Origin of the sequence: Streptomyces solicavernae (genome assembly GCF_029968095.1) — a bacterium.
Taxonomy (GTDB): domain Bacteria; phylum Actinomycetota; class Actinomycetes; order Streptomycetales; family Streptomycetaceae; genus Streptomyces; species Streptomyces solicavernae.
Map to the genome: position 1 here is coordinate 1 of NZ_JASCIR010000007.1, position 56,239 is coordinate 56,239.

A 56,239-nucleotide genomic window follows, 5' to 3' on the forward strand; every position below is an offset into this window, starting at 1 on the left:
CTAGACGACCGACACCGGCGCCTGGACCACCCAGCTGGCGCCCGGCGCCGACCTGCGCACGGACCTGCCCGGCTACCGCGTGTGGGAGCACGGCGAACTCGTCGCCGAACCGAACGACGTGACCGACCACTGGCGCGGGGACCTGGTCACGTTCCTGCTCGGCTGCAGCTTCACGTTCGAGGCGGCCCTGATCGCCGCGGACGTGCCGGTGCGCCACATCGAGCAGGGGCGGAACGTGCCCATGTACGTCACGGACCGCCCCTGCCGGCCCGCTGGGCGGGTGCACGGCCGCATGGTGGTGTCGATGCGCCCGGTGCCGCCCGAGCGGCTCTCCACGGCGATCAGGGAGACGGCGCTGTACCCGTCGTTCCACGGCAGCCCGGTGCACTGCGGCGACCCCGCGGCGCTCGGCATCGCCGACCTCGGCCGGCCGGACTTCGGCGACCCCGTCGACGTACGGCCGGACGAGATCCCGGTGTTCTGGGCCTGTGGCGTGACCCCGCAGGCCGCGGTGACGGCGTCCGGGCCGCCGTTCGCGATCACGCACGCGCCGGGGAAGATGCTGATCACGGACGCCCTCGACGAGCACTACCGGGTGCTGTGAAACCCACCCCTCCCACCGCCCCCAAATCCCGCTCTTCAAGCGCCGATCCGCAATCCCGCACCTTGAGTAAGGACGTACGTACGCACATGAGCCAGGTAGTGATCGACCTCAACGCCGACCTCGGCGAGGGCTTCGGGCGCTGGCGGCTGACCGACGACGAGCAGCTGCTCTCGGTGGTGACCAGCGCCAACGTGGCCTGCGGCTTCCACGCCGGGGACGCGGCCACCATGCGCCGCGTGTGCGAGCTCGCCGCGCAGCGGGGCGTGCGGATCGGCGCCCAGGTGTCGTACCGCGACCTGGCCGGCTTCGGTCGGCGCGCCATGGACGTGCCCACGGACGAGCTCAGCGCCGAAGTCGCCTACCAGATCGGCGCCTTGGAGGTGTTCGCCCGGGCGGCCGGGACGCGCGTGGCGTACGTGAAGCCGCACGGCGCGCTCTACAACCGGGTCGTGCGCGACGAGGAGCAGGCCGGGGCGGTCGTCGAGGGCGTGCTGCTCGCCGGCGGGCGGCTGCCCGTGCTCGGGCTGCCCGGCTCGCGCCTGCTCGACGTGGCGGAGAAGGCCGGACTGCCCACGGTGACCGAGGCGTTCGCGGACCGCGCGTACACGGACGAGGGAACCCTGGTGCCACGCACGCGTGCGGGCGCCGTGATCACCTCCGGGGACGAGGTCGTCGCCCGCTCCCTCGACCTGGCAGCGAACGGCTCCGTCGCCTCGCTCACCGGGCGGCGGGTCGACGTGGGCGCCCGTTCCCTGTGCCTGCACGGCGACACCCCGGGCGCGGTGGAGCTCGCCCGCGAGGTCCGCGCCCGCCTGGAGGCCGACGGCGTCGACGTACGGGCCTTCGCATGAGCCGCACGCGCGCGGAGGCCGACCGGAACACCCCCGTCCGGCACGGCACTTCAGGGGTCACGACCCGGCTCGTCGGCGAACACGCCCTGCTCGTCGAGCTCGACTCCGGCGCGGCCGTCGAGGCCCTGCACGCCGTGCTCCTGCAGCGCCGCGAGACGGGCGAGCTGCCTCCCGTACGGGAGATCGTGCCCGCCGCCCGCACGGTCCTCCTGGACGGCCTGGCGGACCCCCGCACGCTCGCCGCCACCATCCCCACCTGGGACGTGCCCGAACTGCCCGCACGCGCGCCGGAGACCGTCGAGCTGCCCGTGCGCTACGAGGGACCCGACCTGGCCGAGGTGGCGGCGCTGTGGGGCGTCGCCGTGGACGAGGTGGCGCGGATCCACGCCGGGACCGAATTCCGCGTCGCCTTCTGCGGGTTCGCGCCCGGGTTCGGCTACCTCACGGGCCTGCCCGAGCGGTACGCGGTCCCCCGCCGGGCCACTCCCCGTACGGCGGTGCCCTCGGGGTCGGTCGCGCTCGCGGGCCCGTACACCGGGGTGTATCCGCGCTCCTCGCCGGGCGGCTGGCAGTTGATCGGTACGACGGACGCGGTGCTGTGGGACCACACGCGCGTGCCGGCCGCGCTGCTGTCCCCCGGCACGCGCGTGCGGTTCGTCCCGGCCGGCGTGGAGGCGCGCGCATGACCGACAGCGCTTTCGCCGTGCTGCGCGCCGGGGCCCTGACCACCGTGCAGGACCTGGGTCGCGCCGGTCACGCCCACCTCGGCGTGCCCCGCTCCGGCGCCCTGGACGAGCCGGCGGCCAGGCTCGCCAACCGCCTTGTCGGCAACGCCGATTCGGCGGCCGTCCTGGAGACCACCTTGAGCGGCTGCGCCCTGCGCCCGCGCCGCACCGTCACGGCGGCGGTGACGGGCGCGCCCTGCCCCGTCAGGGTCGACGGCCGGCCCGTGGCGTGGGGAGCACCCGTACGGGTCCCGGCGGGCGCGGTGCTCGACGTGGGGGCGGTGGCCGCGGGCGTGCGGTCGTACGTGGCGCTCGGCGGGGGCGTGGCGGTGGAACCGGTGCTCGGCAGCCGGTCGACCGACCTGCTGTCCGGGCTCGGGCCCGCGCCCCTGGTGGACGGGGCGGTGCTGCCCCTCGGCGCGGAGAACGGGCCCCACGCGCGCGTGGACGTCGCCCCGCAGCCGGCGCCGCCCACGGAGCTCGTCCTCAGGGTGACGTTCGGACCGCGCGCCGACTGGTGCACCCCGCAGTCCCTGAAAACCCTCACCACGCGCGCGTACCGGGTCTCCCCCGCGAGCAACCGCATCGGCCTGCGCACGGAGGGACCCGCGCTGGAAAGGGCCGTCCATGGCGAACTGCCCAGCGAGGGCCTGGTGCTGGGCGCGGTCCAGGTCCCGCCGGACGGCCGGCCCGTGGTGTTCCTGGCGGATCACCCGACGACGGGCGGCTACCCGGTCGTCGCGGTGGTCCGCGAACCCGATCTGTGGGCGGCGGCCCAGGCGGTACCGGGGACTCGGCTGCGGTTCGTGGTGTAGGGCGCGGGGCCGGGTGGGCGGGCTGCCCTAAAGCACCCGCGCGGGCACCCCCCTACCAGCCCCGCCCCCGGCCGCGCCAGAACCGGACCCGACCCCGCCAGAACCGGACCCGACCCCGCCGGAACCGACCCCGCCCCGCTGCCCCGCCGAGGCCGGCGCGATCGCCGCCGCTCCCACCGAGGCCAGTGCCGCAGACACAGCCGCCGAGGCGCGTAGGTCGAGCCGCGATCCCGTGCCGCGCAGTTCGTGCCGCAGCTCCTCCGCGGCGAGGGCGGCCAGCTGGGGGAGCAGGTCGGTGCAGCGGCGCAGGACCCAGCCCGTGCCGGCCGTGGCGAGCCACGTCAGCGAGGCCGTACGCGAAGGTGGCGGGCGCTCCGCCGTCAGAGCGGGCTCGGGCCCCAGCTCCCGCCCCGAGGCCCGCAGCTGGGCATGGAAGCGTACGGCCAGCGCGCGGTGTCCGGCCTCGCCGGGGTGCAGCCGGTCCGCGCTCCACATCGCCCGGTCGGCGACCCACTCCCCGTCGGCGGCGTGCACATGGACCGCCCCGTACCGCTCGGACAGGGCGTGCACGACGGTGTTGACGGCGCGCTGCCGGCGGGCCAGCGGGCGGGCCAGGGCGCCCGGCAGGCCGAGCAGCGCGCCGGGGTCCGGCAGGCAGGCGGTGAGCAGCAGGGCGCCGCGCTCCGCGAACGCCCCGTGGACCGCGTCGAGGCGGGCGGCGACCCGGTGGATGTCGAAGGTGTGGCGCAGGGTGTCGTTGACGCCCACGACGACGGAGACGACGTCGGGCCCGAAGGCGAGGGCCTGCGGGGTCTGCCGCCGCCACACGTCCTGGGTCTGGGCGCCGCTGACGGCGAAGTTGCGGAATTCCACGGCCACTTCTGCCGGAGCGAGGCCGCCTGCGAGCAGCGCCGCCCAGCCGCGCCGGCCCGCACCGTCCGGGGCCGGATCACCCACGCCTTCGGTGAGTGAGTCCCCGAGCGCCGCGAACCGTATCCCGCCGTATACCGCCGCCCTCACAGCGCCCCCCTCGCTCCGACGGCCCCGACCGCACCGATCGCACCGCCCGCACCGACCGGCACGTCGGCGCGCGCTTCGGTGGACCGCCCCGCACCGCCCCGTACGCCGACATCTCCCGGCGCATCGTGGGCCGCGAGGAAAGCCGCAACCGACCGGTCCCAGCCAAAACCCTCCGCACGCGCGCGTGCCGCCCGGCGGCGCTCCGCCTCGGGCCGGTCGAGCAGCCCCTGCACGGCCTCCGCGAAACCGGCACCCCCGAGCGCGGAAGCACCGGCGGCCCCGAGCACCGCAGCACCCGCAGCCCCGGCCCACACACCCGAGCCATCGGCCTCACCGAGCGCCTCAGCCCCCTCGACCCCCTCAGCCCCCTCGGCCCCCTCGGCCCCCTCAGCCCCCACGACTCCCTCGACCCCCACGATCTCCGGCAGCGCCGACACCGCACTCACCACCACCGGCGTCCCGCACGCCAGCGCCTCAAGTGCCGCGAGGCCGAAGGTCTCCGCGGGCCCAGGCGCCAGGCACACGTCGGCCGTGGCCTGCAGCGCGGCGAGTTCCGCCCGGTCGGCGACATGGCCGAGGAAGGTGACGGGCAACGCACGCGCGCGTGCCCGGCGTTCGAGGCGCCCGCGCAACGGACCGTCCCCGGCCACCACGAGCCGGGCCCGTACGCCTCGCTCCGCCAGCGCCTCCAGGCAGTCGAGGGCGACGCCGGGCCGCTTCTCGACCGAGAGCCGCGAGCACAGCACCAGCAGAACCTCCGCCACGCGCGCGTGCCGCTCGCGTACGTCCGCGTCCCACAGCTGCGGCCGGCGCCGCGCGAGGTCGACGCCGAGCGGCGCGCGGACCACGTTGCGCGCGCCGATCCGCCGGAACTCCCGCTCGGCCCACGCCGTCGTGCACACCACGCGCGCGTAGGCGTGTGCCGTACGGGAGTTGAGGGCGTCGGCGAGGCGCCGCGCGGGGGCCGTCGGCACGCCCCAGGTGCGCAGCACGCCGTCGGCGGTCTCGTGGGAGACCATCACGGCGGGCACCCGCGCCCGCCGCGCCCATTCGCCGGTCCAGCGCAGCGTGGTCCGGTCGGAGACCTCCAGGCGGTCCGGCGCGAGGTCCTCAAGCAGCCGCCGGAGCCGGCCCCGGTCGGCGAGCACCCGGTAGCCGCCGCTGCCCGGAAGGACCGGCCCCGGGAGGGTGACGACCCGGCCCTGCGGTGTCCGACGGTCCGCGCGCCGCTCCCCCGGCACGACCAGCACGGGCTCGTGCCCCGCGGCCAGGTATCCCGCGCCCAGCTCCCGCAGTGCGGTGCGCAGTCCACCGGAGCCGGGGGTGACGAAGTTGGCGAGGCGGACGATACGCAGACTCATGCGGCCACCGCCGTACGCCCGTCGAGCACGGCCCCGTAGTGCTCGATGAGCCGGTCGCCGACCGCCTCCCAGGTGCGCCCCCCGACAGCGGCGCGCCCCGCCCTCCCGTAGGCCGCACGCAGCGCCGGGTCGGCCGTCAGGGCCCACACCGCGTCGCGTACGGCCGCCGGGTCGTCCGGCGGTAGGAGCAGTCCGGTGTGCCCGTGCCGGACCAGGTCGAGCGGTCCCCCGGCCGCGGGCGCGACCACGGGCACGCCGGACGCCATGGCCTCCTGGACGGTCTGGCAGAACGTTTCGTAGGGACCGGTGTGCACGAAGAGGTCCAGCGAGGCGAAGATCCGGGCGAGTTCGGCGCCGGTGCGGCGGCCGAGGAATGCGGCGCCGGGCAGCGCGGCCCGCAGCGAGGGCTCGCTGGGCCCGTCCCCCACGACGACCACGCGGACCCCGTCGAGGCCGCAGACCCCGGCGAGCAGGTCGACCCGCTTCTCGGGGGCGAGCCGTCCCACGTACCCGACGATCAGCTCGCCGTTCGGCGCGAGCCGGCGGCGCAGGGCGGAATCGGCGTGCTCGGGCCGGAAGCGCACGGTGTCGACGCCGCGCGGCCACAGGTGCACGCGCGGGACGCCGTGCCGGGTCAGCTCGTCGCGGGCGGCGGTGGAGGGGGCGAGGGTGCGGTCGGCGGCGGAGTGGACCGTACGGATGCGCCGCCAGGCCGTGCCCTCGCCGGCGCCGACGTACATCCGCGCGTACCCGGCGAGGTCGGTCTGGTAGACGGCGACGGCGGGTATGCCGAGGCGGGCGGCGGCCGCCATGCCGCGCGCGCCGAGCACGAACGGGCTGGCCAGGTGGACGAGTTCGGCCCGGTACGCGCTGAGCGCGGCGGCCACGCGGCGACTCGGCAGCGCCACCCGCACCTGCGGGTAGCCGGGCAGCGGGAGTGAGCGGACGCGGAGCACCGGGCAGGGGCCGTTGGTGCCGAAGGGCGAGCCGGGCGGTGCGCCGGGCGCGGCGGGGGCGACGACCAGCGGCTCGTGGCCGCGTCGCAGCAGGTGGTTGACGGTCTGCGTGGCGCAGTGGGCCACGCCGTTGACGTCGGGAGGGAAGGATTCGGTGACGATGACGACACGCATACGGGTGTTGTCGCCGCCCGCGGCGTGGTCACGTCAACGTCGATCTTTCCGGCCGCGGAACGTCCCATGAGCGTTCCGGGCCCTTGCGGGGCCCGGCAGTCGTCGCCCGGGGGTCCGGTCCCTGAACTCCGGTCAGACGGCGGAGGCGTCGGGGCCGATCCGGCTGCGTACGGCCGTCTGCACCTCGTCCTCCTCGGCCGGGTCGGCGGCGAGTCTGCGGAGCTGGTCGACGACGCGGGCGTCGCCGGTCTCGGCGGTGCGGGCGGCGACCTCGCGGGTGGACTCCTCGCAGTCCCACAGGCACTCGACGGCGAAGCCCGCGGCGAAGGACGGGTCGGTGGCGGCGAGGGCGCGGGCGGCCCGGCCGCGCAGATGGGAGGAGGCGGTCTCGCGGTAGACATGGCGCAGTACGGGGGCGGCGCAGGCGATGCCGAGGCGTCCTGCCCCGTCGACGAGGGTCCAGAGCGTGCAGGCGTCGGGCCCCTCGGAGCGCACCGCCTCGCGCAGCGCGCCGAGTACCAGCCGGGTGTCCCCGGCGCCGCCTCGGCAGGCGAGCACGCGGCCGGCGGCGGCGCCGAGTGCGTCGGGCCGTCCGGCCCAGGCGCGGGCCTGGTGGAGTGCGTCGTCGCCGCGCATCCGCTCGAAGGCGTCGACGGCGGCCTCCACGACGACCGGTGAGCCGTCACCCACGGCTGCGGCGATCAGGTCGAGTACGCGGGGGTCCTGGGCGTCGGCCAGGTAGCGCAGGCAGGTGCTGCGGGCGCCGTCGCCGGCGGCCCGGGCGGCGAGCAGGATTTCGTCGCGGTCCTCGGGTCCGGCGACGGCGGTGAGGCAGCGGGCGGCGGACACATGGAGTCCGGCGCTGCGGCCGATGGCCTCGTCGGCCCAGTCGAAGACGGCTCGTACGCTCCAACCCGGGCGTGGGCCCGAGGAGTTGAGCTGGCGTTGCCACTGCGCGAAGGAGCCCTGTTCGCGGGCGGCGCGCACGCGTTCGGCGAGGTGGGCGGGGGCGCCGTCCTCGGTCCACAGGCGCCAGGGCCGGGGCTCGAAGGCGTCGCGCACGGCGGCGGCCAGCTCGGCCTCGCCCTCGGGGGTGCGCGGGAAGCGGGCGAGCACGGGTGTGGCGAGGGCGCGCAGCGCGTCGTCGTCGTCGCGCACGGCCAGCTCGTCCAGGGCCCAGGTCCAGTTGCTGCCGGAGGCCGCGTACCGCCGCAGCAGCAGCAGCGCGTCCCGCCTGCCGTACGAGGCGAGGTGGCCGAGGACCGCGAGGGCGAGGCCCGTACGGGTCTCGTCGGGGTCCAGGATGTCCGCCGCGCCGAAGAGGTGCCGCTCGATGCCGTCCAGCTCGCCGTGCAGGTCGAGGTAGAGGCGGGCGTAGTACAGGGAGCGGTTCTCGACCTGCCAGTCGTGCCGCGGGTCGCCGAGGACGCACTGGTCGAGGGCCGCGAGGGCCTCGGAGCGGGGTGCCGTGAGCGCGTGCAGCGTGCCGTCGCCGCGGCCCCGCTGGAGCAGGCCGAGCAAGGTGCCACTGGGCGCTATGACCGTGTCGAACATGGAAAATGCCTCACATCAAGCTGTCGACGCAACAGGGGTTCGCGCACTACCTGCCGGCGCAACAACACGTGTGGCCGCCCGTCGTCCTGTGCTTGTCGTAGACCATGTTCCTCTGCCTCTCGTCGTGGCCCCGGAAGGGGCCGTCACGGCCCGCGTGCTGCAGCGTCTGCCCAGCAGTCGTGTCCGTGAACCACGACGTCATGATGGACCAGCGGCTTCCGCGGCCGCGACCAGATTTCCGGCTGCCCGCGGACCGCCCCCGGCCATGGCGCGCCGCCCGCCGACCGGCCGCGGCGTGCGCCCGCCGGCCGGCCGCGGGTCACTCCGCGCCGAAGAGCTCCAGCAGTTCCGTCTTGCCGAACATCCGCGCCGTGTCCACGGCGGACGGGGTCCCGGCGGCCGGGTCGGCGCCGCCGTCGAGGAGGGCCTTGATGACGTCGTTCTCGCCCTTGAAGACCGCGCCGGCGAGCGGGGTCTGGCCGCGGTCGTTGACCCGGCCCGCGTCGGCGCCACGGGCGAGGAGGGCGCGTACCGCGTCGGCGTGCCCGTGGTAGGCGGCGAGCATCACGAGGGAGTCGCCGCGGTCGTTGGTGAGGTTCACCGGGACGCCGGCGTCGACGTAGGCGGCGAGCGCCTCCGTCTCGCCCTGCCGCGCCAGATCGAAGATCTTCGTGGCGAGCTCCACGACCTCCGGATCGGGGGTTTCAGTCATCGGCAGGACCGCCTTTCGCAGTGAGTGGGCCGGTGGAAGGGACCGGTGAGTCGGCCGGCACTTGGGCCGTACGAGTGAATCGCCAGCGTACTGCCCCTGTCGGTACAGGAACGCGGGCGCCCGGGCAGCCCCGAGCGGGGGCCAAATTGGCGAATTCTGCGACATTTCACTCGCTTGCACCTTTTGTCGTATGGATACATGCTGTGAGCCTGGAACAACTCATGGTGACTGTCCCCTCAACCAGGAGAAACCTCATGATCCTGTCCATCTCAGGCGTCGTGCTGCTCGGCATCATCGTCTTCCTGTTCTTCCGCAAGGACGGCCTGAAGGCGTCGCACGCCATGGTCTGCGCCCTGTTCGGCTTCTACCTCGCGGGCACCGCGATCGCCCCGAGCATCAAGGCGGGCGGCCAGAGCCTGGCCAGCCTGCTCGGCGGGATCAAGTTCTGACCTTCCGGCACGAACCGCGCGACAACTCCAGGAGACCGACGTGGCCAGGCGACCACTCCCCCGCATCCTCACCAGCGGCACCGCTTCCCTCGTCCGGAGCAGAGAGCTCGCCAGGACGGCCGCCGACAGCGCCACCGACGTCCTCCACCCCCTGATCACGATCACCAGGGGACTGCGCCGCCTCGCCGTGGCCGGGCGGCGCAAATGGAGCGACACCCCCAAGGACCGCCGCGGCCCGCTGCTCTTCCTGGTGGCCTCCGTGGTCCTCGTCGTGGCCCTCATCCCGTACGGGCCGATCCTCGCCGTGGTCACGCTGATGGCGGCCGCCGCGTGGCAGGGCCGCGACCGCACACCCGTCCCGACCGGCCCCGACGAGGCCCACGTCGAGCGGCTGCGCTCGCTGTACGAGGCGCTCGTCCCGTACTTCTCCGTGGCCGAGGACCCCAGCCCGCTGTACGCGCACGGCGGCGAGTGGGAGAAGGCCTTCGGCTCGTACGACTTCGACGACGGCAACAGGATTACCCGGCTCGTCCTTCGCTACCCGGCCTACTTCACCGACGGCGAGGCCGACGCCCGCGCGCGCATCGAGCACCTGCTGCACGCCAAGTCGGGCCGCGGCCGCGAGTACCACTTCGGCTGGGACGAGGAGGGCAACCAGCTCACCGTGACCGTCCTCGACCCGCTGCCCACCGACATCGCCGCCCAGCGCTTCGTCACCTCGCCCGGCGAGACCGTCCTCGGCTTCACCGACGGGACGTCCGTGCAGCGCACCCTGCCGGTGCGGGACGCCGCGGACGGGCAGCGGGACGTGCCGCCCGTGGTGTGGCGCACCGGCATCCGCTCCACCGAGCCGCACCTGCTCGCCGTCGGCCAGCCCGGCAGCGGCACCACCTCACTGCTCCGCTCGATCGCCGTGCAGGCGCTGCTCCACGGCGACGTGGTGATCGTCGAGGGCAGCGGCACCGGCGAGTACGCGTGCCTGGTCGGCCGGGACGGCGTGCTCGCCGTGGAGTGCGGCCTGGCCGGGGCGCTCGCCACGCTGGAGTGGGCCGCGAACGAGACCGAGCGACGCCTGATCGCCGCCAACCGGGCGCGACAGGCCGGCCACCCCACGCCCGAGGACAGCAAGCGCCCGCTGTGGATCCTGCTCGACCGGCCGAGCGCGCTCGGCCACCTCGCGGCGGCGGACGGGGTCGGCGACCCGCAGTCGCTGCTCCAGGTGCCACTGCGGCACGGTCGCGCGGCGGCCGTCACGGTCGTCGTGGCCGAGCAGTTCGACGGCCTGGACGCGCTCGCCGACCCGGTACGCCGGCACACCCGCGCGCGCGTGGCGCTCGGTCCGGCGACGCCCGCGCAGCTGGCCGAGGTCCTCGGCGCCGAGCCGCGCACCACGCCCACCCCCGACGTCCCGCCGGGCCGCGGCTACGCCCGCCTCGGCTCGGGCCCGGTGCACCGCCTCCAGGTCCCGGCCACGCCGGACCCGTACGACGACGCGACGAGCGAGGCGCAGCGCAGGGCGGTACTTGAGGTGTTGCCGGAGCGGTCGACGGCCACCGAGCCGGAGCCGGTGGTGGCCGAGGGATAGCGTCCCCTCCCCGCCCCTGCAGGGGCCCTCAAGCCACGAACGTCCGCGGCGCCTCCGCCCCCGTCCCCGCCCCCGACGCCACCAGTCGCGCCGCGGCCGCCAACCGCACCGCCGCCTCGTCGGCCACGGCCCCGCCGACGGTGAACGGCAGCCGTACGTACCCCTCGAAGGCGCCGTCGACCCCGAAGCGCGGCCCCGAAGGCACCCGGACGCCGACGCGTTCGCCGAGCTCGGCCAGGCGCGAGCCGGAGAGGCCGCCGGCCCGCACCCACAGCGTGAGCCCGCCGCCCGGCACCTCGAACTCCCAGTCGGGCAGCTCACGGCGGACGGCGGCGACCAGGGCGTCCCGGTTCTCCCGGGCCTGCCCGCGCCGGATGCCCACCGCCTCCTCCCAACCACCGGTGCTCATCAGCCAGTTGACGGCGAGCTGTTCCAGGACGGGCGTGCCGAGGTCGGCGTACGCGCGGGCCGAGACCAGGCTGCGGATCACGTCGGGGGCGGCCCGGACCCAGCCGATCCGCATGCCCGCCCAGAACGCCTTGCTGGCCGAGCCGACCGTGATGACGGTGGCGCCGCCCGGGTCGAAGGCGCAGACCGGGCGCGGCAGTCCGAGCCCGTCGTCCAGCCAGAGCTCGGACATCGTCTCGTCGGCGACCAGGACCGTGCCCGCCGAGCGCGCCGCCTCCACCAGGGAGCGCCGCTGCGCGTCGTCGGGCAGCGCGCCGGTCGGGTTGTGGAAGTCGGCGACCACGTACGCGAGCCGGGGCGCGGAGTCGCGCAGGACCTGCCGCCAGCGGTCCATGTCCCAGCCGCTCAGCCCCTCCGCCATGGCGACGGGCACGAGCCGCGCGCCCGCCTCCCGCATCAGCTGCAGGATGTTCGCGTACGACGGGGACTCGACGGCGATGCGCTCGCCGCGGCCGGCGAACAGGTGGCAGATCGCGTCGATCGCGCCCATCGCGCCGGTGGTGACCATGATCTGCTCGGGCATGGTCGGGATGCCGCGCGCGGTGTACCGGTCGGCGATCATCTGCCGGAGCGTGGGAAGGCCGGCCGGGTAGTCGCCGTGGGTGTGCGCGTACGGCGGCAGCTCCTCCAGAGCGCCCTGCACCGCGCGCGTGAGCCACGGTTCGGGGGCGGGCAGCGCGGCGCAGCCCAGGTCGATCATCGAGCCGAGGGATTCCGGCGGCAGCGGTTCCAGGCCCCGCGCGGGGAGCGGATTTCCGGCCGGTACGGCGGTCCAGCTGCCGGCGCCCCGGCGCGACTCCAGGAAGCCCTCGCTGCGCAGCGCCTCGTAGGCGGCGGCGACGGTGGTGCGGCTGACGTTCAGGGCGAGGGCCAGCTCGCGCTCGGCGGGCAGCCGGGCGGCGACCGGCACGCGGCCCTCCAGGACGAGCAGCCGGATGCCGTCGGCGAGCGCGCGGTAGGCGGCCGGCCTGCGGCCCGTGCCCGACGGGCGGTCCTGCTGCGAGCCGATCAGCCGGGCCAGCTGCCCGGACCCCACCGCCGAAGTCCACTGCGCCATCGCGACCAGTCCACCTTCCTCGAATTGGCCATGGTTGGCTCTGCCGTACAGGCCACAGAGTGACACGGGTCAGGCAACTGGCACCACAGCAGTCCAACCGGCAGACCTCACGGGGACCTCAGGGGAGCAGACCTTGTCCGAGAAACCGAGCGCACGCAGCGGCCAACTGCCGCGCCGCATCGTGCAGTTGTACGTCGGGCTCGCGCTGTACGGCGCGAGCTCCGCGCTGCTCGTGCGCGCCGGCCTCGGGCTCGAACCCTGGAACGTCCTCCATCAGGGCCTGGCCGAGCTGACCGGCCTGACCATCGGGGTCGTCTCGATCGTCGTGGGCGCGGCGGTGCTCCTGATGTGGATCCCGCTGCGGCAGCGGCCGGGCCTCGGCACGGTCTCCAACGTGTTCGTGGTCGGCCTCGCCATGGACGCCACCCTGGCCCTGGTCCCGGACGCGCACGCCCTGGCCATACGCATCCCGATGCTCGTGGGCGGCATCGTCCTGAACGGCGCGGCCACCGGGCTCTACATCTCGGCGCGCTTCGGGCCAGGGCCGCGCGACGGCCTGATGACCGGCCTGCACCAGATGACGGGCCGCTCGATCCGGCTGATGCGCACCGCGGTCGAGATCGCCGTGGTCGCCGTCGGCTTCCTGCTCGGCGGCACGGTCGGCATCGGCACCGTGGCGTACGCCCTGGCGATCGGCCCGCTGGCCCAGCTGTTCCTGCGCGTCTTCGCCACCCCCGCGGCGGGCGGCGGCAGCACCGTCGTCGCCGGGGCGCAACCCAAGGGCGCGATACTGCGACGGTGAGCACCGTCCCGCAGCGCCCCCGGCACCCGTACCTCGACGCCCCGGCCCCGATCGCCTTCGCCCACCGCGGCGGCACGGCGGACGGCCTGGAGAACACCGCGGCCGCATTCCGCCACGCGGTCGACTCCGGCTACCGCTACCTGGAGACCGACGTCCACGCGACGGCCGACGGGAAACTCGTCGCCTTCCATGACGCGACCCTGGACCGGGTCACCGGCAGCGGCGGCCGAATAGGCGCCTACAAGTGGGCGGACGTGCAGCACGCGCGCGTGGCGGGCACCGAACCCGTCCCCCTCTTCGAGGACCTGCTCGAAGAGTTCCCCGAGGCCCGCTGGAACGTCGACATCAAGGCGGAGCCCGCGCTCCTCCCCCTGGTCGACCTGATCCGCCGCACGCGCGCGTGGGACCGGGTCTGCGTCGGCTCGTTCTCCGAGTCCCGCGTGGCCCGCGCCCAGCGCCTGGCCGGCCCGCGCCTCGCCACGTCCCTCGGCACGCGCGGTGTCGCGGCCCTGCGCCTGCGCTCGTACGGGATACCGGCCGCGCTGCGCCGGTCCGCGGTCGCGGCCCAGGTGCCCGAAGTGCAGTCCGGGTTGCGGGTGGTGGACCACCGGTTCGTACGGACCGCGCACGCGCTCGGACTCCAGGTGCACGTGTGGACCGTCAACGACCGGGAACGGATGGCGGCGCTCCTGGATCTCGGGGTCGATGGCATCATGACCGATCATCTCGGGACCCTTGTCGAGGTCCTGAAGGAGCGCGGCGCCTGGGAGTAGCAGACCCGGGGACCCGCGGCGCTCGATACGACGGGGACGGCGAGGGGGCTCGGGTGGGCGCGGACACCGTGCGGCCGAAGGACGCGGACGACGACGCCGGGCGGCGGCGCGAGCAACGCGGCTGGTACTTCTACGACTGGGCCGTCTCGGTCTACTCGACGAGCGTCCTGACCGTGTTCCTCGGCCCGTATCTGACGACGGTCGCCGAATCGGCGGCCGATCCGGACGGGTTCGTGCACCCGCTCGGCATCCCGGTCAGGGCCGGCTCGTTCTTCGCGTACTCGGTCTCCCTGTCGATCATCGCGGCCGTTCTCGTGATGCCGCTCGCTGGCGCGGCCGCGGACCGCACCGGCCGCAAGAAGCCGCTGCTCGCGGTGTCCGCGTACCTCGGCGCCGCGGCGACGGCCGGGATGTTCTTCCTCGACGGCGACCGCTATCTGCTCGGCGGCCTCCTCCTGGTCGTCGCCAACGCCTCGCTCGCCGTGTCCATGGCGCTGTACAACGCGTACCTGCCGCAGATCGCCGAGCCGGACGAGCGGGACGCGGTCTCCTCCCGCGGCTGGGCCTTCGGCTACGCCTCGGGTGCGCTCGTCCTGGTCCTGAACCTGGTCCTGTACAGCGCGCACGACTCCTTCGGCCTGAGCGAGGGCGAGGCGGTGCGGATCTGTCTCGGGTCGGCGGGGCTGTGGTGGGGGGCGTTCACCCTCGTGCCGCTGCGCCGCCTGCGGGACCGCCGGACCGCGCCGGCCGACCGCGTGGCGTCGATCGGCGGCTGGCGCCAGCTCGTGTCGACGCTGCGGGACATGCGCCGGCACCCCCTCACCCTCGCCTTCCTGCTCGCCTACCTGGTCTACAACGACGGCGTCCAAACGGTGATCTCGCAGGCCTCGGTCTACGGCTCCAAGGAGCTGGGCCTGGACCAGACCACGCTGATCGTGGCCGTCCTCCTGGTCCAGCTGCTCGCGGTCGCCGGCGCCCTCGGCATGGGCCGCCTCGCGCGGGTCCACGGGGCCAAGCGGACCATCCTCGGCTCGCTCGTGGCGTGGACGGTGACGATCGGCGCCGGATACTTTCTGCCCGCCGGGGCGCCCGTCTGGTTCTTCGCGCTCGCCGCCGGCATCGGCCTGGTCCTCGGCGGCACCCAGGCCCTGTCCCGCTCGCTCTTCTCGCACCTGGTGCCGCGCGGCAAGGAGGCCGAGTACTTCTCCGCGTACGAGCTGAGCGACCGCGGGATGAGCTGGCTGGGGCCGCTGGTGTTCGGTCTGACGTACCAGCTCACGGGCAGTTACCGGGACGCGATCGTCTCGCTCGTGGCCTTCTTCGCGCTCGGCTTCGTGCTGCTCGCGCGGGTGCCGGTGCGGCGCGCGGTGGCGGCCGCGGGCAACCCCGTACCGGACCGGATTTAGCCCCGGAGGGCAAAGGCCGGTAGTGTACGCCTTTGGCCTGCCAGACGGACCGTTCCTGCGCGGTAAAGAAGAGACAACGCTGGGTGACATCTCGTTGCAGATGTGACAAACCAGGCGCTGGTGGGTACAACAAGGGGCGGCTACGACGGCGACGCATGACCCGGAACGGGAATCTTTACCGCCGACCGGACGTTGACCGGATGACGACGACAGCGACACCTGTCCTGTGGGCGACAAGCCCGGGAGGCACGATTCATGAGTGAGCGAGCTCTTCGCGGCACGCGCCTCGTGGTGACCAGCTACGAGACCGACCGCGGCATCGACCTGGCCCCGCGCCAGGCCGTGGAGTACGCATGCGACAACGGCCATCGCTTTGAGATGCCGTTCTCGGTGGAGGCGGAGATCCCGCCGGAGTGGGAGTGCAAGGTCTGTGGGGCCCAGGCACTGCTCGTTGACGGCGACGGCCCCGAAGAGAAGAAGGGCAAGCCCGCGCGTACGCACTGGGACATGCTCATGGAGCGGCGCACCCGCGAGGAGCTGGAGGAGGTCCTGGCCGAGCGCCTGGCCGTCCTGCGCTCCGGCGCCATGAACATCGCGGTGCATCCGCGCGACAGCAGCCGCAAGTCCGCGTAGTTCCGCGTACCTGGGCGACTACCGAAGAGCGGTGGAGGCGAGCACGGCAATGTGCTCGCACCCACCGCTCTTTCGCGTACCCGCTGAGCCGCTGAGCCGCTGAGCCGCTGAGCCGCTGAGCCGCTGAGCCGCTGGTCGGCGTACCCGCGGCTCAGCCGGTCAGCGGCGGGCGGGGTCCCTGGTCGCGCGGCTCCTCGGGGCCCGCGGGGGCGTCGTCGCGGATGACCTCGCCCTGGACGACCTTGCCGTCCGGGCGGTGGATACGGGCCTGCTGGAAGGCGCTCTCGAACGTGCCCGGACCGGCCTTGCTCATCCGGCGCTCCATGCTGCGCTCGACCCGCTTGGTCAGTACGGCGCGCACCGGCGGCAGCAGAAGCAGCAGCGCCAGCACGTCCGACACGAGGCCCGGCATCATCAGGAGCAGACCGGCGACCATCGTCAGGGCGTTGCCGCCCGCGCGCGGGTTGCGCTCCGGCGTCTCGCCGCGCTGCACCTGCTGGAGCTGTTCGGACCAGCCCTTGAAGGCCCGGCGCCCGGCGCGCTTGATCACCACGCCGCCGAGCACGAGCCCGGCCACGAGCAGCAGGAACACGGTCAGCCCGCCCCAGGCGGAGGACACCTGGGTGAGCAGCCAGATCTCAAGCACCAGCCACGCGGCGATACCGAGAGGCACGTACCTGCGCAGCTTGGAGCGCGGGGCCGGGCGGAGGGGCGGAGACGGAGTGCCGGTCGTCATGCTCCCAGTGTGCCGAATGCGCTGTGCGGGGCACATAAGCGGGGGCGACCGTATCGGCGCCCCCTGATGATCCGACGTCGAGGTCAGGACTTGCGGCCGAGGAACCTGCCGATCTTGCTCGCCCGCTCCTCCACGCCCCACGCGGCGACCCGCCACAGCGCCTCCAGGGCGATGTCGCGGCTCATCTTGGAGTCGCCGTACTCGCGCTCCACGAACGTGATCGGCACCTCGATGACGTGGTAGCCGGCCTTGAGGGCGCGGCGGGCCAGGTCGATCTGGAAGCAGTAGCCCTGCGAGGCGACCTCGCCGAGGCCGAGGCCCTCCAGGGTCTCCTTGCGGAAGGCGCGGTAGCCGCCGGTGACGTCGCGCAGCGGCACGTCGAGGAGGAGGCGGGAGTAGAGGCTGCCGCCGCGGGAGATGAACTCGCGGGACTTGGGCCAGTTCACGATCCGGCCGCCCGGCACCCAGCGCGAGCCGAGCACGAGATCGGCGCCCTTGAGCGCGGTGAGGAGGCGGGGCAGCTCCTCCGGCTTGTGCGAGCCGTCGGCGTCCATCTCGACCAGGACGCCGTAGCCGTGCTCGATGCCCCAGCGGAACCCGGCGAGATACGCGGCGCCGAGCCCTTCCTTGCCCTTGCGGTGCAGTACGTGGACCTGCTCGTCCTCGGCGGCCACCTCGTCGGCGAACTTGCCGGTGCCGTCGGGGCTGTTGTCGTCGGCGACGAGCACATGAGCCTCGGGCACGGCGGCTCGTACCCGGCTCACGATCGGCTTGATGTTCTCGGCCTCGTTGAACGTCGGGATGATCACCAACGCTGTGCCGAGCGGGCCGTACTGCCGCTGACCGCCGTCCTTCACTGCTGCCCCTTAAGTCCGTACGCAGATGCTCCACCATAGTCGGCGGCCGTACTCGCCCGTAGGGGCTGGGTGCGGGGTGTCGACGGGGAGCTGCCCGGCGGCTGCGGATCGGGGCCCGGCGCCCTTCGGGCCGACCTGGGACCCGCTGGCTGCGGGTCGACCGAGAGCCGTTGTCTACTGAGCGTCCGGGCCCCACCCGGGTCACACCTGCCGACCGGGCGGGACCTGCCTGCGCCCCCGAGGCGCGGGCGCTGGACCTGGCTCCCAGTGGTGGTGTCCCGGTGCGGCACACCACCCCATGGCCCAGCGGCGTCGACGACTGCGTGGAGGTTTCCCGGTCGGACGTCCTGTGGTGGACCCGGCCGAACCTACCCGCCCCGGTCCGACGTCTGTCAATAGCCGTCTGACCTGGGATGCTTGGCCAAGTCCGCTGTTCAGTGCGGAGGATACGCAGGTCGCGCGACCGCCCGGCGGGACCCGTCCGACGGGTGGCCTCTCCGGCACATCACCCACCCGGCCGTACGAACACGGTCCGCCCGCCGACCACCGTCCGCAGGCAGCGAGGGAGTTCGGCGCCGGGGCTGAGATCGGGCAGTCCTGGCGTGCCGGAGCGGGGGTCGGTGGACCAGCGGGCGACGCGGTCGTCGGGGGCCTGGACGACCAGGTCGTCGGCGCGCCAGACCGCGTAGTCGGCGGGCGCGCCGGGGACGAGCACGCCCGCGTCGTCCCGGCCCATGGCGCGCCAGCCGCCGCGCGTGTGGGCGGTGAACGCGGCGCGTACGGAGACCCGGTGCTCGGGGGTGCGGTGGAAGGCGGCGGCGCGCACGGTGCCCCACGGGTCGAGCGGGGTGACGGGCGCGTCGGAGCCGAAGGCGAGGGGCACGCCCGAACGCAGCAGCGCCGCATACGGGTTGAGGGTGCGGGCACGGTCGGCGCCCAGGCGGTCCGCGTACATGCCGTCCGCGCCGCCCCACAGCGCGTCGAAGCCGGGCTGCACGGAGGCGGTGAGGCCGAACTCGGCGAAGGCGGCGACGGTTTCGGGGGTGAGCATCTCGGCGTGCTCGACGCGGTGCCGGGCGGCGCGGACGCGTTCGACGCCGAGCTTGTCGGCCGCGGCGCGCATGCCGTCGACGACGGCGGTGAGGGCGGCGTCGCCGATGGCGTGGAACCCGGCCTGGATGCCCGCCTCGGTGCAGGCGGTGACGTGGGCGGCGACCGCGGCCGCGTCGAGGTAGGCGGCGCCGGTGTGCGGGGCGTCGGCGTACGGCTCGTGCAGGCAGGCGGTGTGCGAACCGAGGGCGCCGTCCACGAAGAGATCCCCGGCCGCGCCGATCGCGCCGAGGGCACGGATCCGGTCGGCGTCGGCGGGCGAGGCGAGCTGCTCGGCCCAGTAGCCGAAGACCCGCGGTCCCGGTTCCGAGGCGGCGAGGCCGAGGAGGCCGATGAGGTCGCTCTCGGAGGAGACGGTGGGGCCCGCGCACTCGTGCAGGGCGCCGATGCCGAGGGACGCGGCGTGCCGGAGGGCGGCGCGCTGGGCGGCGGTGCGCTGCTCCTCGCCGACGGCGGCGTGGGCGGCGGCGCGCACGGCGTGGTGGGCGTCCCGGGTGAGCGGGGCGTCGGCCTCGTAGCCGGGCAGGCCGGTGACGCCGGGGACGAGGTCGAGGAGCGCGGTGGTGGCGACGGCGGAGTGGACGTCGATCCGGGTGAGGTACAGCGGGCGTCCGCCGGTGGCCGCGTCGAGCTCGGCGCGGGACGGCGGGCGGCGCTCGGCCCAGCGGGAGGCGTCCCAGCCGTGCCCGAGCAGGACCGGGTCGTCGGGGTGGGCGGCGGCGTGGGCGCGTACGAGAGTGAGGGCGTCGTCGAGGCCGCGGGCGCCGGAGAGGTCGAGGCCGGTCAGCGCGAGGCCGGTCGCGGTGGTGTGCACATGGGCGTCGGTGAACGCCGGGGTGACCAGGGCGCCTTCGAGGTCGACGACTTCTTCGACGCCGCTCGCGAAGGCGTCGGCGGCGCCTTCGGAGCCGACCCAGGCGATGTGGCCGCGTTCGACGACCATCGCGGTCGCGAAGGGGTCGGCGGGACTGTGGATGTCGCCGCCGCGCAGCAGGACGGTGCGGTGGCCGTCGTCGTCGGCGGCCGTGGAGGGGGTGGTGCGCTCGCTCATGGGTCCAGTCTCGCGCCTGCGAGCGGTGGTGGGCGCCGGGGGGTCGGCTACGCGCCGGGGGGGTCGGCTACGCGCCGGGTGCCCGCGGAACCGGCCGGGCTGTTCAGATCCTCGGCGGCCGTGCCTCGTACGGCGTGGAGAGGACCACCGTCGTACGGGTGGACACCCCGGCGAGGGAGCGGACCCGGCTGAGCAGGTCCTCCAGTTCGAGCGGGGTGGCGACGCGGACCTTCAGGATGTAGTTCTCGTCGCCCGCGACGCTGTGGCAGGCCTCGATCTCCGGGACCCCGGCGAGGCGTTCCGCGATGTCGTCGGGGGCGCTGGGGTCGAAGGGCTTGACCGAGATGAACGCCGTCAACGGCAGGCCGACCTCCTCCGGGTCGACGACGGCCGCGTACCCACGGATGACGCCTCGCTGTTCGAGCCGGCGCACGCGCTGGTGCACCGCCGACGTCGACAGGCCCGTGGCCTTGCCGAGGTCGGTGTAGCTCATCCGCCCGTCCTTGACGAGCAGCTGCACGATCTGACGGTCGAGCTCCTCCATGCCCTGAACCTACAGGGAGGTGATCCCTTGGGACACCCGGCGTCCGCTGGGCGGATGGTCGGCCCGGGGAGGGGTCCGGAAGGCGGCGGGGCGCGCGGGACCGCAAAGGCGCCTCGGGTGTGCAACTGTCCACCGCACAGCGGCGTCTGACCGGGAGACAGCAACGAAGGACTTCGTCGGGCGCCGTTCCGTCGCGCTGACCACTCAGCGGACGCCGGTTTCCACACCTCGGACATCCGCACCCACGACCGGCGTGTGACGAAGACCACAGGTTTATGGGCCGGGTCCGCACAGTGGACGCGATTACCCGCACGGCGAGACGGGCAATGCTTGCTGTGGCCGAGGCCGCAGCGCCCGGCCGGCCCACCCGAGGGGGAGAGTCCCATGCAGAGTGTGAAGCGCCCTGGCCGCACCGCCCGGAACCGGCAGCAGCCGGTAGTCGAGCCCGTATCGGAGGGCGTCGAACCCGGCGCCGACGGAGCCGACGACTCGTTCGACGCGTACGACACCTTCGAGATGTACCGGGTGGTCTGCCCGGACTGCGCTCAGCCCATCGCGCTCCTGGCGGACGAGGACGTCCTGCCCGAGCACGCCAAGTGCCCCACTCCCTGGAACCCGTTCGGGCTGCAGGTCTGCTCGGGCACCGGCCGCGCGGCCTCCGACGCCCGCCCCGCCGATGAGACCGAGGAGGTCCAGGAGCAGGACACCGCCCTGCTGTTGACGCTCCCTCAGGGGCTCGACTGGCGCACGCAGCCGTTCTCCCACGTGGGCGGCCCCGGCTCGCGTCCCATCAAGGTCCCGCAGCTGCACCGCGCCGCCTGAGCGCCGCCCCGCCGAGCGCTCAACTCCAGTAGCTGCCCTGCACCATGGCCGCCTGCCTTTCGTGGTGCAGGTCAGCCGGTGGTCCGGGTCGCCGGTGAGACGCAACGCGCAGGCGCGCAGGGGTGGTTCGGGGCGGTTGAGGTCGAGGTCGAGGTCGAAGAGGAGGGTCTCGCTCGACATGCCGTTGGACTCGGGCACGGACACCCGGGGTTGCCCTGGCGCCGGGCAGGCGGGTGTCGAGGCAGGCGGTGAGGCGGTGGGCGAGCTCTTCCGGGTCTCGGGTGGTGGTGCGGGGCGGGGGCGCCGTGGCTGTCGTCGAACTCCCTTCGCCAGGGGCAGGGCGTGAACTGACGCCCGATTCCCCGGGGCGGTGACCCTCGTGGCATTTGTGCCGTTGGCCGGTCATGACCGCCTTGCATGAAGCGATCGGCCGGCGCCGACGCACGCTTTACGTTCCCGCTTCCGGAGAATCGGTTCAGCAGGTGGCGCAGGCCGCTGACCAGCTGGGGCTGCGCCCGTCGGATCCGCCGATCTACCGGGCGATGATGCGGGCCTGGGCGGGCCGGGGTCTGACGCTGCCGGGGCGCCGGGATCCGGAGTGGGCGCGGCTTGCGGCGCCGATCGTGCGTACGGGGCAGTTCGGTTCGACGACGCCGTTCAGCGCGCACCCGGTGCAGCAGTCTCCGGGCGGGCAGGGGACGTACGGCGGCGGGGAACCGTATCGGAGTGGGGGCCCGCATCTGGGCCGGGAGCAGCAGCGCGGCGGCGAGCCGTATCAGGGTGGGGAGCCTTACCGGGGCGGGGAGCCGCAGCGCGCGGGTGCGGTGCGGGCTGCGCTGCCTGCGGGGGCGGAGCGCTGAGCCGCGCCGGGCGGGGCGGGGCTCCGGCCCCGACCCTCGCCTGCCCGCGCCGCCCTCCCTCCCGCCTTCCCCTCGGCCCGGCCTACCGCGACTCCGGGCCCATCAAGTGCCGGGCGATCACGACGCGTTGGATCTGATTTGTGCCCTCGACGATCTGCAGGACCTTCGCCTCGCGCATGAGGCGTTCCACCGGGAAGTCGAGCGTGTAGCCGTATCCCCCGAGGACCTGGACGGCGTCCGTGGTGACGTGCATCGCGGCGTCCGTGCAGAACAGCTTGGCCATGGCGGCCTGCCGGGAGAACGGCCGGCCGGCGTCGCGCAGCCGGGCCGCCGAGAGGTAGAGGGCGCGGCCGGCCTCGATCTGCGTCGCCATGTCGGCCAGCATGAAGCGCAGGCCCTGGAAGTCGGCGATGGGGTGGCCGAACTGGCGGCGGTCGAGTGCGTAGGCCGAGGCCTCGTCGAGGGCGGCCTGGGCGACGCCGATCGCGCAGGCGGCGATGCCGAGGCGGCCGGAGTCGAGGGCGGAGAGGGCGATGGCGAAGCCCTGACCCTCCTCGCCGATGCGGCGGTCGTCGGGGACCCGCACGCCGTCGAAGTGGAGCTGGGCGGTGGGTGAGCCCTTGAGGCCCATCTTCCGCTCGGGCACGGCGGCGGTCAGCCCTTCGGCGTCCCCCGGGACCAGATACGCGGTGACCCCCTTGGGGCCTTCGCCGCCGGAGCGGGCCATGACCGTGTAGAAGTCGGCGATGCCGCCGTGGGTGATCCAGGCCTTGCCGCCGTCGATCACCCAGCCGTCCCCGTCCCGCACGGCCTTGGTGCGCAGCGAGGCGGCGTCGGAGCCGGAGGCGGGCTCGGAGAGGCAGTACCCGCCGAGGAGTCCGCCGCCGAGTATCGCCGGGAGGTGCTCGGCCTGCTGCTCCTTCGTGCCGTATCCCGCGAGGGCGTGGGCGGCGAGCGTGTGCACGCTGACGCCGAGGCCGACGGTGAGCCGGGCGGCGGCGAGCTCTTCGAGGACCTGGAGATAGACCTCGTACGGCTGGTCACCGCCGCCGAACTCCGAGTCGTACGGCAGGCCGAGCAGGCCGGACTCGGAGAGCAGCGTGAAGACCTCGCGCGGGAACTGCGCGGCGTCCTCGCCTTCGGCTGCGGCCGGGGCGATCTCGCGGTGGGCGATCTCGCGGACGAGCGCGAGGAGGTCGCGGGCCTCCTCCGTGGGCAACTGACGCTCCACCTGCTGGTGCGGCGCACGGTCCGACATGTCGTCGCTCTCCTCCCTGTCGGGCACTGCGGCGGTCGCGTCGGGTGGGTGCCGCCGGAGTTCTGACTACCCGGCCAAGGGCGGCGATCCGGGTCGCGAATCGCGGCCCGCACACGGCCGTTGGAGCGAGTATGCCCGATGAATGGCCGCACGTCACCAGGTTCACGACCGTTCACTTCACTTCTCTCGTGAATGTGTGTGCGTACCCCATAAACAGCCCCTTCGAGGGCCGGAGACCCTTCACCCGCGCGTTCACCCGCGCGCGCAAATTGGTCCGAACCATTGACCGCACTGGTCTAGTCCTTCTACTGTTCCGGCGAACGCCTCACCGCGTTCATGTCAATTCCGGCGCCTCGTCCCGCCCCTCGGGGACCCGCGCCCAGCGCAAGGTCAACAGCAGTTCCTCCCTCCCCCACGAGGAGACACCATGCTCAGACCGCACCGCCTCCGCACCCGTACGCGGGTGCTGCTCGCCTCGGTCTGTTGTGCCGTGCTCGGCGGCGGCCTGCTCGCAGGCGCAGGCGCCGCGGGCGCCGCCCCGACCAGCCCCGAGGACGCCGCCGGAGAGAAGGCCGCGGCCGGCTCGAAGGTCGTCGGCTACTTCACCGAATGGGGCGTGTACGGCCGCAACTACCACGTGAAGAACATCGACACGTCGGGCTCGGCGGCCAAGCTCACGCACATCAACTACGCCTTCGGCAACGTCCAGGGCGGCAAGTGCACGATCGGCGACGCCTACGCCGCGACGGACAAGGCGTACACCGCCGAGCAGTCCGTGGACGGCAAGGCCGACACCTGGGACCAGCCGCTGCGCGGCAACTTCAACCAGCTGCTCAAGCTGAAGGCCAAGTACCCGGACCTGAAGGTGCTGTGGTCCTTCGGCGGCTGGACCTGGTCCGGCGGCTTCACCGAGGCCGCGAAGAACCCCGAGGCGTTCGCCCAGTCCTGCTACGACCTGGTCAACAACTCCAAGTGGGCCGGTCTCTTCGACGGCATCGACATCGACTGGGAGTACCCCAACGCCTGCGGCCTGACCTGCGACACCAGCGGGCGTGCGGCGTACAAGGACCTGATGGCCGCGATGCGCGGCAAGTTCAAGGACCAGCTGGTCACGGCAGCGATCCCGGCCGACGCCTCCGACGGCGGCAAGATCGACGCGGCCGACTACGCGGGCGCGGCGCAGTACGTCGACTGGTACAACCCGATGACGTACGACTACTTCGGCGCCTGGGACGCGCAGGGCCCGACCGCACCGCACTCGCCGCTGAGCAAGTACGACGGCATCCCCAAGGACAGCTGGAACGCCGAGGCGACGATCGCGAAGCTCAAGGGGCTCGGCATCCCGTCGGAGAAGCTGCTGCTCGGGGTCGGCTTCTACGGGCGCGGCTGGACCGGCGTCACGCAGAAGGAGCCGGGCGGCACGGCCACGGGCCCGGCGGCCGGCAAGTACGAGCAGGGCATCGACGACTACAAGGAGCTGAAGACCAAGTGCCCGGCGAACGGCACGGTCGGCGGCACCGCGTACGCCCACTGCGGCAACAACTGGTGGAGCTACGACACCCCGGAGACGCTCGCCGGGAAGATGGCCTACAAGGACAGGGAGGGCCTGGGCGGCACGTTCTTCTGGGAGCTGAGCGGCGACACCGCGGACGGTGAGCTGATCAAGGCGCTCAACTAGGGCCTGGGATCTGCAGGAGCCTGTGTTCCACAGGAGCCTGAGTTCCACTGGAGCCCGGGTTCCACGCCGCGGGTGGCCCTGGACGGCAACCGGCCCGCGGCGGGAGTCGGCGGGGCGGAGGGCCTGGTGCCCTTCGCCCCACCGGCATGCGTGACGCTCCGGTTACAGCAGCCCGGCCTGTGTGACGAACATGGCGAGGACGACCACCAGGGTCCAGCCCAGGGCGTGCTCCAGGATCTTGGGGCCGTCGTCCTTCGGGCCCCCGGTGCGCAGCCGGGCGCGGGCGTCTTCGACGGTGGTAGCAGTCGCGGTCATGGCAGTCTCGCTCACGAGTGGTACGGCAGTGGCGTCCCCCCACTGGCCGCCCAGGGTGCCAGGAGAGGCCGCCACCCCGTTAGGACGTACATCACGCACATCACGAACATCGCGAACATCGCGAACATCGCGACCCCGGCGGTGCAGTCGCCACTTCGGCTGCGCGAGCCGAGCCGAGTCGGATCGGCTCGGCTCGGCTCGGATCGGATCGGATGGAACCGGATGGAACCGGATGGGATCGGTTCGGACCGGACCGGACCGGACCGGATCAGCGCACCCCCACCGCCCGTAGCGCCCTGACCTGGGCGCCGTTCAGGCGGGCCGGGAAGTACAGGTAGCAGACCCCGCCCGTGCCCGAGACCACCTTGCCGTCGGCGTTGTAGCGCTTGGTGCGGAGCCAGATGTTCTCCCACTCCCGGCGCTTGTAGACGCGGCGGACCGCCTCGTTGTCGTCCGATGCCGGGTCGTTGGCGATCACGTCGCCGCTCTTCGTGAAGCCGATCACCGTCATCAGGTGCCCGGCCGTGCCGTATCCGGCGCCGGTCAGCTCCTTCTCCAGGAACGACTGGGACGTGATCACGGGGATGCCCGCGGCGATCAGCGTCTCCACGTCAGTGAGCGAGCCGAGCCGGGTGACGACGGCCTGCATGTCGTCGTACGTCGCGGCGTAGGCGGCGTTGAACGGCCAGTTGCCGCAGCCCTCGTACTGGTAGTCGTACGTGAAACGGGCCGCGTGGCAGACCTGCGGGTCGGCGAAGTCCGGGTTGACCCAGGCCAGTTGCTCGGCGGTGGGCTCCCGGCCCCAGTACTCCAGGATCATCTGCGAGGAGGTGGGGCTGCACCAGGCCTCGCCGCCGTTGTCGTACTCCGGGTACTGGCCGATGTGCGTGTTCTGGGAGTAGCGCGGGACCTTCAGCTCCTCGGCGAGGCCCGGCTCGGACGCGGGCACCGTGAAGCGGTCCGGGACGTCCGAGCCCATCGCGCCGAGCCGCCACACGCGCGGCGAAGCCGTCGAGCCGGGCTTGCGGTACAAGGTCAGGCGCAGCTGGTACGAGACGAGCCGCAGGCCCTTGGACGGGTCGTCGACGGAGAGCGTGTCCGTCCACACGGATGTCTTGCCGTCCTTCTGGTCGTCGACGGAGGTGCGCCGGATCGTGTCGGTGTCGCCCTCACGGTCGTCGCCGGCGGTCCAGCGGCCCATCACGTACCAGGGGCTGCGCTTGCCGTTGCTGTACGTGGCGCGCAGCTCGGTCTGCAGCCAAGTCCCGGACGGCGTACGGGCGTTCCACGACGCGATGGCCTCGGTGGCGGGCACGGAGAGCGCGTGCGCGGGGCTCGTCCAGACCGCGTACTCCCAGTTCGCCGTGCGGCCGGTGTGCGGGTCGGCGTACTCGACGGTGCCCGCGGGGGTGCCGATCTCGATGCCGGGGCGGGTGGCGGCGACGGCCCGCGTGCCGTGGTGGGTGCCTCCGCTCCAGTGGGCGTACGAGGTCCAGAAGCGGTTGTCGACCAGGCGGACCGGGGCCTTCCCGGGCGGGCGGTTTCCGGTGGGGTCGTTTCCGGTGGGACGGTTTCCGGTGGGGCCCCTTAAGGCTCCGGTGTCGGCGGCGGCCGCCGTCGCGGCGACGGCTCCGCCCGCCGCGACCGCCACCGCGGCGGCGAGCACGGATCTGCGGGTGGCGGAGCGGAGTGAGCTGGGTGATCTGGGTGAGCTGGGTGATCGGGAGGTGTCGGTCATGGTGTGTGGGGCCCCCAGAGACGGCGGAAACATGACAACGACGCCCACTATCTCCGCAGACGACGGCCCGTGCCAGCACTTCGGTACGTGTGCCCGCGGCAATATTGGCGTGGACCACTGGAACGGGCCGCACGCCCCGGCCTGCGGCCGCCGTAGCCTGGAGGCGATGAACGACCACGCCGAGCTCACTCCCCTCACTCCCCTCACCCCCGTCACGCCCCGCACGCCCCGCACGCCCCTCACCCGCCTCGCCGGCACCCTGCGCACCCTGCCGCCGTCCTGCGGGCCGGTCCGGCTCGTCGCGGTCGACGGGCACGCCGGCTCCGGCAAGTCGACCTTCGCCGACCGGCTCGCCGCGGCACTCGGCGGGGCGCCGGTGCTCACCCTCGACCACGTCCGCAGCCACGCCGAACTCTTCGACTGGACCGACCGGCTCCGGCAGCAGGTGCTCGACCCGCTCGCGCAGGGGCGCACGGCGCGCGTCCCGGCGTACGACTGGAACACGCGCCGCTTCGACACCGAGATGCGCCTTCCGGCGGCGCCGGTCGTCCTGGTCGAGGGCGTGGGCGCCGGGCGGCGGGAGCTCAGGCCGTGGCTGGCGTGGCTGTGCTGGATGGACATGGCGCACGGCGAGGCGTGGGCGCGCGGGCGCGGGCGGGACGGTGCGGCGCAGCACGCCTTCTGGGACGGCTGGGAGCGGGCGGAGCGGCAGCATTTCGCCGGAGATCCCACACGGCCCTGCGCGGACACCTTGGTACGGCAGGGACCGGAGGGATACGCGGTACTGCCGGGACACCGGGCAACACGGCCGTCACCCCAAGCCGTCACGCACCGTGAGGACCCGTCGGCGATGCGCCGAGCCTCGGAAAACCCCTTCCACCAGAACCCCAACTCTGCTTGACCCAAAGGCCGTACAGGACTTACGTTCTCAATGTGCGGTTCTTCGGACCGCCCCGCAGACGCGAAGCCCCCGGTTGTTCCCCCGTGATCGGGGGCTTCGTTCTGCCCTTTGCCCCCTTTCGCGACCGCAGCGGAACGCAGGGCGATCACCCTCGGTCACCGCGAGCGCCGTCGCCCGCCGCTCCCCCAAGCCCCCAAGTGCCCCTGCCCGGGGGCCTCTTCGGGCCGCCGAGTCCGTCCGCACCCTTCGGTCGGCGGCTCCTGCGCAGGTACGATGCTCAGCGGTGCGAGACCTGGGCCCGGCGGCACGTCACAGGCACGGTTGCGGGGGGTTGTGGGGTACGGAATGGACTTCGGCACGCAGGGCGCGTCCGGCGCATCGGCCCCGGCCGACCTGGCCTGGCTGCGGGGCGTGGACGCGTACACCATGGGGGCCTATCCGCAGGCCGAGGACGAGTTCCGGGCCGCCGTCCGCCTCGACCCCGGCATGGCCGACGGCTGGCTCGGCCTGCACGCCCTGCGCACCGACACGACCACGGCGCTCCTGCACATGCACCGGCACCGCGACCGCTTCGGCGAGCAGCGCGCCCGCCACCGCCGCACCCTCAACTCCTGGTACTGGCTGGGCTGGTGGGTCCAGCCCGTCCTGGAGTCCGGCCGCGACCTGCTGCTCGCGCACGCCTCGCACTGGCTCGACGGCCGGCACGTCCCCGAGCTCGACCGCGCCCTCGCCGGCCTCCCGCCGATCGACGCCGACCCCCAGGTCCGCTTCCTGCACGCCTGCCGCGCCTATCTCGTCAAGGACTGGGACCAGCTCGTACGCCACACCGAGCCGCTGACCGCCGACCCGGTGCTCGGGATCGAGGCGGGCCTCTTCGGTGGGATGGCCCGGGTCCGCCTGGAGATGTACGGACAGGCCGAACCGCTGCTCTCCGCCGCCCTGATGCGCTGCCGCAGCGAACAGCCGCAGCGCAAGGAGCTGCGCTACTGGCTGGCCCGCGCGCACGAGGGCACCGGCCGCAGCGCCGCCGCGCTCCCCCTGTACCGGGCCGTGCACCGGGTCGACCCGTCGTTCATGGACACCTCGGCGCGGCTCGCGGCGATCGCCGAGTACGACGGCTTCGAGGGCGGCGACGACGACGGCGGCCTGGCGCCGGTCACGTTCACCGGTCCCGGCCAGGACACGGCGGACGTGCCTCAGGCGCTGGACTACGGGGCCGACGGGCTGGACGTGAAGATCGGCCCGGGGAGCCCTGGAGGCCCTGGGAACCCTGGAAGCCCTGGGGCCCCGGGCAGCCCGGAGAGCCCGAAGCCGGACGGTTCGGCCCCGGCCTCCCCGCCCGCCCCGCACCGCCACAAGGCCGTACTCCCCGTACCCGGGGCGCAGTTGCCCGCCGGACCCGCCGATCCCGTACTCCTCCAGGAGGCGCTGGCCGAGCTGGAGCGGATGGTCGGGCTCGAACCCGTGAAGCGGCAGGTCAAGGCGCTCTCCGCGCAGCTGCGGATGGCCCGGCTGCGGGCCGGCCAGGGGCTGCCCGTGCAGCCGCCGAAACGGCACTTCGTGTTCTCCGGCCCGTCCGGCACCGGCAAGACCACCGTGGCCCGTATCCTCGGCCGGGTCTTCTACGCGCTCGGGCTGCTCGGCGGCGATCACCTGGTGGAGGCCCAGCGCGCGGATCTCGTCGGCGAATATCTGGGCCAGACCGCGGTCAAGGCCAACGAGCTGATCGACTCCGCGCTCGGCGGCGTGCTGTTCCTCGACGAGGCGTACGCGCTGTCCAACTCCGGCTACAGCAAGGGCGACGCGTACGGCGACGAGGCGCTGCAGGTGCTGCTGAAGCGGGCCGAGGACAACCGGGACCACCTGGTGGTGATCCTCGCCGGCTACCCGGAGGGCATGGACCGCCTCCTCGCCGCCAACCCCGGCCTCTCCTCCCGCTTCACGACCCGCGTCGACTTCCCCTCGTACCGCCCGCTCGAACTCACCGCGATCGGCGAGGTGCTGGCCGCGGAGAACGGGGACGTGTGGGACGAGGAGTCGGTCGAGGAGCTGAAGTCGGTCAGCGGGCATGTGGTGGACCAGGGGTGGATCGACGAGCTGGGCAACGGGCGGTTCCTGCGGACGCTGTACGAGAAGTCGTGCGCGTACCGGGACTTGCGGTTGTCGGGGTACCCGGCATCCCCCACGCGGGACGAGCTGGCGACGTTGCGGTTGCCGGACCTCATGCAGGCGTACGGGGAGGTGCTTGCGGGGCGCCCACCGGGGCCGTCGCCCCGCTGAGCCCCTGGGGGCTCCGCCCCCGGCCCCCGCTCCTCAAACGCCGGAGGGGCTGAAAGATCAGCCCCTCCGTGGACAGAACACCTAGCCCGCCAGCGCCTCCACCCCTCTCTCCCCGCGCGGCTCCCCCACCCGCACCAGCGGCACCGCCCGGTGCGCAGGGTCGCGGACCTCGCCGACCAGCAGCTCCAGTACGTCCTCCAGGGCGACCAGGCCCAGGACCCGGCCCGAGGCGTCCGCGACCTGCGCGAGGTGCGTGGCCGCGCGGCGCATCACCGTCAGGGCGTCGTCCAGCGGGAGTTCGGCGCTGAGCGTCGGCAGCGGGCGCCAGATCTGCTGCGGTACCGCCCGCTCCGGGTCGTCCAGGTCGAGGACGTCCTTCACGTGCAGGTAGCCCATGAACGCACCGCCCTCCGCGCACACCGGGAAGCGCGAGTAGCCGGTGCGGACCGTCAGCTCCTCGATCCGGTGCGGGGTGACGGACGGGTCCACGGTGACCAGCGCGGCGCGCGCCAGCAGGACGTCCGTGACCGGGCGGGAGCCGAGTTCGAGCGCGTCCTCCAGGCGTTCCTGCTCGGCCGGTTCGAGGAGTCCCGCCTGTCGGGAGTCCTCGACGAGCTGCCCCAGCTGCACGCTGGTGAAGACCGCCTCCACCTCGTCCTTCGGGTCGACCCGGAACACCTTCAGGACCAGCCGGGCGCACGACCCGAGTCCGGCCGTGACGGGGCGGCAGAGGCGCGCGAAGGCGACCAGTCCCGGGCTGAGCCACAGCGCGGTCTTCTCCGGCGCCGCCATCGCCAGGTTCTTCGGCACCATCTCGCCGATGACGAGGTGCAGGAAGACGACGACGGCCAGGGCGATCACGTACCCCAGCGGGTGGATCAGCGGCTCCGGGACGTGCGCCGCGTGGAAGACGGGCTCCAGGAGGTGCGCGACCGTCGGCTCGGCGACCGCGCCGAGCGTCAACGAGCAGACGGTGATGCCGAACTGGGCCGCCGCCATCATCTGCGGCAGGTTCTCCAGGCCGTACAGGACCTGCTTGGCCCGGTTGCCGTCGAGCGGTTCGATCTGGCTGCGCCGGACCGAGACGAGCGCGAACTCGGCGCCGACGAAGAAGCCGTTGCCGAGCACGAGGAGGACGGCGAAGAGGAGTTGCAGCAGGCTCATCGGACCGCCTCCGCAGTCGGGGGACGACCGGTCGTGGCCGGAACAGCGGCGGGCACAAGGCCGGTGCGGACGAGGCGGACGCGCTCGGCGCGGTAGTGGTCGACCTGGCGCACGGCCAGCTGCCAGCCGGGCAGTTCGGCCCGGTCGCCGGGGACCGGGATCCGGCCGAGGAGGTCGGCGACGAGCCCGGCGACCGTCTCGTACGGGCCCTCGGGCGCTTCGAGGCCGATCCGGAGCAGGGTGTCGAGGCGGCAGCCGCCGTCGGCGTCCCAGGCGGGTCGGCCGTCCTCGGCGGGGGCGGCGGCGAGTTGGGGCAGGTCGTGCACGTCGTGCTCGTCGCGGACCTCGCCGACCAGCTCCTCGACGATGTCCTCCAGGGTGACGACGCCGGCGGTGCCGCCGTACTCGTCGACGACCACGGCCATCGGCTGCTCGCTGCGCAGCCGCTCCAGGAGGGGCTGTACGGGCAGGGTCTGCGGGACGAGCAGCGGCGGCACCGCTATCCGGCCGACCGGGGCGCGGTGCCGTTCCCGGGCGCGTACCGCGAGGGCGTCCTTGAGGTGGACGACGCCGATGATTTCGTCGATGCGTTCGCGGTAGACGGGGAAGCGGGACAGGCCGGTGGCGCGGGTGAGGTTGACGACGTCGGCGGCGGTCGCCGAGGCCTGCAGGGCGCAGACCTTCACGCGCGGCGTCATCACGTGCTGCGCGGTGAGCTCACCGAGGGAGAGGGTGCGCACGAACAGGTCGGCGGTGTCCTCCTCCAGGGCGCCTGCCTCGGCGGAGTGCCTGGCCAGGGAGACCAGCTCGTCGGGGGTCCGGGCGGAGGCCAGCTCCTCGGCGGGCTCGACGCCGAAGGCCCGTACGAGACGGTTGGCGACGGCGTTCAGGCCGGCGATCACCGGGCGGAAGAGCCGGGCGAAGGCGTGCTGCGGTCCGGCCACGAACCGGGCGACCTGCATGGGCCGGGAGACCGCCCAGTTCTTCGGGACGAGTTCGCCGATCACCATCTGCACGGCGGAGGCGAGCAGCATGCCTATGAGGACGGAGACGCCCGGTACGGCGCCGTCCGGCAGGCCGACCGCGGTGAGTGGCCCGGCGAGGAGCTGGGCGAGGGCGGGCTCGGCGAGCATGCCGACCACCAACGAGGTCAGGGTGATGCCGAGTTGGGTGCCGGAGAGCTGGAAGGACAGCTCGCGCAGGGACTTCACGACGCGGCGGGCCCGCCGGTCGCCTTCGGCTGCGGCGCGCTCGGCGTCGGCGCGCTCGACGGTGACGAGGCCGAACTCGGCCGCCACGAAGAAGCCGTTGGCGAGGATCAGGAGGAAGGCCGCCGCGAGAAGCAGCAACGGGATGGTCATGCCGCCGCCTGCCGGGAGGGGGCGGCGCAGGTACTACAGGACGATCCGTCCATTGCCGGAGTAAGTCACTCCTCGGGTCGCAGGAAAGCCCCGCGGCCGGGACGGGCCCGGGGTGTGTGGTGCGGGGCGGGGCGCGCTGGGGTCGCCACCCGCACCAGAGTAGTCAAGAAGGCCACGGGTGGTGCAGGGCTTGGAGCCCGGCGGTGCGGGGCTCCTGCCCCGCACCGTGGCAGGTCATGCGGGGCGCCCGCAGGATGTGTGTGCGGAGCCCGTTCAGGTGACGGCGCCGCGGGCCTCGGCGAGGGCCCGCAGCGTACGGGCGTCGCGGATGGCCTGCGCCTTGGCGATGCCGGGCTGGATGCCCATGGCGGGCAGGCTGGTGCCGTCGCTCAGGTCGAGGAACACCCAGGCGTCGCCGGGGCGCAGGTTGACCCGGACGATCTCCGCCCAGTCCAGGGTGCGGCTGCCGGCGAGGTTGACGACCGTCACGCCGGACTCGTCGGCCACCACCTTCGGGCGGCTGAGCAGCACGAGCACGCCGAGGAACAGCGCGGCCGTGAAGACGAAGCTGGCGCGTTCCCCGGGCGACAGGGTCTCCAGGAGCAGGGCGATGGTCGTGATCACCACGAACGCCGTGACGCCGACGGTCAGCAGCACCGCGCGGGTGCGGCCGGGCCGGAACGTGACGGGCAGGGTGGGCATTTCGGACATGTGCGGACCCGTCAGCGGTATCAGAGGCGGTTGTCGGAAGCGGTCGTCAGAAGCGGTGGTCAGAGACAGCCGTCAGAGGCGGCAGGCGTGGATGGCCGTGGTGAGGATGGCCCGCGCGCCCAGGTGGTAGAGGTCGTCCATGATCCGCTGGGCGTCCCGCGCGGGGACCATGGCGCGGACGGCGACCCAGCCCTCGTTGTGCAGCGGCGAGACCGTCGGCGACTCCAGGCCCGGGGTGAGGGCGACGGCCTTCTCCAGGTGCTCGGCGCGGCAGTCGTAGTCCATCATCACGTACGTCCGGGCGACCAGGACGCCCTGGAGGCGGCGCAGGAACTGCTGGACCTTCGGGTCGTCGCCGTCGGTGTCCTTGGCGCGGATCACGCAGGCCTCGGAGCGCATGATCGGCTCGCCGAAGACTTCGAGGCCGGCGTTGCGCAGCGAGGTGCCGGTCTCGACGACGTCCGCGATGGCGTCGGCGACGCCGAGCTCGATGGCCGTCTCCACGGCGCCGTCGAGGTGGACGACGGAGGCTTCGATGCCGCGCTCGTCCAGGTACTTGGCGACGATGCCCTCGTACGAGGTGGCGATGGTGCGGCCCGCGAGGTCCGCGATGTCCTTGACGGCGCCGGGCCGGGAGGCGAAGCGGAACGTGGAGCGGGCGAAGCCGAGCGGCAGGATGACCTCGGCCCGGGCGCCGGAGTCGATCAGCAGGTCCTCGCCGGTGATGCCGATGTCGAGCTTGCCGGAGGACACGTAGATCGCGATGTCCTTGGGGCGCAGGTAGAAGAACTCGACCTCGTTGTCCGGGTCGACGGTGACAAGTTCCTTGGACTCCTTGCGCTGCCGGTATCCGGCCTCATGGAGCATCTCCGACGCAGGTCCTGACAGTGAACCCTTGTTGGGGACGGCGATGCGCAGCATGAGGTCGGCTTCCTTTGCGTGTGGCGGTACGGGGCGGAGCGAGGGGATGTCAGAGGTTGGCGTAGACGTCGTCGAGGGAGATGCCGCGGGCGACCATCATCACCTGTACGTGGTACAGGAGCTGGGAGATCTCCTCGGCGGCAGCTTCCTTGCCCTCGTACTCGGCAGCCATCCAGACTTCGGCGGCCTCCTCGACGACCTTCTTGCCGATGGCATGGACGCCCTTGTCGACCAGTTCGGCGGTGCGGGAAGTGGCGGGGTCGCCCTCGGCGGCCTTCTGCTGGAGCTCGGCGAAGAGCTCCTCGAACGTCTTCTTGGACATGGTGAGCCTTACTCTACGCGGCCCGTCCCCTGCGCTCAGCGCCAGGGCTCGGAGACGGAACGGAGGGTGGTGGCGGTGGCGACGGCGGCGGTGACGGCCTCGTGGCCCTTGTCCTCGCTGGAGCCCTCGATACCGGCGCGGTCCAGGGCCTGCTCCTCGGTGTCGCAGGTCAGCACGCCGAAGCCGACGGGGACGCCGGTCTCGACGGAGACCTGGGTGAGGCCGTTGGTCACGCCCGCGCAGACGTAGTCGAAGTGCGGGGTGCCGCCGCGGATGACTACGCCGAGGGCGACGACCGCGTCGTAGCCGCGCTCCGCGAGGACCTTGGCGACGACCGGGAGCTCGAAGCTGCCGGGCACGCGGAGCAGGGTCGGCTCGTCGATGCCGAGCTCGCGCAGGGCGCGCAGGGCGCCGTCGACGAGTCCGTCCATGACCTGCTCGTGCCACTGGGCCGCGATCACCGCGACTCGCAGGTCGCTGCAGTTCTCCACGCTCAGTACGGGTGCGCCCTTGCCGCTCACGTCTCTCCTCGGGGTGTGCTGTCCGGTGTCTTACGGGTTGCTCGTCTTACGGGTTGTTCGTCTTACGGGTTGCTGGTGCTGCTACTGCGCGTCGAGCCAGGGCAGTTCGTGGCCCATGCGGTCGCGCTTGGTCTGCAGGTAGCGCAGGTTGTGCTCGCCCGCCTGTACGGGCATCGGCTCGCGGCGGGTGACCTTGAGGCCGTGGGCGGTGAGGGCCTGGCTCTTGTCGGGGTTGTTGGTGAGCAGGCGCAGGCTGCGTACGCCGAGGTCGGCGAGGATCTGCGCGCCCGCGGCGTAGTCCCGCGCGTCGGCGGGCAGGCCGAGTTCCAGGTTGGCGTCGAGGGTGTCGCGGCCGCGCTCCTGCAGGGCGTACGCGCGCAGCTTGGACAGCAGGCCGATGCCGCGCCCTTCGTGGCCGCGCAGGTAGACGACGACGCCGCGGCCCTCCTCGGTGATGTGCCGCATGGAGGCCTCCAGCTGGGGCCCGCAGTCGCAGCGCAGGGAGTGGAAGACGTCGCCGGTGAGGCATTCGGAGTGGACGCGGACGACGACGTCCTCGCCGTCGCCGATCTCGCCCTGGACGAGGGCGACGTGCTCGACGCCGTCGACCGAGGAGCGGTAGCCGTACGCGGTGAACTCGCCGTGGGCCGTGGGGAGTTGGACCTTGGCCTCGCGGTGGACGGCCGGTTCGCCGGAGCGTCGGTAGGCGATCAGGTCCTCGATGGAGATGATCGTCAGGCCGTGCTTGCGGGCGAACGGGATCAGCTCGGGCAGGCGGAGCATCGTGCCGTCCTCGCCGGCGATCTCCACGATGGCACCGGCCGGGCGCAGGCCCGCGAGCCGGGCGAGGTCGACGGCGGCCTCGGTGTGGCCGTTGCGGACGAGGACGCCGCCTTCGCGGGCGCGCAGCGGGAAGATGTGGCCGGGGCGGACGAAATCGCCGGGCTGCGCGTGACCGTCGGCGAGGAGTTGCAGGGTGGTGGCGCGGTCGGCGGCGGAGATGCCGGTGGTGACGCCGTGCGCGGGGCCCGCGTCGACGGAGACGGTGAAGGCGGTCCGCATCAGCTCGGTGTTGTGCTCGACCATCTGCGGGAGTTCGAGGCGGTCGAGCTCGTCGCCCTCCATGGGCGCGCAGATCAGGCCCCGGCACTCGCTCATCATGAACGCGATGATCTCGGGGGTGGCCTTCTCGGCGGCGACGATCAGGTCGCCCTCGTTCTCCCGGTCCTCGTCGTCGACCACGACGACGGGGCGGCCCGCGGCGATGTCGGCGATGGCCTGCTCGATCGGGTCGAGGACCAGGCTCTCCGCGTCCTCGCGGTCGTACCAGGCAGGTGCGGTGCTCATGCCGTTGCTCCTTCCAGGGCGGGTGCCGTCACGCGGGAGCGCAGCCACCAGTCGCGCATCCCCCACAGGACGAGGGCGAGGTAGATCACGTAGACCAGGCCGGAGAAGGCGAGGCCGCTGTTGAAGGCGAGGGGGACGCCGACGAGGTCGACGAGGAGCCAGGCGAACCAGAACTCCACCAGGCCACGGGCCTGGGCGACCATCGCGACGAGGGTCCCGACGAAGATGTACGCGTCCGCCCAGGGGCTCCAGGACAGGGACGGGTAGGCGGTGAAGAGCCCGCCGACGGCGAGGGTGCCGACGGCCGCGGCGGCGAGGAGTGCGCCGCGCTCCTTCCAGGTGGCGAACCGTACGGCGATGGTGCCGTCCTGGGCCTGCTGCCTGCCGCGGCTCCACTGCCGCCAGCCCCACAGGGCGACGCCGATGACGAGCAGCTGCTTGCCGACGCCGCCGGAGAGCTGCGCGGAGGCGTACGCGCCGACGAGGATCAGGCCGGACAGGAACTGGGCGGGCCAGGTCCACACCGAGCGGCGCCAGCCGAGGGCGAGGGCGGCGAGGCCGATGGTGTTGCCGATCATGTCGGACCAGATGACGTGCTGGCCGAAGGCGCTGAAGGCCTCGGCGTGCAGCCAGCTCAGGGCGCTGGTGCTCACTTCGCCGCCTCCGCGGCCCGGTCGCCGAGGAGGCGTTCGACGTACTTGGCGATGACGTCCACTTCGAGGTTGACCGGGTCGCCGGGCTGCTTCAGGCCGAGCGTGGTCAGGGCGAGGGTGGTGGGGATGAGGCTGATGGTGAAGGAGGCGGGCCCGGCGTCGACGACGGTGAGGCTGACGCCGTCGACGGTGATGGAGCCCTTCTCGACCACGTACCGGGAGAGCTGGGCGGGCAGCGAGACCTTCACGATCTCCCAGTTCTCGGACGGCTTGCGCTCCTCGATCGTCCCGACGCCGTCCACATGCCCCTGCACGATGTGGCCGCCGAGCCGGGCGCCGACCGCCGTGGGCCGCTCCAGGTTGACCCGGGAGCCCTCGCTCAGCGCGCCGAGGCTGGAGCGGTTCAGCGTCTCGGCCATTACGTCGGCGGTGAACTCGTCGCCCTCGTGCTCCACGACGGTGAGGCAGACCCCGTTGACGGCGATGGAGTCGCCGTGCGCGGCGTCCTGCGTGACGACGGGGCCGCGCAGACGGAAGCGGGAGGCGTCGCCGAGGTTCTCGACGGCGGTGACCTCACCCAGCTCTTCGACGATTCCGGTGAACACTTCAGCGCTCCTTAGGGGAGGAGGGGACGGCGGGAACGGAAGGTACGGCGGGTACGGCGGGTACGGCAGGAACGGCAGGTACGGCGGTGATGCGCAGATCGGGGCCGATGCGGACGGTCTCGGTGATGTCGAGCCGCAACGCGTCGGCGATGGTGCCGATTCCGGCCTCGCCGAGTGCGGCGGGGCCCGCGCCGAGCAGGACGGGCGCGAGGTAGCCGACGACGCGGTCGACGGCCCCGGCGGCGGTGAACGCACCGGCGAGGGTGGGCCCGCCTTCGAGGAGTACGGAGCGGACGCCGCGGGCGTGGAGGGCGGCGAGGAGGGACGGGATGTCGATGCCCCGGCCGCCCTTCGCCCGCGGCAGCATCCAGTGCTCACCGGCCCCGGTCTCGACGAGCAAGTCGACGTCCAGGTCCTCGGCCACCACGACGAGGGTCTCGGCGGCGCCGTCCAGGACGCGGGCTCCGGGCGTGACGGACCCGGCCTCGGTGTCGACGACCACCCGCAGCGGCTGCACCGCCCCCTCGATCCCGCGCACCGCGAGATGCGGGTCGTCGGCGCGCTGCGTACCGGAGCCGACGACGACGGCGTCCGACTCGGCGCGCAGCCGGTGGACGTCGGCGCGGGACTCGGGCGAGGTGATCCAGCGGCTGCTGCGGTCGGCGGCGGCGATGCGGCCGTCGAGGGTCGCGGCGTACTTCCAAGTGACGTACGGGCGGCCGGACTTGGCGGCGCTCAGCCAGGCGATGTTGCCCGCGCGGGCCTCGTCCTCCAGGAGTCCCTGCTCGACGTCGACGCCGAGTGCGCGCAGGGTGTCGGCGCCGCCGGTGGCGGTGGGGGTGGGGTCGCTCACGGCGTACACGACGCGGGCGATACCGGCGTCGAAGAGGGCTTCGACGCAGGGCCCGGTGCGGCCGGTGTGGTTGCAGGGTTCGAGGGTGACGACGGCGGTGCCGCCGCGGGCCCTGCCTGCGGCGGCGCGCAGGGCGTGCACCTCGGCGTGCGGTCCGCCGGCGCGCTGGTGGTAGCCCTCGCCCACCACGGTTCCGGCGGTGTCGAGGATGACGCAGCCGACGACCGGGTTGGGGCTCGTGGCGCCGAGTGCGCGCGCGGCGAGCGTGATCGCCTGCCGCATGGCGGCTGCTTCGGCTGCGGTGGCCACCGGGTCCTCCTGCCTCTTCGGGCACGGACTCCGGGGCTGTCGATGTCGACAGTTCTGACGGGCGAGGAACGCTGAGCACCGGGGACGCCGGACGACGGCCGTCCTGACTCAGGACGGACCGACGGCGCGGCATACACGGATGTGCCTGCCCGCCGCGCACTGCCTCCCATCCGGACTTTCACCGTCGGTGCAGGAATTTCACCTGCTCAACCGGCCACTGGATGCGGACGGGTCGCGGACTGTTACCGCCGGTTCGGAATTACACCGACCCCGGAGTGCGCTGCTGCTGTTACCCGGTCAGTGTGCCACGGCTGATCGTCACCCATGCGGGCGACCGCCTGTGGGCTGGCTCACAGTGCCGGGAAGTCGCGACTTCGCCAGATCGGACAGATCCGACCCGATTCCGGGCACAGCGGTCCGGGCCTGACCCCGGCGGGGGCTCTGGCACGCTGTCGCCCGTGACGACGACGCCCGCGCTCGCTGCCGAGTTCGAGACCCATCGGCCCCGCATGTTCGCCCTCGCCTACCGGCTGCTCGGCTCCGCCGAGGAGGCCGACGACGCGGTGCAGGACGCATATCTGCGCTGGTCGGGTGCGGTACGTGCGGATATCAGGGAGCCGGCGGCGTGGCTGGCGAAGGTCGTCACCAACCTCTGCGTCAACCGGCTGACGTCGGCGCGCGCCCGCCGCGAGGAGTACGTCGGGCCGTGGCTGCCCGAGCCGGTGGTGACCGGGGCGGGCGCGCTCGGGCCCCTCGACTCTGCGGAGCAGCGGGACTCGGTGTCGACGGCGCTGCTCGTGCTCCTGGAACGGCTGACCCCGGCGGAGCGCGCGGTGTACGTGCTGCGGGAGGCGTTCGCGTACCGCCATCGGGAGATCGCGCAGGTTCTGGAGGTGACGGAGGCCAACGCGCGGCAGCTGTACGGCCGGGCGGTGCGCCGGGTGGCGGCGCGGACGCCGCGGTTCGTGCCGCGTCCCGAGCAGCAGCGCGGGCTCGTGGAGTCGTTCATCGCGGCGGCGCGCGAGGGCGATGTGGCCGGTCTGGAGAAGCTGCTCGCGGACGACGTGACCTGGTGGGGCGACGGCGGCGGCCGGATCACGGCGGCGCGGCGGCCGATCGTGGGCCGCGAGAAGGTGCTGCGGTTCCTGGCCGGTTCGGCGGAGCGGTTCCTGGTCGGCGTCGAGCTGGAGTCCGTGGAGGTCAACGGCTGGGCGGCGCTCGTGGCGTACCTGGGCGGCGAGCTGATGGCGGTGGCCTCGTTCGACGTACGGGACGGGGTGATCGCCGACGTGCGGGTGGTGGTCAACCCGGACAAGCTCACGTTCGTACGGCGGCAGCTGGAGGCGCCTGGCCGCGGCTGAGGTTTTTCCGGCGCGGCTGTCACATCCGGGCGCGCTCGCCGGTTCTCAGCTGGTGACGGGCGCTCCACCCGGGGGCGCCCCGACCCGAAGGGACCGAACGACCATGACCACGATCCTGGTGACCGGTGGCACCGGCACCCTCGGCCGGTTCGTCATCGAGCGGCTGCGGGCGGGCGGCGGGCACGAGGTGCGGGAGCTGAGCCGCCGCTCCGAGCAGTACCCGGTGGACCTCCGCACCGGCGCGGGCCTCGCGGACGCCGTCGCCGGGGCGGAGGTGATCGTGCACTGCGCGTCGACGCCGAAGGCCGGTGCGGACGAGGTGGCCGCGCGCCACCTGATCGACGCGGCCCGCTCGGCCGGAGTGCGGCACCTGGTCTACATCTCGATCGTCGGCATCGACCGGGTGCCGCTGCCGTACTACCGCACGAAGCTCGCGGTGGAGCGGCTGATCGAGGAGTCCGGGCTCGGCCACACCGTGCTGCGGACGACCCAGTTCCACGACCTGGCCCTGACCTTCGCCCGCGGCCTGACGAAGCTCCCGGTGGCGCTCGTGCCGACGGGGGTGCGGCTGCAGCCGATCGCGGTGGACGAGGTCGCGGGGCGGCTGGTGGAGCTGGCGCTGGGCGAGCCGGTGGGGCATGTTCCGGAGATGGGCGGGCCGGAGGTGCTGAGCCTGGACGCTGTCGTACGGGCGTATCTGCGGGCGTCCGGCAAGCGCCGCCCGGTGCTCGGCGTCCGGCTCCCGGGGCGGCTGTCCGGCGCGTTGCGGGCGGGCGGTCTGCTCACGCCTTCGAACGCGGTCGGGAAGGGGACGTTCGAGGAGTTCCTGGGGCGGGGCTGACTCTCCCGCTCCTCAATCGCCGGAGGCTGATTTTCAGCCCCTCCGGCGATTTCAGCCCCTCCGGCGATGGAGGAGGCCCGTCCGGCAGGACTTTCGGGAAGGGTGGGTAGGGGGCAGGCACGTCCCCTGGGAGGGGCCGCAATGGGCGAACCGGACTACGGCAGACGGCAGTTGAGGCGGGCGCGGTACGCCGTGGCCGCCGTGTTCTGCGTGCACGGCTCGGTGACGGGTTCGTTCGCGACGCGGGTGCCGTGGATCCAGGAGCACACCGGCGTGAGCGCCGGCCAGCTCGGCCTCGCCCTCGCGTTCCCGGCGATCGGCGCCTCCGTCGCGATGCCGCTCGCGGGCGCGGTCAGCCACCGCTTCGGCGCCCGCTCCGCGCTGCGCGGACTGCTCGCCCTGTGGACGCTCTCCCTGGTCCTGCCCGCCCTCGCCCCGAACCTGCTCACCCTCTGCGCCGCGCTCTTCGTGTACGGGGCGGCCTCCGGGATGTCGGACGTCGCGATGAACGCGCTCGGCGTGGAGGTGGAGAACCGGCTCGGCCGCTCGATCATGTCCTCCTTGCACGGCATGTGGAGCACGGGCGCCCTGATCGGCTCGGCGGCCGGCACGCTCGCCGCGCACCTCGGGGCGGACGCCCGGCTGCACCACGCCCTGGCCGCCGCCGTCCTGACCGTGCTCGGCCTGCTGCTCTGCCAGGGCGTGCTCGACCTGCGCTCCACCCCGGACGAGGAGCCGCCGCCGCGCTTCGCGCTGCCGCCGAAGTCCGCCGTGCTGATCGGGCTCGTCGGGTTCTGCGCGGTGTTCGCGGAGGGCGCGAGCCTGGACTGGTCGGCGGTGTACCTGCGGGACGAGCTGGCGGCCTCGGCCGGGCTCGCGGCCGCCTGCACGACCGCGTTCGCGCTGACGATGGCGGTGGCGAGGATCGCGGGCGACCGGGTGGTCGACCGGTTCGGGGCGGTGCGCACGGTCCGCGTCGGCGGGGTGCTCGCGACCGTCGGCGGCCTCCTGGTGGTGACCTCGGCGCACCCGGCGCAGGCCATGGCGGGTTTCGGCTGCCTGGGGCTCGGCATCGCCGTCGTCGTACCGCTGGCGTTCGCGGCGGCGGGGCGCAGCGGCGACAACCCGAGCCCGGCGATCGCGGGCGTCGCCACCATCACGTACACCTCGGGTCTGATCGCGCCCTCGGCGATCGGCGCGATCGCGGACGCGACGTCGCTTGTGGCGTCGTTCGGCCTGGTGACGGCGCTGGCGCTGGGGCTTGTGGTGTTCGCCGGGGTGTTGCGGGGCAAGGACCGCGCACCGTTGCAGGCACCCGGCACCTCCCCGGCACCCCGGGCCGACCGCAGCGCTTAGCATGGCCCCTGCTCATTTACACATGAACGAAAGTGAACCCCGGCCATGAACCTCGGCGTCCGCTGGAAACTCCACGGCGACGGCCGCACCCCCGCACCGGGCGCCGTGGTCCGCCCCGACGAACGCCTTTCCTGGCCGCGCACGGTCGGGCTCGGGGCGCAGCACGTGGTCGCGATGTTCGGGGCGTCGTTCGTGGCCCCCGTCCTCATGGGCCTCGACCCCAATCTGGCGATCATGATGTCCGGCGTCGCCACGGTCATCTTCCTGCTCGCGACCCGCGGCACCGTCCCGTCGTACCTGGGCTGTTCGCTGTCGTTCGTCGGTGTGGCCGCCGTGGTGCGGGCGCAGGGCGGGTCGAGTGCGACGGTCACGGGGGCCGTGTTCGTGGTCGGCGCGGCCCTGTTCCTCGCGGGCCTCGCGGTGCGGAAGTTCGGGGCGCGGATCATCCACGCCGCGATGCCGCCGATCGTCACGGGCGCCGTGGTGATGCTGATCGGCTTCAACCTGGCCCCGGTCACGGCCACAACGTACTGGCCGCAGGACCAGTGGACCGCGCTGCTCGTGATGCTCTTCACCGGCCTGGCCGTGGTCTGCCTGCGCGGCTTCTGGTCCCGCATCGCGATCTTCCTCGGGCTGATCTTCGGGTACGGGATCTCCTGGCTGTTCGACCGCCTCTTCGGCAAGATCCACTCCCCGGCGGGCGGCGCGGAGGCGGTCGACCACTGGCGGCTCGACCTGTCCGCCGTCGGCGAGGCGGACTGGTTCGGTCTGCCCTCGTTCCACGCGCCGAGCTTCGAGTGGTCGGCGATCCTCGTCGCGCTGCCCGTCGTCGTCGCCCTGATCGCCGAGAACGCCGGGCACGTCAAGGCCGTCGGCGAGATGACCGGCGACGACCTGGACGGCAAGCTCGGCACCGCGATCTCCGCCGACGGCGCGGCCTCCATGCTGTCCACCGCGGTCGGCGGCCCGCCCAACACCACGTACTCCGAGAACATCGGCGTCATGGCCGCGACCCGGGTCTACTCGACGGCGGCCTACTGGGCGGCGGCCGGGTTCGCGCTCCTCTTCGGCCTGTGCCCGAAGTTCGGCGCGGTCGTCGCGGCCATCCCGGGCGGCGTGCTCGGCGGCATCACGGTGATCCTGTACGGAATGATCGGCCTGCTCGGCGCGCAGATCTGGATCAACGCCAAGGTGGACCTGCGCAATCCGCTGAACCTCGTACCGGCGGCCGCGGGCATCATCATCGGCGTCGGCAACGTGTCGATGAAGTTCACCGACACGTTCGAGCTGAGCGGCATCGCCCTGGGCACGATCGTCGTCATCACCGGCTACCACGCGCTGCGCGCCATGGCCCCCGCCCACCTCAAGACGCAGGAGCCACTGCTCGACGAGGGCACGTCGCGGTACGGCACCAAGGACTGAGCGCCGGTCGTTCCCCCGTTTCGGGGACGCTCGCGGCTCGGTCGGCCGTGGTTGCGGCTCGGGCTGTCACGCTGCGTGCATGGCGTTGTCGGGACAGGTCGGGACCGGGACGGTCGAGGCGGAGAAGGTCCGCGCGCGGGAGCGCGTCCCGGGTGGGGACCGGCCACGCTGTGACGGTGTGGCCGAGTTCCACCGGGCGTACCTCACAGTGAGCGTGAAGTCCTGCGGCACCGAGCCCGCGCCTCTGCACACCCGGCTCGCCGAGCGGTACGCGGCCGCCCTGGACTCCGCTCGCCGCGGCCCCCGTCCCCCGGCGGCCTGGCGCCCGCTGTTCCAGTACCGGCACCACCCCGGCGTACGGCCGCTGCAGTTCGCGCTCGCGGGCCTCAACGCGCACATCGGGTACGACCTGGCGCTCGCCGTGGTCGACACCTGCCACGCGCTGGGCTGCGAACCGGCCGCGGTGGAGGGCGAGTTCGACCGCGCCGGGGACCGTCTGGCCGCCCTGGAGGAGCACATCCTGGACGACCTCGCGCCGGGGCCCGACCTGCTGCAGATCGCCGACCCGCTCACGCATCTGCTCGGCTGCTGGAACCTGGAGCGGGCCAGGGACGCGGCCTGGTCGGCGGCGCGCGTGCTGTGGGGCCTGCGTGAACTGCCCGATCTGGCCGAGGAGTTCAGGCAGCGCACGGACTCCGGCGTCGGACTCGTCGGCCACTGCCTGCTGACCCCCTGGCGCTGCCCCCCCTGGCGCTGACCCCTGGCGCTGACCGCAGGCGACGCGTTTAGCTGTACGCGGCACCGGTCGCCGCCGGGCGGCGGCCGACGGATCCGGGACCGTACAGGAGGCGCAGCGGATGGCGACCAGGCTGGGACTCGGCCTTCCCCAGATGAGGCAGTACGACATCGGACGCGACATCCCCGCGGTGGCGCGGGCCGCGGAGGAGATCGGGTACGAGAGCCTGTGGGTCTTCGAGCGGGTGCTGTTCCCTACCCCCGCCACGCAGGGGCTCTACGGCATCGAGGGGCTGCCGTGGCCGGAGCAGTACCGCTCCGTGGCCGACCCCCTCGTCTCCCTCACCCTCGCCGCCGCGGCCACCGAGCGGGTCCGGCTCGGCACCAGCGTCCTGGTCGCGCCGCTGCACATCCCCTTCCAGCTCGCCCGCGCGCTCGCCACGTTGGACGCGGCGAGCGGCGGCCGCGTGGTCGCCGGGCTCGGCACCGGCTGGTCGCACGACGAGTACGCGGCGCAGGGCGTGGCCCCGTTCGAGCGGCGCGGCGCCGTCCTCGACGAGACGCTCGACGTGTGCCGCGCGGTGTGGGGCCCCGACCCGGTCGCGTACGAGGGCGAGTGGACCCGGATCGCACCGGCCGCGGTCGGCCCGAAACCGGCCCGGCCGATCCCCGTCCACCTGCCCGCGAACGGGCCGCGCGCCGCCCGCCGTCTGGTCGAGCGGGCCGACGGCTGGATGCCGGTCGCGCTGGGTGCGCGCCAACTGGCCGAGTCCTGGAAGCAGTTGCAGGACCTGGCCGCCGCACAGGGCCGCGAGCGCCGGATCGCGGCGACGGTGCGCGTGAACGCGATGTACAGCCCCGAGCCGTACGAGGGCGAGCGGCGGCGGCCGTTCCAGGGCAGCGTCGAACAGATCGTCGAGGATCTGGCCGCGCATGTGGAGGCCACCGGGATCGAGGAGTTCTTCCTCGAACTGCAGGGGCAGACGCGGGACGCGCAGGAGCTGACGGACGTCGCGGCGGCGGTGTACGAGGCGGCGCGCGCGGCGGGCGTCTGACGCGTACGGCAGGGGGAGGGCCGGGCCGCCCCTCCCCCTGTCCGGGTGGTCAGTCCTCGGGCAGCTCGACGGGCGCGATCTCGTCGTACACGTCACCCGGGCCGGGGTTGGTCGCGTCCGTCGTACCGCCGAACTGGTGCATGACACCCCACACGGCGTTCAGCGCGGTCTGCACGGCGCCCTCGGCCCAGCCGGCCGTCCAGGAGATGTCGTCTCCGGCGAGGTAGATGCCGCGCTTGTCCTCGGCCAGCTCGTCCTGCATGAAGTGGGTGAACAGGCGCCGCTGGTAGCGGTAGTGGCCGGGCAGGTTGGCCTTGAACGCGCCCATGAAGTACGGCTCGTTCTCCCAGGACACGGTCACCGGGTTGCCGATGATGTGCCGGCGGATGTCGACCTTCGGGTAGATCTCGCCCAGCGACTTCAGCATGACCTCCATCCGCTCGTTCGCGGACAGCGGCAGCCACTTCAGGGAGTCGTCGCACCAGGTGTACGAGAGGCAGATGACGGCGGGCTTGTCCGGGCCCTCGTCGAGGAGGTACGTGCCGCGCGTCATCCGGTCGGTGAGGGTCATCGACATGACGTCGCGCCCGGTCTCCTCGTCCCTGTCCAGCCAGAACGGCCGGTCGACGGGCACGAAGAGCTTGCTCGACTCCATGTAGTGGGTGCGCTCGATGGCCGTCCAGTGGTCGATCGGGAAGAGCGAGTCGTCGCACTCGATCTTGGAGAGCAGCATCCAGGACTGCGCGGTGAAGATCGCCGCGCGGTACGTACGGATGTCGCCGGAGGCATCGGTGACGGTGATGCGGTTGCCCGCGGTGCGGTGCAGCCGGGTCACGGCCGGACGGGGCGCACCCTCGTGCAGGGCGGACAGCGAGGTCCCCTGCGCCCAGTGCACGATCTTCTCCGGCTCGCGCTCCCAGAGCCGCAGCGGGAGCTGCTGGCTGCCGCCGACGATGCCGCGGTGGTGGTCGTCGGCCTCGGTGTAGACGACCCGAAGGATCTCCAGGATCGAGTTCGGGAAGTCCGTGTCCCAGCCACCCGTCCCGAAACCGACCTGCCCGAAGATCTCCCGGTGCCGGAAGGACTTGAACGCCTCGGACTCGCAGAGGAAGCCGTAGAAGGTCTGGTTGTCCAGCTTCTCCACGAGCTTCGACCAGATCTCGCGGATCCGCGGCACATCGCGCTCACGCAGGGCGCGGTTCATGTCGGAGAAGTCGGCGCCCTCCTCCAGGCAGGCGTTCCAGGCGTGCATGACGTCCCGGTAGACCTGCGGCAGGTCGTCCACCGTCTCCGCGTAGTGCGACTCGCCCTTGAGGTCGACGACGGTCGAGGGGGTGTCCGGGGCGAGCGGGTTGGGGAAGGGCCGGGTCGTCAGGCCCACCAGGTCGATGTAGTGCTGCAGCGCCGTGGAGGACGGCGGGAACCGCATGGCGCCCATCTCGGCGGTGAGATCGGTATCCGTGCCCTCGAACCCGACGGTGCGCAGGCGGCCGCCGATCTGGTCGGCCTCGTACACGACGGGCTTGAGGCCCATCTTCATCAGCTCGTACGCGGCGACGATCCCGGAGAGCCCGCCGCCGATCACGGCGACCTCCTGCCCGTGCTCGGTCGCGGGTATCTGCCCGAGCCCGGCCGCGTGGCCGAGGAAGTCGTCGTACGCGAACGGGAAGTCCGGCCCGAACATGGTGATCGGCGGCTGCTGCACGTCGGTGTGCTGGACGGCGTTGGGCACCGTGGACGTCATGGGGTGGGGACTCCTTGCGCGGAACGTGAGGTGGTGCGGGGAAGGGGGAAGGGGGTGAGGTGTTGCGGGGAAGGGGGTGGGGCTCAGCCCTGGGTCAGGGGCGCGTACAGGGCGGGGCGCCGGTCGCGCAGATACGGGTTGCCGGCGCGGGAGGCGGCCAGGAAGGCGGGGTCGACGTCGGCGACGACCAGCTCCTCGCCACGCCCGGCGCGCGCCCTGGCGGTGCCGTCCGGCCCGGCGAGCGTGGACAGCCCGACGAACTCGAACTCACCTTCCTGGCCTGCCCTGTTGACGTACGCGACGTACATCTGGCTCTCGAAGGCCCGCACCGGCACCAGGGACTCGGCGACGAACTGGAAGGGGTGCATCTGCGCGGTCGGCACGAGCAGCAGGTCGGTCCCGGCGAGGGCGTGCGCCCGTACGTTCTCCGGGAACTCGACGTCGTAGCAGATCAGCGCGCCGATCCTGATCCCGCCCAGCTCGGCCTGGACGACGGGGGTGTCGCCGGGCGTGAAGTGCTCCTGCTCGAAGCAGCCGAAGAGGTGGGTCTTGCGGTAGTTGAGCAGGGGCGTGCCGTCCGGGCCGATGGCCTGGGCGGAGTTGAAGACCCGGCCGTGCGCCTGGCCGTCGCGCTCCGGGTAGCCGTAGAACACGGCGAGGCCGTGGCGGGCGGCGATCTTCGCGACCGCCTCGGCGGAGGGGCCGTCGGCGGGTTCGGCGAGACGGGGGACGTCGGCGCCGATCGCGTACCCGGTCAGGTACATCTCGGGAGCGACGAGCAGCCCGGCCCCCGCGTCTGCGGCACGGCCTGCGGCCTCGTCGAGGATGTGCAGATTCTGCGCGACGTCACCGGGCCGTCCGGAACTCTGAAGCAGGGCGGTACGCAGCGGCGACGACGACATGGGCAGACCTCGGCGGTACGGGGGTTGCGGGGACGCAATGACGTTACGGGGGCCGGGGTTGCACGGACAAGGCGCGTCCGTTGCGGGCTGCTGGGGGATCTGTTGCGCGCGGGGGCAGGGCCGCGGCTATTCGTTGCGCGAGGCTTCGTCGCGCCCGACAGGGGCGCGGGGAACTGCGCGAACGGCCACGACGGCGGGTCAGCCGAACGACGGCCCCGAGGCCGACGGCAGGTCTTTCGGAAAGGGTCGGGGAGGGGAGGAGAAAGCCCCCGCCGGGCAACCCGGCGGGGGCTCGGGGCCCCGGGGGCCGTCGTGGACCCGCGAAGATCCGCCGGACAGGCCCTTAAGCGGGCGCCCCCGAGGAAAACCTCCGCATCAGCGGCGAAAGCACCAGCACGGACTTCGTACGCTCCACGAAGTGCTCCCCGGCGATCCGCTCAAGCACCCGCTCGAAGTGCCGCATGTCGGACGCGAAGACCTGGACGAGCGCGTCCGCCTCACCGGTGACGGTGGAGGCGGCCGCGACCTCCGGGTACCGCTCAAGGCCGCGCTTGATCGACTCCGGCGACGTGTTGCGCCGGCAGTAGATCTCGATGAACCCTTCCGTCTCCCAGCCGAGCGCCGCCGGGTCCACCCGGACCGTGAAGCCGGTGATGGCCCCGGTCGCGCGGAGCCGGTCGACGCGGCGTTTCACGGCGGGCGCGGACAGGCCGACGATCTGGCCGATGTCCGCGTAGGAGCGGCGGGCGTCCTCGGCGAGGGCGTGGACGATCCGTTCGTCGAGTTCGTTCAGCACGGCGGGCGGTTCACTTCTCTTGACCTGATTCCTGACCTGATTCCTGACCGGATTCCTTGCTGGGCGCGACGGCCGCCTCGGCCCCCTGCGTCTGAAGGCGGGAGCGGCGCTGGCCGTACCCGAAGTAGATCACGAGGCCGACCGCCATCCAGACGCCGAAGACCGCCCAGGTGATCGCGTCGAGGCTGAGCATCATCCAGACGCAGAACCCGAAGCCCACCAGCGGGAAGAGCGGCGCGAGCGGCACCCGGAAGGTCCGCCGCATCTCCGGACGGGTGCGGCGGAGCACGATCACGGCCACGTTGACCAGGGCGAACGCGAAGAGCGTGCCGATGCTGGTGGCGTTGGCCAGCTCGCCGAGCGGGATGGCCGCGGCGAGCACACCGCAGAACAGCGAGACGATCACGGTGTTCACGCGGGGCGTGCCGGTGCGCGGGCTGACCTTGGAGAACGCCTTGGGCACGAGCCCGTCGCGGGACATCGCGAACAGCACACGGGTCTGGCCGTAGAGCACGGTGAGGACGACGGACGCGATGGCGATGACGGCGCCGGCGGCGAGCACGGTGCCCCAGAAGGCCTGGCCGGTGACGTCCTTCATGATCCCGGCGAGCGCGGCCTCGGAGTCGGTGAAGCCCTCCCAGGGGCGGGCGCCGACGGCGACGGCGGCCACGAGGACGTACAGCGTGGTGACGATGACGAGCGAGAGCATGATCGCGCGCGGCAGGTCCCGCTGGGGGTCCTTGGCCTCCTCACCGGCGGTGGAGGCGGCGTCGAAGCCGATGTACGAGAAGAACAGGGTGGCGCCGGCGGCGCTGACGCCGGCCATGCCGAGCGGCATGAAGTCGGCGTAGTTGCCGGACTTGAAGCCCTGGATGCCGATGGCGCAGAACAGCAGGAGCGCGCCGATCTTCACCACGACCATGATCGTGTTGGCGCGCGCCGACTCCTTGGCGCCGCCGAGCAGGAACACCATGGCGAGCAGGACGACGATCAGCGCGGGCAGGTTGAATATCCCGCCGTCGCCGGGCGGGGCGGAGAGCATGGCCGGGATGGTCCAGCCGATGGTGCCGGCGAGGAGTTCGTTGAGGTACTCGCCCCAGCCGACGGCGACCGCCGCGACGGAGACGCCGTACTCCAGGACCAGGCACCAGCCGCAGACCCAGGCCACGAGCTCGCCCATCGTTGCGTACGCATACGAGTACGAGGACCCGGAGACCGGGATGGTGCCCGCGAGTTCCGCGTACGAGAGGGCGGAGAAGAGGGCCGTGAGTCCGGCGATGACGAAGGAGAGCGTGACGGCGGGTCCGGCCGCGGGGACGGCCTCGCCGAGGACGACGAAGATGCCCGTGCCGAGCGTCGCGCCGATGCTGATCATGGTCAGCTGCCACATGGAGAGCGAGCGCTTGAGCGTGCCGCCCTCGCCCTTGCCGCCCTCCGCGACCAGCAGTTCCACGGGCTTGCGGCGCATCAGCCGGCCGAACTGGCTGGGTCGTTGCGGGTCGAGCTTCGGCGGGGCGGCGCCTTGGTCGAGCACAGAGGGCTCCTTCATCGCTGCGGGGCTGACGGCAGCGACCGCGGCGGCACCCGTCGAGGGGCGACCACCGAGCAGGCGGTCACCGCCAGACGAAGTACAGCGCATGACATTAGGCCGCGCGGCTTCACTTGCGTAATGAAGCAACCTTGCGCATTCAGGCAAGATCCTTGCGTACCCCCGGAAAATACGGGAGTTCGTTGCACATCGGTGTTCGATCACTGAACGAACGTGGCCAATGCCACATCGTGGACGTGATTCCGCCCTGTCCGAAACACGCACGGCCCCGGCCGTCCGGAGACGATCGGGGCCGCGCGCAAGCCGTTCTACGAGGTCACGTACGAGGTCACCTACAGGTCACCTACAGGTCACTGCCAGCTGGCGTGCAGCGGCTTGCCCTCCGCGTATCCGGCGGCGGACTGGATGCCGATGACGGCCTTCTCCTCGAACTCGGCGAGCGAGCCCGCGCCCGCGTACGTGCAGGAGGAGCGGACACCCGCGATGATCGAGTCGATCAGGTCCTCGACGCCGGGGCGGGCCGGGTCGAGGAACATCCGCGAGGTCGAGATGCCCTCCTCGAAGAGCGCCTTGCGGGCCCGGTCGTACGACGACTCGTCGCTGGTGCGGTTGCGCACGGCGCGGGCCGAGGCCATGCCGAAGGACTCCTTGTACTGCCGGCCGTGGGCGTCCTGCTGGAGGTCGCCCGGCGACTCGTACGTACCGGCGAACCAGGAGCCGATCATGACGTTGGACGCGCCGGCGGCGAGCGCCATGGCGACATCGCGCGGGTGCCGGACGCCGCCGTCGGCCCACACGTGCTTGCCGTACTTCTTCGCCTCGGCGGCGCACTCCAGGACGGCGGAGAACTGCGGGCGGCCGACGCCCGTCATCATGCGCGTGGTGCACATGGCGCCGGGGCCCACGCCGACCTTGATGATGTCGGCACCGGCGTCGATCAGGTCCTTGACGCCCTCGGCGGCGACGATGTTGCCCGCGACGATCGGCACCCGCGGGTCGAGCGCGCGCACCTTGCGGATGGCGTCGATCATCGACTCCTGGTGGCCGTGCGCGGTGTCGATGACGAGCGTGTCCACACCGGCGTCGATCAGCTGCTGCGCCTTGCCCGCCACGTCTCCGTTGATGCCGACGGCGGCGGCGACGCGGAGCTTGCCGTGGGCGTCCACGGCCGGAGTGTAGAGCGTGGCGCGCAGGGCGCCCTTGCGGGTGAGGATGCCGACGAGGCGGCCGTCCTCGTCCACGGCGGGGGCGACCTTGCGGTGCCCGGCGTCCAGCTTGTTGAAGGCCTCGCGCGGGTCGATGTCGGCGTCGATGAGCAGCAGCTCCTTCGACATGACCTCGGAGAGCTGGGTGAAGCGGTCCACACCGCTCAGGTCGTGCTCGGTGACGACGCCGACGGGCCGCCGCTCGCCGTCGACGACGACTCCGGCGCCGTGCGCGCGCTTGTGCAGCAGCGACAGGGCGTCGGCGACGGTCTGCGCCGGGGCGAGCGTGATGGGGGTGTCGAGGACGTGGTGCCGGGTCTTGACCCAGGAGATGACCTCGGTGACGACCTCGATGGGGATGTCCTGGGGGATGACGACGAGTCCGCCGCGGCGGGCCACGGTCTCGGCCATGCGCCGCCCGGCGATCGCGGTCATGTTGGCGACGACCAGCGGGATCGTGGTGCCCGTACCGTCCGGGGCGGAGAGGTCCACACCCTGGCGGGAGCCGACGGCGGAGCGGCTCGGCACCATGAACACGTCGTCGTACGTGAGGTCGTACGGCGGCTTGATGTCATTGAGGAAACGCACGTGCAGAACATCCAGTCGTTCGGAGGTGACCCTCGGGCAGGTCAGCCGAGGAAACGCACGTACTTCATTCTCCCATGACCAAGGGTTCCGGCTCTCCGGACAGATCCTCCAGGGCATCGCGGTTCCGGTGGTCGGATCCTCCAACTGGCCCGTCGCCGGGCGTCAGTTCCCGGCCGGTTCCAGGGCGAGCAGCACGCCGACCCGCTCCCCCGCGGCGGCCTCGCCCAGCACTTCCTGCGCGACGGCCCACTCCTCGGGGCGCGCGGCCGCGTACTCCTGCCAGCCGCGGACGACGAGCAGGGTGCCGCGCGGCAGTTCGGTCAGGGAGTCGGCGAGCGCGTCCCAGTTCCGCCCGAACCAGTGCGGCAGGTCCAGGTCGCGGGCGCAGCGCTCCATGAACGCGGCCTTGTCGGCGACGCCGCCGAGCGCGAGGACGACGGCGGGCAGCTCGGCCGTCCGGGCGGCGCCGAGGAGGGCGGCGAGAGGGCCGGGGGTGTGCTCCGTCATCGCAGGACCACCTTCATTCGCTCGCGGGACCGCCGTCATCGCAGGACCGCCTTCATCGCAGGACCGCCTTCATCGCAGGACCGCCTTCATCGCAGGACCGCCTTGAAGCTCTGGTAGTGGTCGTCGGTCCAGCAGGCCTCGCCGTCCTCGCCGGTCACCAGCCGCCGGGCGCCGCGGTCGTCCTCGCCGGCCATGGGCCGATGCTGCCACAGGCGGTGCGGCCCGGCTCGTTCCGAGGGCTTACGTGCCGCAGCCGAACGGCAGCGCCGCAGGGTTGCGGGAAGAGGCAGGCAGGGGATCACATCCAGCCCCTCCGGGGCACCACCCGGCCGAAGGCTGGGGAAGCCTGAGGACAGGCCCGCAGGGCGATGACGGTGCACGATGAGCCCATGCTGCTCGCCGACCTGGCCAGGACCTCACGGGAACTGGCCGCGACCACCGCGCGCTCGAAGAAGCGGGCGCTGCTTGCCGAACTGTTCGCCGCGATGACACCCGACGAGGCCCCGCTGGTCGTCAGCTACCTGTCCGGGCGGCTGCCGCAGCGCAGGATCGGCGTCGGCTGGGCCGCGTTCAAGGAGCCGCCGCCCCCGGCCGCGGCGCCCACGATCGAGGTACGGGACCTGCACGCCGCCTTCGACCGGATCGCCGCCGTCGCCGGCCGGGGCGCGCAGGCCGAGCGCAAGCGCCTGGTGCACGCGCTGCTCGCCGCGGCCACGGAGGACGAACAGCGTTTCCTCTTCGGCCTGTTGGGCGGCGAACTCCGCCAGGGCGCCCTGGACGCGCTCGCCGTGGAGGGCCTGGCCGCGGCGGCCGGGGTGGACCCGGAGGCGGTCCGCCGGGCCGTGATGACGGCGGGCCGTCTCGACGTGGTGGCCCGCTCCCTGGTCGCCGACGGCGCCGCGGCGCTCGACACGTTCCGCCTCGACGTGGGCCGCCCGGTCCTGCCGATGCTCGCGAAGACGGCGCAGGACGTGGACGAGGCCCTGGACCTGCTCGGCCCGTGCGCGGTCGAGGAGAAGCTGGACGGCGTCCGGGTGCAGGTGCACCGCGACGGCGACGAAGTACGGATCTTCACCCGCACCCTGGACGAGATCACCGCCCGGCTGCCCGAAGTCACTGCGTCCGTGAAGGAGTTGGCGTCGTCGCGGGCCGTGCTCGACGGGGAGGTGATCGCGCTGGACGAGGCGGGCCGGCCGCGCTCGTTCCAGGACATCGCGGGGCGCGTCGGCTCCCGGCTCGACGTCGAGGGCGCCCGCGCCTCGCTGCCGCTGTACCCGGTCTTCTTCGACCTGCTCTCCGTGGACGGACGCGATCTGCTCGACCGGCCCGCCCGTGAGCGCCACGCCGAGCTGGCACGGATCACACCGGAGCCGCGCCGGGTGCGCCGCTTCGTGGTCGAGGACCCGGCGGACCCCGAACTCCGCGCGGGCGCAAGGGAGTTCGCCGGGCGGGCGGTCGCGCGCGGGCACGAGGGCGTGGTGGTCAAGGGCCTGGACGCCCCGTACAGCGCGGGCCGCAGGGGCGCCTCCTGGGTGAAGGTGAAGCCGGTGCACACCCTCGACCTGGTGGTCCTCGCGGCGGAGTGGGGCCACGGGCGGCGCACGGGCAAGCTGTCCAACCTGCATCTGGGGGCGCGGCGGGCGGACGGCACGTTCGCGATGCTCGGCAAGACGTTCAAGGGCCTGACCGACGCCGTCCTCGACTGGCAGACCCGCCGCCTCCAGGAGATCGCCGTGTCCCCTCCGGAGGACCGGGTCGTACGGGTGCGTCCCGAGCTGGTCGTGGAGGTGGCGTTCGACGGGGTGCAGCGGTCCTCCCGGTACCCGGAGGGCGTGACGCTGCGCTTCGCCCGGGTGGTGCGCTACCGCGAGGACAAGCGGGCGGCGGAGGCGGACACCGTGGAGACGGTCGTCGGCCTGCTGCGCTGACCGGCTCAGCGGAGGTGCGGGGCGGCCCGCAGCCGGGTAGCGCGTACCCCATGGACTCAGGCTCGCTCCCCATGGACAGCTCACCGGATTCTTCCGGCCACCACACCCAGGAACCCGACCTGCACCTCGCCCCGCAGGCGGTGGGGCTCACCGAGCGCGGGGTGCACGGCGTGGCCCTGACCTGGGTCGACAACGCGGGCCTCACCCGCGCCAAGACCGTGCCCCTCGCCCGGCTCGCGCACGCCGCCGCGCGGGGCGTCGGCATGTCCCCCGTCTTCGACGTGTATCTGGTCGACGACTCCATGACGTCCAGCCGTCACACCGGCGGCCCGGACGGCGACCTGCGGCTCGTGCCCGACCTGGACCGCCTCACCGCCCTTGCGGCCCAGCCGGGCTGGGCCTGGGCGCCGGTCGACCGCTTCGACCAGCGGGGCGGCCGCTACCCGGGCTGCCAGCGCCACTTCGCCCGCCGCATGGCCGACCGGGCCGCCGAGCGCGGGCTGCGGCTGCGGATGGGCTTCGAGACGGAGTGGGTGGTCACCCAGGACGGAGCTCCCGCCGCGACCGGTCCCGGGTACGGGATGACGCGCCTGGTCGAGCTGTCCGCGTACGCCGACGACCTGCTGACCGCCCTCGCCGCGCAGGGCCTCGACGTGCTGCAGCTGCACCCCGAGTACGCGCCGGGCCAGTTCGAGGTGTCCGTGGCGCCGTCCGACCCGGTGGGCGCCGCGGACGAGGCGGTGCTGGTGCGGGAGACGATCCGCGCGATGTCCCTGACGCACGGCCTGACACCCGCGTTCGGCCCGGCCGTCACGCCCCGCGCGGTGGGCAACGGACGGCATCTGCACCTCAGCCTCTGGGAGGGCGAGCGGAACCTGTGCGCGGGCGGGGACGGCCCGTTCGGCATGACGCGGCGCGCGGAGTCCTTCCTCGCCGGCATCCTCACGGCCCTGCCCGAACTCCTCGCCGTCGGCGCCCCCTCCCCCGCGAGCCATCTCCGCCTGGAACCCTCGCGCTGGGCCGGCGCGTTCCACTGCTGGGGCCTGGAGAACCGGGAGGCAGCGCTCCGTTTCATCACCGGCGCCCCGGACGACCCGGCCGCCGCCAACGCCGAGGTCAAGTGCTTCGACCCGGCGGCCAATCCGTACCTGGTGGTCGGCTCGGTGCTGGCCGCAGGCCTGGCCGCCCTGGACTCGGACGCCGCCCTGCCGATGCCGGTCTCCGGTGACCCGGCGGACCAGGGGCAGCCGCGCCTGCCCACGTCCCTCACGCAGTCCCTGGCCCGCTTCGAGGGCTCGACGGTGCTGCGCGAGGCGATGGGCGACGAGCTGTTCGAGGCGTTCGCGGCGGTGCGGGCGGCGGAGGCCGAGCTGTTCGCCGGTCACTCC

The 56,239-nt window shown here is 73.1% G+C and carries 51 protein-coding genes, 3 pseudogenes and 1 riboswitch (1 of these 55 cut by a window edge); of the genes and pseudogenes, 23 read left to right on the plus strand and 31 right to left on the minus strand.

Annotation, left to right across the window (positions count from 1 at the left end):
- Positions 1-7: 7 nt before the first annotated feature.
- The 4 genes and pseudogenes from QIS99_RS10695 to QIS99_RS10710 all read left to right on the plus strand — a co-directional run.
- Positions 8-604, plus strand: a pseudogene (locus QIS99_RS10695) (putative hydro-lyase); the annotation flags it as partial.
- An 86-nt stretch (positions 605-690) separates the two neighbouring features.
- Positions 691-1,455 carry a LamB/YcsF family protein gene (locus tag QIS99_RS10700; protein WP_282512793.1) on the plus strand — a complete coding sequence of 255 codons (765 nt, stop codon included), beginning with the start codon at positions 691-693 and terminating at the stop codon, positions 1,453-1,455.
- Positions 1,452-2,141, plus strand: coding sequence for a 5-oxoprolinase subunit PxpB (gene pxpB / locus QIS99_RS10705; protein WP_282512795.1), 690 nt, complete (start codon positions 1,452-1,454; stop codon positions 2,139-2,141). The genes QIS99_RS10700 and pxpB overlap by 4 nt, the downstream gene beginning before the upstream one ends.
- Positions 2,138-2,995, plus strand: a complete 858-nt coding sequence (locus QIS99_RS10710; RefSeq protein WP_282512797.1) for a 5-oxoprolinase subunit C family protein — start codon at positions 2,138-2,140, stop codon at positions 2,993-2,995. Before pxpB ends, QIS99_RS10710 begins: the two co-directional genes overlap by 4 nt.
- 27 nt (positions 2,996-3,022) lie before the next feature.
- Here QIS99_RS10710 and QIS99_RS10715 read toward each other — a convergent pair whose 3' ends face one another.
- The 5 genes from QIS99_RS10715 to QIS99_RS10735 form a co-directional block, all read right to left on the minus strand.
- Positions 3,023-4,015: an SGNH/GDSL hydrolase family protein gene (locus QIS99_RS10715; RefSeq protein WP_282512800.1), complete on the minus strand. Its 993-nt coding sequence runs from the start codon at positions 4,013-4,015 to the stop codon at positions 3,023-3,025.
- On the minus strand, positions 4,012-5,376 hold the full coding sequence (locus QIS99_RS10720) for a glycosyltransferase (protein ID WP_282512801.1): 1,365 nt from the start codon (positions 5,374-5,376) through the stop codon (positions 4,012-4,014). Before QIS99_RS10720 ends, QIS99_RS10715 begins: the two co-directional genes overlap by 4 nt.
- The gene (locus QIS99_RS10725; RefSeq protein ID WP_282512803.1) at positions 5,373-6,506 is read right to left on the minus strand and encodes a glycosyltransferase family 4 protein; all 1,134 of its coding nucleotides are present in this window, start codon (positions 6,504-6,506) and stop codon (positions 5,373-5,375) included. Before QIS99_RS10725 ends, QIS99_RS10720 begins: the two co-directional genes overlap by 4 nt.
- 132 nt (positions 6,507-6,638) lie before the next feature.
- On the minus strand, positions 6,639-8,060 hold the full coding sequence (locus QIS99_RS10730) for a HEAT repeat domain-containing protein (RefSeq protein ID WP_282512805.1): 1,422 nt from the start codon (positions 8,058-8,060) through the stop codon (positions 6,639-6,641).
- Between the two features lie 319 nt (positions 8,061-8,379).
- Positions 8,380-8,772, minus strand: coding sequence for an ankyrin repeat domain-containing protein (locus QIS99_RS10735; RefSeq protein ID WP_282512807.1), 393 nt, complete (start codon positions 8,770-8,772; stop codon positions 8,380-8,382).
- A 254-nt stretch (positions 8,773-9,026) separates the two neighbouring features.
- Between QIS99_RS10735 and QIS99_RS10740 the strand changes: the two genes are divergently transcribed.
- Positions 9,027-9,221, plus strand: a complete 195-nt coding sequence (locus QIS99_RS10740; protein WP_067155558.1) for a hypothetical protein — start codon at positions 9,027-9,029, stop codon at positions 9,219-9,221.
- A gap of 40 nt (positions 9,222-9,261) precedes the next feature.
- Positions 9,262-10,806 (plus strand): hypothetical protein, encoded by a 1,545-nt coding sequence (locus QIS99_RS10745; protein ID WP_282512812.1) that lies wholly within the window; start codon positions 9,262-9,264, stop codon positions 10,804-10,806.
- A 28-nt stretch (positions 10,807-10,834) separates the two neighbouring features.
- Here QIS99_RS10745 and QIS99_RS10750 read toward each other — a convergent pair whose 3' ends face one another.
- Positions 10,835-12,331, minus strand: a complete 1,497-nt coding sequence (locus QIS99_RS10750) for an SCO1417 family PLP biosynthesis transcription factor (RefSeq protein ID WP_282512814.1) — start codon at positions 12,329-12,331, stop codon at positions 10,835-10,837.
- Positions 12,332-12,464: 133 nt separating this feature from the next.
- Between QIS99_RS10750 and yczE the strand changes: the two genes are divergently transcribed.
- The 4 genes from yczE to QIS99_RS10770 all read left to right on the plus strand — a co-directional run bounded on the left by yczE (position 12,465) and on the right by QIS99_RS10770 (position 15,945).
- Positions 12,465-13,133: a membrane protein YczE gene (yczE, locus tag QIS99_RS10755; RefSeq protein ID WP_282512816.1), complete on the plus strand. Its 669-nt coding sequence runs from the start codon at positions 12,465-12,467 to the stop codon at positions 13,131-13,133.
- Positions 13,130-13,906 (plus strand): glycerophosphodiester phosphodiesterase, encoded by a 777-nt coding sequence (locus QIS99_RS10760; protein WP_282512818.1) that lies wholly within the window; start codon positions 13,130-13,132, stop codon positions 13,904-13,906. The genes yczE and QIS99_RS10760 overlap by 4 nt, the downstream gene beginning before the upstream one ends.
- Positions 13,907-13,959: 53 nt before the next feature.
- On the plus strand, positions 13,960-15,312 hold the full coding sequence (locus QIS99_RS10765; RefSeq protein ID WP_282512820.1) for an MFS transporter: 1,353 nt from the start codon (positions 13,960-13,962) through the stop codon (positions 15,310-15,312).
- Positions 15,313-15,567: 255 nt separating this feature from the next.
- Positions 15,568-15,945 carry an RNA polymerase-binding protein RbpA gene (locus QIS99_RS10770; protein ID WP_282512822.1) on the plus strand — a complete coding sequence of 126 codons (378 nt, stop codon included), beginning with the start codon at positions 15,568-15,570 and terminating at the stop codon, positions 15,943-15,945.
- A gap of 151 nt (positions 15,946-16,096) precedes the next feature.
- Here QIS99_RS10770 and fxsA read toward each other — a convergent pair whose 3' ends face one another.
- From fxsA to QIS99_RS10790, 4 genes are all read right to left on the minus strand, one after another.
- Positions 16,097-16,681, minus strand: coding sequence for an FxsA family membrane protein (gene fxsA, locus QIS99_RS10775; protein WP_282512823.1), 585 nt, complete (start codon positions 16,679-16,681; stop codon positions 16,097-16,099).
- Positions 16,682-16,764: 83 nt separating this feature from the next.
- On the minus strand, positions 16,765-17,538 hold the full coding sequence (locus QIS99_RS10780; protein WP_282512824.1) for a polyprenol monophosphomannose synthase: 774 nt from the start codon (positions 17,536-17,538) through the stop codon (positions 16,765-16,767).
- A 505-nt stretch (positions 17,539-18,043) separates the two neighbouring features.
- The gene (locus QIS99_RS10785; RefSeq protein ID WP_282512826.1) at positions 18,044-19,699 is read right to left on the minus strand and encodes an amidohydrolase; all 1,656 of its coding nucleotides are present in this window, start codon (positions 19,697-19,699) and stop codon (positions 18,044-18,046) included.
- Positions 19,700-19,802: 103 nt separating this feature from the next.
- Positions 19,803-20,243, minus strand: a complete 441-nt coding sequence (locus QIS99_RS10790; RefSeq protein WP_282512828.1) for an Lrp/AsnC family transcriptional regulator — start codon at positions 20,241-20,243, stop codon at positions 19,803-19,805.
- A gap of 384 nt (positions 20,244-20,627) precedes the next feature.
- On the opposite strand from QIS99_RS10790, the gene QIS99_RS10795 reads away from it, so the two are divergent.
- Positions 20,628-21,065 carry a hypothetical protein gene (locus QIS99_RS10795; protein ID WP_282512830.1) on the plus strand — a complete coding sequence of 146 codons (438 nt, stop codon included), beginning with the start codon at positions 20,628-20,630 and terminating at the stop codon, positions 21,063-21,065.
- Between the two features lie 84 nt (positions 21,066-21,149).
- Here the strand turns inward: QIS99_RS10795 and QIS99_RS10800 are convergent.
- Positions 21,150-21,471 (minus strand): annotated as a pseudogene (locus QIS99_RS10800) (hypothetical protein); the annotation flags it as partial.
- Between the two features lie 76 nt (positions 21,472-21,547).
- On the opposite strand from QIS99_RS10800, the gene QIS99_RS10805 reads away from it, so the two are divergent.
- Positions 21,548-21,925 (plus strand): hypothetical protein, encoded by a 378-nt coding sequence (locus QIS99_RS10805; RefSeq protein WP_282512832.1) that lies wholly within the window; start codon positions 21,548-21,550, stop codon positions 21,923-21,925.
- 82 nt (positions 21,926-22,007) lie between these two features.
- Here QIS99_RS10805 and QIS99_RS10810 read toward each other — a convergent pair whose 3' ends face one another.
- Complete coding sequence (locus tag QIS99_RS10810; RefSeq protein ID WP_282512834.1) at positions 22,008-23,183, minus strand: acyl-CoA dehydrogenase family protein; 1,176 nt, start codon at positions 23,181-23,183, stop codon at positions 22,008-22,010.
- Positions 23,184-23,610: 427 nt separating this feature from the next.
- Between QIS99_RS10810 and QIS99_RS10815 the strand changes: the two genes are divergently transcribed.
- Complete coding sequence (locus tag QIS99_RS10815; protein WP_282512836.1) at positions 23,611-24,861, plus strand: glycoside hydrolase family 18 protein; 1,251 nt, start codon at positions 23,611-23,613, stop codon at positions 24,859-24,861.
- A gap of 162 nt (positions 24,862-25,023) precedes the next feature.
- Here QIS99_RS10815 and QIS99_RS10820 read toward each other — a convergent pair whose 3' ends face one another.
- Complete coding sequence (locus QIS99_RS10820) at positions 25,024-25,191, minus strand: SCO1431 family membrane protein (RefSeq protein ID WP_408909526.1); 168 nt, start codon at positions 25,189-25,191, stop codon at positions 25,024-25,026.
- A 253-nt stretch (positions 25,192-25,444) separates the two neighbouring features.
- Positions 25,445-26,914, minus strand: a complete 1,470-nt coding sequence (locus tag QIS99_RS10825) for a peptidase C39 family protein (RefSeq protein WP_282512838.1) — start codon at positions 26,912-26,914, stop codon at positions 25,445-25,447.
- Positions 26,915-27,080: 166 nt separating this feature from the next.
- Here QIS99_RS10825 and QIS99_RS10830 point away from each other — a divergent pair, with 166 nt between their 5' ends.
- On the plus strand, positions 27,081-27,815 hold the full coding sequence (locus tag QIS99_RS10830; protein ID WP_282512840.1) for a uridine kinase family protein: 735 nt from the start codon (positions 27,081-27,083) through the stop codon (positions 27,813-27,815).
- A 345-nt stretch (positions 27,816-28,160) separates the two neighbouring features.
- Positions 28,161-30,095, plus strand: a complete 1,935-nt coding sequence (locus QIS99_RS10835; protein ID WP_282512842.1) for an AAA family ATPase — start codon at positions 28,161-28,163, stop codon at positions 30,093-30,095.
- Between the two features lie 81 nt (positions 30,096-30,176).
- On the opposite strand, the gene QIS99_RS10840 is transcribed toward QIS99_RS10835, so the two are convergent.
- The 10 genes from QIS99_RS10840 to ribD form a co-directional block, all read right to left on the minus strand.
- Positions 30,177-31,259, minus strand: a complete 1,083-nt coding sequence (locus QIS99_RS10840; protein ID WP_282512844.1) for a hemolysin family protein — start codon at positions 31,257-31,259, stop codon at positions 30,177-30,179.
- Positions 31,256-32,620, minus strand: coding sequence for a hemolysin family protein (locus QIS99_RS10845; RefSeq protein WP_282512846.1), 1,365 nt, complete (start codon positions 32,618-32,620; stop codon positions 31,256-31,258). Before QIS99_RS10845 ends, QIS99_RS10840 begins: the two co-directional genes overlap by 4 nt.
- 273 nt (positions 32,621-32,893) lie before the next feature.
- Complete coding sequence (locus QIS99_RS10850) at positions 32,894-33,331, minus strand: PH domain-containing protein (protein WP_282512848.1); 438 nt, start codon at positions 33,329-33,331, stop codon at positions 32,894-32,896.
- A gap of 72 nt (positions 33,332-33,403) precedes the next feature.
- On the minus strand, positions 33,404-34,252 hold the full coding sequence (hisG, locus tag QIS99_RS10855) for an ATP phosphoribosyltransferase (RefSeq protein ID WP_282512850.1): 849 nt from the start codon (positions 34,250-34,252) through the stop codon (positions 33,404-33,406).
- A gap of 49 nt (positions 34,253-34,301) precedes the next feature.
- Positions 34,302-34,574, minus strand: a complete 273-nt coding sequence (locus QIS99_RS10860) for a phosphoribosyl-ATP diphosphatase (protein ID WP_282512852.1) — start codon at positions 34,572-34,574, stop codon at positions 34,302-34,304.
- A 35-nt stretch (positions 34,575-34,609) separates the two neighbouring features.
- Positions 34,610-35,095: a 6,7-dimethyl-8-ribityllumazine synthase gene (ribH, locus tag QIS99_RS10865; protein ID WP_282512854.1), complete on the minus strand. Its 486-nt coding sequence runs from the start codon at positions 35,093-35,095 to the stop codon at positions 34,610-34,612.
- Positions 35,096-35,176: 81 nt separating this feature from the next.
- A complete protein-coding gene (locus QIS99_RS10870; RefSeq protein WP_282512856.1) occupies positions 35,177-36,442 on the minus strand; it encodes a bifunctional 3,4-dihydroxy-2-butanone-4-phosphate synthase/GTP cyclohydrolase II in 1,266 nt (421 codons plus the stop codon).
- On the minus strand, positions 36,439-37,080 hold the full coding sequence (locus QIS99_RS10875; RefSeq protein ID WP_408909530.1) for a nicotinamide mononucleotide transporter family protein: 642 nt from the start codon (positions 37,078-37,080) through the stop codon (positions 36,439-36,441). The genes QIS99_RS10870 and QIS99_RS10875 overlap by 4 nt, the downstream gene beginning before the upstream one ends.
- A gap of 11 nt (positions 37,081-37,091) precedes the next feature.
- Positions 37,092-37,700, minus strand: coding sequence for a riboflavin synthase (locus QIS99_RS10880; RefSeq protein WP_282512858.1), 609 nt, complete (start codon positions 37,698-37,700; stop codon positions 37,092-37,094).
- A 1-nt stretch (position 37,701) separates the two neighbouring features.
- Positions 37,702-38,862 carry a bifunctional diaminohydroxyphosphoribosylaminopyrimidine deaminase/5-amino-6-(5-phosphoribosylamino)uracil reductase RibD gene (ribD, locus tag QIS99_RS10885; protein WP_282512860.1) on the minus strand — a complete coding sequence of 387 codons (1,161 nt, stop codon included), beginning with the start codon at positions 38,860-38,862 and terminating at the stop codon, positions 37,702-37,704.
- 152 nt (positions 38,863-39,014) lie between these two features.
- A riboswitch (FMN riboswitch) is annotated at positions 39,015-39,145 on the minus strand.
- Positions 39,146-39,320: 175 nt separating this feature from the next.
- Here ribD and QIS99_RS10890 point away from each other — a divergent pair.
- From QIS99_RS10890 to QIS99_RS10915, 6 genes are all read left to right on the plus strand, one after another.
- Entirely contained in the window at positions 39,321-40,223 is a 903-nt protein-coding gene (locus tag QIS99_RS10890; protein ID WP_282512862.1) for an RNA polymerase sigma-70 factor, read from the plus strand.
- 103 nt (positions 40,224-40,326) lie between these two features.
- Positions 40,327-41,064 carry an SDR family oxidoreductase gene (locus tag QIS99_RS10895; protein ID WP_282512864.1) on the plus strand — a complete coding sequence of 246 codons (738 nt, stop codon included), beginning with the start codon at positions 40,327-40,329 and terminating at the stop codon, positions 41,062-41,064.
- 141 nt (positions 41,065-41,205) lie between these two features.
- Positions 41,206-42,420 carry an MFS transporter gene (locus tag QIS99_RS10900; protein ID WP_282512866.1) on the plus strand — a complete coding sequence of 405 codons (1,215 nt, stop codon included), beginning with the start codon at positions 41,206-41,208 and terminating at the stop codon, positions 42,418-42,420.
- Positions 42,421-42,465: 45 nt separating this feature from the next.
- On the plus strand, positions 42,466-43,842 hold the full coding sequence (locus QIS99_RS10905; protein ID WP_282512868.1) for a uracil-xanthine permease family protein: 1,377 nt from the start codon (positions 42,466-42,468) through the stop codon (positions 43,840-43,842).
- 79 nt (positions 43,843-43,921) lie between these two features.
- Positions 43,922-44,599: a DUF5995 family protein gene (locus QIS99_RS10910; protein WP_282512871.1), complete on the plus strand. Its 678-nt coding sequence runs from the start codon at positions 43,922-43,924 to the stop codon at positions 44,597-44,599.
- 100 nt (positions 44,600-44,699) lie between these two features.
- Positions 44,700-45,632, plus strand: coding sequence for an LLM class F420-dependent oxidoreductase (locus tag QIS99_RS10915; protein WP_282512873.1), 933 nt, complete (start codon positions 44,700-44,702; stop codon positions 45,630-45,632).
- A gap of 49 nt (positions 45,633-45,681) precedes the next feature.
- Here the strand turns inward: QIS99_RS10915 and QIS99_RS10920 are convergent, their stop codons facing one another.
- The 7 genes and pseudogenes from QIS99_RS10920 to QIS99_RS10950 all read right to left on the minus strand — a co-directional run.
- The gene (locus QIS99_RS10920) at positions 45,682-47,376 is read right to left on the minus strand and encodes a flavin monoamine oxidase family protein (protein ID WP_282512876.1); all 1,695 of its coding nucleotides are present in this window, start codon (positions 47,374-47,376) and stop codon (positions 45,682-45,684) included.
- A gap of 83 nt (positions 47,377-47,459) precedes the next feature.
- A complete protein-coding gene (locus QIS99_RS10925) occupies positions 47,460-48,278 on the minus strand; it encodes a carbon-nitrogen hydrolase family protein (RefSeq protein ID WP_282512878.1) in 819 nt (272 codons plus the stop codon).
- Between the two features lie 343 nt (positions 48,279-48,621).
- On the minus strand, positions 48,622-49,074 hold the full coding sequence (locus tag QIS99_RS10930) for an Lrp/AsnC family transcriptional regulator (RefSeq protein WP_282512880.1): 453 nt from the start codon (positions 49,072-49,074) through the stop codon (positions 48,622-48,624).
- Between the two features lie 10 nt (positions 49,075-49,084).
- Positions 49,085-50,608, minus strand: coding sequence for an amino acid permease (locus QIS99_RS10935; protein ID WP_282512882.1), 1,524 nt, complete (start codon positions 50,606-50,608; stop codon positions 49,085-49,087).
- A 365-nt stretch (positions 50,609-50,973) separates the two neighbouring features.
- Positions 50,974-52,422: a GuaB1 family IMP dehydrogenase-related protein gene (locus QIS99_RS10940; protein ID WP_408909531.1), complete on the minus strand. Its 1,449-nt coding sequence runs from the start codon at positions 52,420-52,422 to the stop codon at positions 50,974-50,976.
- Between the two features lie 156 nt (positions 52,423-52,578).
- Positions 52,579-52,923 carry a barstar family protein gene (locus QIS99_RS10945; RefSeq protein WP_282512884.1) on the minus strand — a complete coding sequence of 115 codons (345 nt, stop codon included), beginning with the start codon at positions 52,921-52,923 and terminating at the stop codon, positions 52,579-52,581.
- Positions 52,924-53,009: 86 nt separating this feature from the next.
- Positions 53,010-53,120: pseudogene (locus QIS99_RS10950) on the minus strand (ribonuclease domain-containing protein); the annotation flags it as partial.
- Positions 53,121-53,312: 192 nt separating this feature from the next.
- Here QIS99_RS10950 and QIS99_RS10955 point away from each other — a divergent pair.
- Together QIS99_RS10955 and QIS99_RS10960 are read left to right on the plus strand one after the other, a co-directional pair.
- Complete coding sequence (locus QIS99_RS10955) at positions 53,313-54,851, plus strand: ATP-dependent DNA ligase (protein ID WP_282513179.1); 1,539 nt, start codon at positions 53,313-53,315, stop codon at positions 54,849-54,851.
- 71 nt (positions 54,852-54,922) lie between these two features.
- Positions 54,923-56,239: the 5' portion of a type I glutamate--ammonia ligase gene (locus tag QIS99_RS10960; RefSeq protein WP_282512886.1), read on the plus strand. It continues 39 nt past the right edge of the window; 1,317 of the gene's 1,356 nt are visible here — the first part of the coding sequence; the start codon lies at positions 54,923-54,925; its stop codon lies beyond the right edge, outside the window.

What these genes read in the sequence shown, in the direction of transcription:
- QIS99_RS10700 (WP_282512793.1), top strand. Translation starts at nt 691, where the DNA reads ATGAGCCAGGTAGTGATCGACCTCAACGCCGACCTCGGCGAGGGCTTC.
- pxpB (WP_282512795.1), top strand. Translation starts at nt 1,452, where the DNA reads ATGAGCCGCACGCGCGCGGAGGCCGACCGGAACACCCCCGTCCGGCAC.
- QIS99_RS10710 (WP_282512797.1), top strand. Translation starts at nt 2,138, where the DNA reads ATGACCGACAGCGCTTTCGCCGTGCTGCGCGCCGGGGCCCTGACCACC.
- QIS99_RS10720 (WP_282512801.1), bottom strand. Translation starts at nt 5,376, where the DNA reads ATGAGTCTGCGTATCGTCCGCCTCGCCAACTTCGTCACCCCCGGCTCC.
- QIS99_RS10725 (WP_282512803.1), bottom strand. Translation starts at nt 6,506, where the DNA reads ATGCGTGTCGTCATCGTCACCGAATCCTTCCCTCCCGACGTCAACGGC.
- QIS99_RS10730 (WP_282512805.1), bottom strand. Translation starts at nt 8,060, where the DNA reads ATGTTCGACACGGTCATAGCGCCCAGTGGCACCTTGCTCGGCCTGCTC.
- QIS99_RS10735 (WP_282512807.1), bottom strand. Translation starts at nt 8,772, where the DNA reads ATGACTGAAACCCCCGATCCGGAGGTCGTGGAGCTCGCCACGAAGATC.
- QIS99_RS10740 (WP_067155558.1), top strand. Translation starts at nt 9,027, where the DNA reads ATGATCCTGTCCATCTCAGGCGTCGTGCTGCTCGGCATCATCGTCTTC.
- QIS99_RS10750 (WP_282512814.1), bottom strand. Translation starts at nt 12,331, where the DNA reads ATGGCGCAGTGGACTTCGGCGGTGGGGTCCGGGCAGCTGGCCCGGCTG.
- QIS99_RS10770 (WP_282512822.1), top strand. Translation starts at nt 15,568, where the DNA reads ATGAGTGAGCGAGCTCTTCGCGGCACGCGCCTCGTGGTGACCAGCTAC.
- fxsA (WP_282512823.1), bottom strand. Translation starts at nt 16,681, where the DNA reads ATGACGACCGGCACTCCGTCTCCGCCCCTCCGCCCGGCCCCGCGCTCC.
- QIS99_RS10785 (WP_282512826.1), bottom strand. Translation starts at nt 19,699, where the DNA reads ATGAGCGAGCGCACCACCCCCTCCACGGCCGCCGACGACGACGGCCAC.
- QIS99_RS10790 (WP_282512828.1), bottom strand. Translation starts at nt 20,243, where the DNA reads ATGGAGGAGCTCGACCGTCAGATCGTGCAGCTGCTCGTCAAGGACGGG.
- QIS99_RS10795 (WP_282512830.1), top strand. Translation starts at nt 20,628, where the DNA reads ATGCAGAGTGTGAAGCGCCCTGGCCGCACCGCCCGGAACCGGCAGCAG.
- QIS99_RS10810 (WP_282512834.1), bottom strand. Translation starts at nt 23,183, where the DNA reads ATGTCGGACCGTGCGCCGCACCAGCAGGTGGAGCGTCAGTTGCCCACG.
- QIS99_RS10815 (WP_282512836.1), top strand. Translation starts at nt 23,611, where the DNA reads ATGCTCAGACCGCACCGCCTCCGCACCCGTACGCGGGTGCTGCTCGCC.
- QIS99_RS10825 (WP_282512838.1), bottom strand. Translation starts at nt 26,914, where the DNA reads ATGACCGACACCTCCCGATCACCCAGCTCACCCAGATCACCCAGCTCA.
- QIS99_RS10830 (WP_282512840.1), top strand. Translation starts at nt 27,081, where the DNA reads ATGAACGACCACGCCGAGCTCACTCCCCTCACTCCCCTCACCCCCGTC.
- QIS99_RS10835 (WP_282512842.1), top strand. Translation starts at nt 28,161, where the DNA reads ATGGACTTCGGCACGCAGGGCGCGTCCGGCGCATCGGCCCCGGCCGAC.
- QIS99_RS10840 (WP_282512844.1), bottom strand. Translation starts at nt 31,259, where the DNA reads ATGAGCCTGCTGCAACTCCTCTTCGCCGTCCTCCTCGTGCTCGGCAAC.
- QIS99_RS10845 (WP_282512846.1), bottom strand. Translation starts at nt 32,620, where the DNA reads ATGACCATCCCGTTGCTGCTTCTCGCGGCGGCCTTCCTCCTGATCCTC.
- QIS99_RS10850 (WP_282512848.1), bottom strand. Translation starts at nt 33,331, where the DNA reads ATGTCCGAAATGCCCACCCTGCCCGTCACGTTCCGGCCCGGCCGCACC.
- hisG (WP_282512850.1), bottom strand. Translation starts at nt 34,252, where the DNA reads ATGCTGCGCATCGCCGTCCCCAACAAGGGTTCACTGTCAGGACCTGCG.
- QIS99_RS10860 (WP_282512852.1), bottom strand. Translation starts at nt 34,574, where the DNA reads ATGTCCAAGAAGACGTTCGAGGAGCTCTTCGCCGAGCTCCAGCAGAAG.
- QIS99_RS10870 (WP_282512856.1), bottom strand. Translation starts at nt 36,442, where the DNA reads ATGAGCACCGCACCTGCCTGGTACGACCGCGAGGACGCGGAGAGCCTG.
- QIS99_RS10895 (WP_282512864.1), top strand. Translation starts at nt 40,327, where the DNA reads ATGACCACGATCCTGGTGACCGGTGGCACCGGCACCCTCGGCCGGTTC.
- QIS99_RS10900 (WP_282512866.1), top strand. Translation starts at nt 41,206, where the DNA reads ATGGGCGAACCGGACTACGGCAGACGGCAGTTGAGGCGGGCGCGGTAC.
- QIS99_RS10905 (WP_282512868.1), top strand. Translation starts at nt 42,466, where the DNA reads ATGAACCTCGGCGTCCGCTGGAAACTCCACGGCGACGGCCGCACCCCC.
- QIS99_RS10910 (WP_282512871.1), top strand. Translation starts at nt 43,922, where the DNA reads ATGGCGTTGTCGGGACAGGTCGGGACCGGGACGGTCGAGGCGGAGAAG.
- QIS99_RS10915 (WP_282512873.1), top strand. Translation starts at nt 44,700, where the DNA reads ATGGCGACCAGGCTGGGACTCGGCCTTCCCCAGATGAGGCAGTACGAC.
- QIS99_RS10920 (WP_282512876.1), bottom strand. Translation starts at nt 47,376, where the DNA reads ATGACGTCCACGGTGCCCAACGCCGTCCAGCACACCGACGTGCAGCAG.
- QIS99_RS10925 (WP_282512878.1), bottom strand. Translation starts at nt 48,278, where the DNA reads ATGTCGTCGTCGCCGCTGCGTACCGCCCTGCTTCAGAGTTCCGGACGG.
- QIS99_RS10945 (WP_282512884.1), bottom strand. Translation starts at nt 52,923, where the DNA reads ATGACGGAGCACACCCCCGGCCCTCTCGCCGCCCTCCTCGGCGCCGCC.
- QIS99_RS10955 (WP_282513179.1), top strand. Translation starts at nt 53,313, where the DNA reads ATGCTGCTCGCCGACCTGGCCAGGACCTCACGGGAACTGGCCGCGACC.